Raw genomic sequence first — 57,671 nt, forward strand, 5'->3', positions numbered from 1 at the left:
GCCAACCCCATCCGCATCATACATCGTCTCTGCCATGTCGTCGATCAATTTAATAATTTTAGGCGTAATCTCCGTTACTTCTTTTGCACGTTTATGCAGCACCGGATCTGGCTCTTGCACAATAACTCGAACGGCCATCACAGCACCCTCCTTCATTCACTTTTCTCTATCTAGTCGTTACATTAACATTTGGGGATCGACATCCACACTGATAAGCAGTTGTTGTCCTCTGACATGTTCATCGAACTCCGCGGAGATCGCGCGTACAAGCTGCACGGCATCAACGTTCCCCCGATATTTTAACATACATTGAAATCGGTATCTATTCTTGATCCGAGGCATCGGCGATGCAACGGGCCCGAGCAATTCGAATGCATCTTCCGAAGGACTATCCAGCGCCTGACTCCATCCGTGTGCAATCGCTTGTTCCCTCACGCGTGTCGCGAAATTCTCACTCATTCGAACCAGCAAAGGAAGCTGTTCATGCGAGAACGTAATCAGAATCAGATTACAATAAGGCGGATAGGCCCGCTTCCAACGATGCTCCAATTCATCCCGAGCAAACGCCTCAAAATGATGCTCCGATGCATGTTGAATGGAATAGTGCTCAGGCGTATACGTCTGAATAAATACTTCCCCAGGCAGGTGATGACGGCCTGCGCGGCCTGCTACCTGTGTTAACAGCTGAAAGGTACGTTCCGCTGCACGGAAATCCGGAATGTTCAGCGCCGAATCTGCTGTGATGACACCTACCAGTGTCACATAAGGAAAGTCAAGTCCTTTGGCAACCATCTGTGTGCCTAAGAGAACATCGGCCTGACGATCTCGGAACTGACCGAGCAGCTTTTCATGGGAGCCTTTCTCCGTCGTCGTATCCACATCCATTCGAATGACTCGGATACCTGGGAACAGCTTGGAAAGCTCCTCCTCGACGCGCTGCGTACCGGTGCCGAAATAGCGAATATGCTCACTCTCGCAAGAAGGACATGTCTTGGGCGCTTTCTCGGCATGACCGCAATAGTGGCAGCGTAAGTGATCCGACTTCTGATGATAGGTCAAGGCGATATCGCACTCCGGACATTGAGCCACGTATCCGCAAGTCCGGCACATGACAAAAGTCGAATACCCGCGCCGATTAAGCAGCAGGACCATCTGCTCCTGCTTCTTGAGGCGGTCTTCAATCGCTTGATATAGCGGACGACTGAACATCGACCGATTGCCGTTCTTAAGCTCTTCACGCAGATCTACGATATGAACCGTCGGAAGATCTCGCCCGCCAACCCGCGTCGGCATAGACAGCAGCCGCATCGGAGCTTGATCATCGAAGCCCGGCAAAGGCTGTCCTTCAACGGCAGCACGATAGCTCTCCAGCGAAGGCGTAGCCGAACCCAAGATGACGACAGCCCCTTGCTGCGCAGCTCGTTTCACTGCTACATCTCGTGCATGATACTTCGGACTCTCTTCTTGCTTATACGAAGTCTCATGTTCCTCATCGATAATCACAAGCCCAATTTGTTCGAATGGCGCGAATATCGCTGAACGCGCACCAATCGCAACCTTCACCTTGCGCTCGCGAATTTTGCGCCATTCATCATACCGCTCACCATGAGAGAGTCTGCTGTGCAGCACGGCGACTAACGCGCCAAATCGGCTCTTAAATCGTTCCACCATCTGCGGCGTAAGGGAGATTTCCGGGACGAGTACGATGGCTTCACGGCCCTGGGCTATACAATGCTGAATCGACTGCAAGTAGACCTCCGTCTTCCCGCTTCCAGTAACACCGTGCAGCAAGAACAAATCATGTTCGCGTGTGTCTAGCGATGCCTCTATCCTATCATATACGTGCTGCTGTTCTTCGGTGAAACGCATCGGCTCCGATTTCTTGAACCGACGATCCGCATAAGGATCACGGAACACTTCCATCTCCCGGATATCCACGTAACCTTTATCTTCAAGCCCTTTAATCGTTGAACTCGTCGTATGCAGCTCTGTGAGCAAATCCGTCATGAGCATCGGCTGCCAGGTCTGCATGAGGAACTCTAAAGCTTCCTTCTGCCGACGGGCCTTGGTTGGGAACGAAGCAAGTATCGCTTCCGCTTCTTCTTCCTCGATCTTTAAGAGCACCGTCTTCACTTTCTTCTTCGCGACACGGTCTTTGATGGATTGCGTCTCGATTAAGTACCCTTGCTTTAGCAGGCGTTTGATCAAGTTCTCATGCGCAGGGAACATCGAGGTCACCTGTTCAAGCTTCATCGGCCCTAAACGCTCAACGGTCTCAAGCACAGTGCGTTCCTCTGGAAGCCACAGCAATTCATCATCCTGATATGTCTCCGAGACATGCAGCACGCGCTCAACCTTGCCTTTCAGCGCGGTTGGTATCATCGATTGCAGTGCGGCAATATCGTGGCATACATACTTTGCACTCATCCAAGCGCCCAGCTCGATCAAATCGGGGGATAAAGGAGGAACGAGATCCAAGAGCTCCTGAATATATTTCATGCGACTTTTATTCACTTCTAATGACTCATCCGATGTGAACCCCACCACAAAACCTTGCACAGTTCTTGGTCCGAATGGCACCCCGACCCGGCTGCCGACTTCAATCCAAGGCTCCATCGTATCCGGAATCATATAATCAAATGGCCGATTGGTCTGCTTACTCGGCACATCGACAATCACTCTTGCATAACGTGTCAACCGCGTCCACCCGCCAACCGTTCAGAGACGATGCGGAGTAGACGATGCGCAACTTGATCTTTGGACATTTGCGGTAGTGCTTCAACAAGGCCCTGACGGTCATAGATATGAACAATATTCGTATCCACACCAAATCCGGCGCCTTCCGCAGTCACATCGTTTGCGACCATAAGGTCGCAGTTTTTCCGCGATAATTTATCAAGCGCATAGCGCTCCACATCATTCGTCTCTGCCGCGAATCCAACGACGAACTGCTGCGTCTTCCGTCTTCCAATTTCCTGCAAAATATCTTGCGTACGCTCAAGCTCCAGCGTCAACCGTTCATTGGTCTTCTTCATCTTGCTGGATTCCATTTTCGCAGGACGATAATCCGCGACTGCTGCCGCTTTGATAATGATATCCGCTTCTTCCATCCGTTCCATTACACGATCGTACATGTCTTGTGCTGACATCGCCTGAATGACCTCGACACCTTCCGGCGGAGGCCCATCCGTACTTGCTGCGATCAACTGCACATGCGCACCCAAATCCCGTGCTGCACGTGCAATCGCGTATCCCATTTTGCCGGAGGAATCATTCGTAATGTAACGAACAGGGTCAATCCGTTCAACCGTCCCCCCTGCTGTTACGATCACTGTGCGACCTGCTAACAGCAATGGCTCATCCTGCTGCGTCGCCGCACGATGCTGATCCGCGAAGAAGCGCTCGATGAAGTGGAATATATCCTCGGGTTCAGCGAGTCTTCCTTGTCCGACGTACCCGCAAGCAAGTTGACCTGTCCCCGGCTCAATAAACAACACCCCGCGTTCTTCGAGCACTTTCATGTTATGAACCGTTGCAGGATGCTGATACATGTGTACATTCATTGCAGGGGCAACAACCACAGGAGCTGTCGTTGCAAGCAATACATTCGTTAACATGTCATCTGCCAGGCCATACGTCATTTTAGCCAATGTATTGGCTGTTGCGGGTGCGACTACGACTAAATCTGCCTCGTCAGCGAGATGAATATGAGATACGACGGACGGATCGCGCTCATCGAACGTATCCGTGTATACCGAGTTGCGTGATAACGCCTGCAATGTCAATTCCGTCACGAAATGTTTGGCAGACTCTGTCAGGATGACATGGACGTTCGCACCATGCTGCACGAGTCTGCTGCATAGCGTAATTGCCTTATACGCTGCGATGCCTCCGCTAATCCCTAGAATAATCTTCTTTCCGTTCAACATGGGTATCCCCCTTATCAATAAATAGAATTTTACGTTTCTATTTAGAGAAACTTCATAAATTCTATTGTGGTAAAAAAATAACAACCTTTCGGTTGTCGAGGAAGAACGAGCCTTATCTTTATAATTCGTGATTAATCTCTAGGTTCAGCGTTACGCTCAATTTGAACAAAATCGCCGTAGATCTCTTCAAGCGCTGTTCCTACGAATTTGTGGGATTTGGGATTGCGAAGATCAGACTTGGATCCGTCTCTTAATTGTCTAGCCCGACGTGAAGCTGCAACGACTAGCGAGTATTTGCTGTCCACTTTGTTCATCATTTCATCGATCGAAGGGTATAGCATTTGAACACCTCATTCTTTTCTAATAAAAATCCAATAAAGCCTTGGCGCTATTATTCTTTCGGGATCTTACAATGCTCAGCGGTAATAATCGAATCAATCCGTCTGCATGCATGTTCGATCTCGTCGTTGACAACGGCATAATCATAATACTCAATCATATTGATCTCTTCTTCTGCTACAGACATCCGATGATCAATCACGGTATCATTCTCAGTGCCGCGACCTTTGATACGATCCTTCAACTCATCCAAGGAAGGCGGCAATAAGAAGATGAAGACTCCTTGCGGGAAAGACTTTTTCACTTGCAAAGCACCTTGAACTTCAATCTCAAGGATAATATCTTTGCCTTCATTGATTGTCTGCTCGACGAAATCGCGCGGTGTTCCATAATAGTTCCCCACATATTCAGCATACTCGAGCAGTTGGTTATGCTCAATCATATCCAGAAATTGCTCGCGGGACTTATAGAAGTAGTTCACACCTTCTTCTTCACCCATACGCGGCTGACGCGTCGTTGCAGACACGGAATAGATTAGATTAGGCATCTTTTTGCGTAGGGCGGTACATACCGTACCTTTACCTACACCAGAAGGGCCGGATAACACAATTAATAAACCTTTACTCATAGTATTCTCCATCTCATTCGTCGTTGTCATCATCCTTGGTCGAGAGGCGATGCGCTACAGTTTCAGGTTGTACTGCAGATAGAATAACGTGATCGCTATCTGTAATAATAACCGCACGCGTACGGCGACCATAGGTTGCGTCAATCAGCATATGCCGATCGCGCGCTTCTTGAATAATCCGCTTAATTGGCGCGGACTCTGGGCTTACGATCGAGATAATTCGATTCGCGGATACGATATTCCCGAAACCGATGTTAATCAGTTTGATAGCCATTTCTGGTTTCCCCCTATAATAAATGCATTATTCCATATTCGCGACCTGTTCACGAATTTTCTCCAGTTCGGCTTTCATGTCAACCACACGATTTACAAGCGCAAGGTGATTCGCTTTCGATCCAATCGTATTCACTTCACGATTCATTTCTTGAATTAGAAAATCCAGCTTACGTCCTATCGGCTCATGCATCTGTAACAAAGTACGGCATTGCCCAAAATGGCTCTTGAGCCGAGTCAATTCTTCATCAATATTGCAACGTTCCGCGAACAGGGCTAATTCCATACCGAATTTATGCTCATCGAATTTGAAGGTGGCATCCTGCAAATCCGCTAGCCGCTGTCTCAATTTCGTTCGGTATTCGGAGACGACGGTCGGGGCGAGGAGGACAAGTTCTTGATGAATCGCCTCTAAAGTGGTCAATCTAGATCCTGTATCTTCTGCCAGATGGTGCCCCTCTCTAGCACGCATCTCACATAATCCGTTCAGTGCTTCTTGTAAGCCAGCTACCAAATGCTCCTCGACTTCTTCGTTCGCAAGCGTCGAATCCTCACGCGCAACGAGAACATCAGGCATCTGCATCAGTTGATTCAATGTTAACGTATCCGTGAATCCGAATCGCTCTCGCAGCGCACTAGCTGCTTGCACATAAGAATGTGCTGCAGACCAATTGATATGCGGTGTATTGAGAGCATCTTCTTCCTTCTCTTTGTTGATAAAAATATCAATTCGTCCACGTCCAAGACGGTGCTGGACGATACGTTTCAGTACATCTTCGTAGCATGTCCATTCCCGCGGAAGACGGATAACCGTCTCACAGTAGCGGTGATTAACGGATTTAATCTCGATCTGCACTCTATAGCCGCCAAAATGTCTCGCGGAATGACCAAATCCTGTCATACTGAAAACCATGGGGACCACATCCATTACACTATAATAATTGATTCTAATAATCGTTACAAGTATGCGTTCAAAAAGTCTGCTTTTGAGTTTCCTCTACATAGTGGATTGGAGCACTGAGGCTTTTTCCCAGACATACGACGTCAACGTAACACTCATCTCATAGAACATGAACGGTGTCATGAAGTAGATTCCATTAAACCGCGGCATCGCCGTATCGAGCAATTCCTTCGCAATCTCGATACCTACTTTTCTTCCCTCTTCCCCTTCCAGGCCAGCCATCCGTTTGAGAACCTCATCAGATAACTGAATTCCTGGCACTTCATTATGAAGATATTCGGCATTGCGTCCGCTTGCAAGCGGCATAATACCAATGAATATCGGAATATCCAGATGCTTCGTGGATTCATAGATTCGTTCAATTAATGCTGGATCATAGACAGGTTGTGTCATAATATAATCCGCGCCAGCTTCAATCTTCTTCTCGAGGCGCTGTACAGCTTTATCCAAGTATTTTACATTCGGATTAAACGCTGCGCCTATGATAAAATTCGCTTTCTGTTTCAGCGGTTTCCCAGAGAAAGCAACGCCTTCATTTAATTGTTTGATCATGCGAATAATCTCAAAAGAAGTTAAATCATAGACCGAGCTAGATCCCGGTAAATCGCCAAATCGTGCAGGATCCCCTGTGACGGCGAGTACATGATCAATATCTAATGCATCGAAGCCCATCAGATGCGACTGTGTTCCAATCAAATTACGGTCACGGCATGCAATATGAATGAGCGGGCGCAATCCCGTCTCTACCTTAACTTTATTGCCGAGGGCCATATTACTCATACGTGTAACTGCAAGAGAATTGTCAGCTAACGTCAACGCATCGACCCTCACATCCTTCAAGGCCGCTGCACCCTTCATGAATTTCGTGATGTCCAGATCACGCGGAGGATCTAGTTCAACGATGACCGTATGACGCTGCTTGACAAGATCCACAATGCTAGGATTCCCCGTTGTACCCGCAGGAGGTTCTACAACAGCATGTTTGGCCGCAGACACACCCGTGCTGGACGGACTCTTCACTTGTACATTTCCTTCCGCGTTCGGTACGAATCCAACAAGCGCCTTTGCAATCGCTTCGACATGCGCCGGTGTTGTTCCGCAGCATCCACCGATAAGCTGTACACCCATATTCGCGAATTTGATGGCGCATTCACCGAAATACTCCGGAGAAGTCATATACATATATTTGCCATCAACATAGTCAGGAATACCCGCGTTCGGGAACACGGAGATCGGTAAATGATAGAATCCTTGAATTTTTTCAACGGAATGAAGAATTCCTCTAGGGCCTGTATGGCAGTTAAATCCAATGACATCCGCACCTACAGCTTCAATAATCTTGAAAGCTTCTTCTAACGAGAACCCGTCCATCGTCGTACCGCCGGCTTCCACAGCAAATTGACAAATGACCGGCAGATCACTTAATTCTCGCAGCTTCTCGAGCGCAATCTTCATTTCTTCCACATCATAGAATGTTTCTAATAGAATCCCATCGACACCTTCTGCGAGCAGCGCACGAAACTGCTCTTCGAAGCAATCTTGTAAATAATCTACTAAAATATTTTTACGGCGACCGGCACGAATCGGGCCGACAGCGCCTACGACATAAGCCGATTCCCCCGCAGCTTGACGCGCGATACGAACGCCGGCGCGGTTAATTTCTTCCACTTTGCCTTCGAGGCCGTATTTGGATAATTTATCAGCATTCGCAGAGAAGGTATTCGTCTCTACGAGCTGCGCTCCCGCTTGAACATACTCCCGATGAACATTCTCGATAACGTCCGGGTGGAGCAGATTCAACTCCTCATAGGAAGTGCCCACAGGAAAACCCATGTTGTACAAATAGGTCCCCATCGCTCCGTCACCTACGAGAATTTGCTGCTGTAATGCTTGACGTAAATCAATCTTCATGAACCCCACCCCATTAAGTTTAAGTAAACCTACTGTATCATAATTCATATGAAAAAATAAGCACAAAATGACCCCACACCGGGCGGCCTTGACTTCGAAGCTGATTCAAGTACTTTGCGAGGACCCCCAAAATCAACCATTCAATAAACAAAAAAATGCTCCTCTCGGAGCATTTTGGACATCATCATTCAACGTTCATCGGTTTGAATTATAACATTCCGTCGAACACCATCGCCGCAGGTCCCGTCATATACACATGATTGTCTGTCTCATTCCAATCAATATGCAAGTCGCCGCCTTTGAGCGAAATAACAGCTGTCCGGTCCGTTAATCCATTCAGCACCGAAGAGACGAGCGTCGCACAAGCCCCTGTTCCACAAGCAAGCGTAGGTCCCGCACCGCGTTCCCATACACGCATATCCACATATTCCTTCGATTTCACGGTCGCGAACTCTACATTAATCTTCCGCGGGAAGAACGAATGAACCTCAAGCTTCGGCCCCCATGTCTCTAGATCGAAGTTCACGGCATCATCCACGTAGATGACACAATGCGGATTGCCCATGGATACCGCTGTAAAATGAAATGTCTGACCATTGACCTCAATCGGCTCATTCACCACTTGCTTCGCATCAATCGTCGTCGGTACGAGCTTGCCGTCAAGAATCGGCGCACCCATGTCTACACGAACACGTGAGACGGCATTTGTTACGGGATCCACTTCAAGCTGCAGCGGCTGAACGCCAGCGCCTAACGTTTCTATTGTAATATCATGCTGATCTGTCAGACCGCGGTCATATACGTATTTTGCAACACAACGAATAGCATTGCCGCATTGCTCTGCTTCAGTACCGTCAGAGTTCATAATTCGCATCCGGAAATCCGCCCTTTCAGAAGGCAGTATGTATACAAGTCCATCTGCCCCGATCCCGAAAAATCGATTACACGTCTCTATCGCAAGTTCTGATGCGTTGCTAGGGAGCTCCTGCTCCCCAGCGACGACAATAAAATCATTCCCAAGCCCATGCATTTTCGTGAATTTCATTTTATAGCACTCCTCTACTTCAACCATTTCCATAAGCATATCTTAGAGGCTGCGCCGAAGTGGATTCACTTTATGCACGAATGTTTGTACTTTTTATGAGCGGACTGCGTTTCTGTGTTGGCGTTGTCTTCCGCGGCTTACCGCCCGTTAATACACTCCCAATCCCCATGACGAACGTCGGCACGCCAGCGGCAACAAGGGTAATGGCCCAGTCTCTCAGATCCAGCGGCATTGTCTTGAACACGGGCTGCAGAGGTTCGATATAGAGCACAGCGAGCAGGAGAACAATCGATGATAACACAGCCAACACCAGATAACGGTTCTGCAAAATATTGCGGTGGAAGATTGAGCGTGAACTGCGGCAGTCAAATACATGGATAAGCTGTGCCATGACGAGCGTTGCGAAGGCAACGGATTGCGCTTTGACGAGCTGCTCCGCGCTGTTCGGATCCACTCGCAGCGTCAACCAGAACGCAAGAAGTGTGAATACGCCAATCAAGATCCCGCGACTAATAATTTTCCACCCTAATCTTCTGGCAAAAATATTCTCTTTCGCACCACGCGGTTTCTGCTCCATCAAATCCTTCTCTGCCTGATCCACACCCAGCGCCATCGCGGGCAGTCCATCCGTCACGAGATTGACCCAAAGAATCTGAATCGGCACGAGTGGCAGCGGGAACCCGAGCATCATGGCGATGAACATCGTTAAGATCTCCCCGACATTCGATGCGAGCAAGTAGCGGATGAACTTACGAATATTCTCATAGATACCTCGGCCTTCTTCAATGGCAGCCACAATTGTCGAGAAGTTGTCATCACTAAGAATGAGAGCTGATGCTTCTTTCGATACGTCGGTTCCTGTGATCCCCATGGCAATTCCGATATCGGCCGCCTTGATCGCAGGCGCATCGTTCACACCGTCGCCCGTCATCGCGACAACATGGCCTTTCCGCTGCAAGGACTTCACGATACGAAGCTTATGTTCAGGCGATACCCGAGCGTATACGTAGGTATCATCCACCTTCTGATCCAAATCATCATCAGACATATTCGCTAATTGCTGCCCTGTTAGAAGCAAGCCGCCGCGCTGAGCAATACCCAGTTGATTCGCGATGGCCTCCGCTGTCGTCTGATGGTCACCCGTAATCATGACCGTCTTAATGCCTGCTCGGCGGCATTTGGAAATCGCATCACGAACTTCTTTCCTCGGCGGGTCAATCATCCCTGTTAATCCGACGAAAATCAAGTTGCACTCCGCATCATTTTCATTTGCAACTTCTTCATAAGACCTGACTTCACGGTAAGCCATCCCGAGTACACGGAGCGCTGACTTCGCCATGCCTTCATTCGCTGCGAGCACCTTCTGCCGAAGGGTTCCAGTGAACGGCACGACTTTACCATCCCATAAAATATAAGCGCATTGTTCGAGCAGCATATCCGGTGCGCCTTTCGCATAAATCAGCTGCCCGCCTTGATGCTTGAGCTGCACGGACATCCGTTTTCGTTCCGAATCGAATGGGAATTCACAGACCCGCTCATACATCCCGTTTAAGGATTGCTGGGTCACACCCGCCTTCGAAGCAAGAACGACTAGAGCACCTTCCGTTGGATCGCCTTTGACTTCCCACGTCGATGTGGATTCTTCCTTCACTTTTTTCTTCGGTTTCTCCGAATGATAAGCCTCTGCGAGGGACGCATTATTACAGAGCGCCGCGATCTGCATTAATCGGCGTAAGGCCTGATCATTTTTGAGATCGACTGCCTTATTATCCTCTAGGATATGACCAATCGGTTCATACCCTTCTCCAGACACTTGCAGCAAGCGGCCTCCAAGCCACATATGCGTGACGGTCATTTTATTCTGGGTGAGCGTACCCGTCTTATCCGAACAAATGACGGAGGCACAACCTAAGGTCTCTACAGATGGAAGCTTACGGACAATCGCTTTGCGCTTAATCATACGTTGTACGCCAAGTGCCAGGGCGATCGTCACGATCGCTGGCAGCCCTTCTGGAATCGCAGCAACCGCCAAGCTAACCCCTGCAAGGAACATGCCGTAGGCCGGCTGACCATGCATAATGCCCGCAATCACGACCATCACCGTTAGACCCAAAGCAACGACAATCAATATTTTACCAAGCTGCTCCAGCCGATGTTGAAGCGGCGTCTCCATGCTCTCGGTTTGCTGAATCAGATCGGCAATTTTACCCATTTCGGTGTTCATTCCAGTACGTACTACGATCCCTCGGCCTGTACCCCGTGTGACCATCGTCCCCATGAATCCGAAGTTTCGCTGATCTCCAAGCGGAATACTCGCTTCATCAATCGGAGAAGCATGTTTATTGACTGGCACGGATTCCCCAGTTAATGCAGACTCTTCCACATCGCAGCTATTCGTCTCCGTCCAGCGAATATCCGCTGGAATCCGGTCTCCACTCTCAAGCAGAACCACATCGCCTGGCACCAGTTGATCTGCAGGAATCTGTATGACTTCGTTATCACGAAGCACATGCGCTGCCGGTGCGGATAGCTTCTTGAGCGCACGCAAGGAACGCTCCGCTCGAAATTCTTGGACAAAACCAAGAATCCCGTTAATGACAATGATCGCCACAATCGTGATCGCGTCCAAATATTCGCCGAGCAAGCCAGAAATCAGTGTGGCTCCCATTAGCACGAGCACCATGAAATCTTTGAACTGGTTCAAGAAGAGCGCAATCGGTGAGACTTTCTCCCCTTCCGACAACTCATTCGGCCCATGAATCTCCAGGCGTTTGTTCGCCTCAACCGAGGACAGACCACTGCTTCCATCCACACTTAATGCTTGTTGCAGCTCCTCTGTATTCATCTGGTGCCACATTTTCTGTTCCATGTCCCTTAATTCCCCTTCCGCGCCATAATCCAAGGACTCTCACTGCATCAGTAACTGCTTTTCCAGTCCTTTGAACAACCCTCTACTGTGGTAAATGTATTCAGACAAGCCAGAAATTATCCCACTTCCTATTAAGTTTTTCCGCAAAGTATGGCATCATAGAGATGTACGATTGACTTCCTTGAGAATGAAACAAAGGAATAGAATGGAGAATGTATTATGGCATTAGACGGTATCGTTACACGTGCCATTGCCTCGGAATTATCCCGATGCATCGGTGGGCGTATTAATAAAATTTATCAACCAACGGAACGTGACTTAGTCCTGCAAATTCGTGCGCAGGGCGAAAATTTCAAACTGCTCTTATCCGCCAATCCTACATACCCTCGCGTGCAATTCAGCGATCAGCAATTTCTTAATCCGCAAGAAGCGCCGATGTTCTGTATGCTTATGCGCAAGTATTGTGAGAGCGGGATTATCGAATCTGTGGAACAAGTTGCATTCGAGCGCATTCTGCATATCACGATTCGGCAACGGAATGAGCTTGGTGATGAGTCGACGAAGAAGATCATTATTGAATTAATGGGTCGTCACAGCAACATTATCTTGGTCGATCCTACGACAGGTACAATGCTTGACGGCATCCATCATGTCACGCCTGCGATTAGCAGCTATCGGATTGTTATGCCAGGATTCGGGTACACGGAGCCGCCGCAACAGCATAAGCTGCATCCGTTAGAGGTTAAGGAAGCGGAATTCAAATCGGTTATGACTCTTGACCCTGTGGTCGACGAGCTGGAAGCATCTGTAGAGGGAAAAGGGACATCATCCTACGCTTCGCGTCTCGTCGAACAATTCAGTGGGATTAGTCCACTCATTGGACGCGAAATGGAATATCGCGCTTCACAGGCGGGCGAGGGTACAGAACTCGATGCACTATGGCAAGCTTTCTCGGCGATTATGAACGATGTTCGCGAGATGCATTTCAGTCCTTGCATAGCCGTAGATGCGAAAGGCAAGATGTTCTTCTCCGCCATTCCGCTGACATCGATCAGCGATCAGCATCAGTCATTCCCATCGATTAGCGCTTGTATGGAAGCTTTCTATGGGGACAAAGCTGAACGTGATACCGTCAAGCAACGCGTCAGCGATCTCATTCGTTTCCTACAAAATGAGAAAAACAAGAACATCAAGAAGATTGATAAACTGCATGAGTCGATAGAAGAAGCCAAGGACGCCGACCAATATCGTGTTCAAGGGGAATTGTTATTTGCTTCCCTCCATGCCGTGGAGAAAGGAATGAAAGAAATTGAAGTCGTCAATTATTACGACGAAAATCAAGAAGCCATTCGCATTCCACTGGATCCGCTGCTCGGCCCTTCCGAGAATGCACAGCGCTACCTTAAACGGTATAACAAATTTAAGAACAGCCTTGCAGTCATTGAAGAGCAGCTCAAGTTAGCGGCGAACGAAATTAAATATATGGAGCTTTTGCTGCAGCAGCTTGAGCATGCTTCCTTACGTGATATCGATGAGATTCGAGAGGAATTAACCGAACAAGGGTACTTGAGGGATCGTTCGAAGAAAAAAGGCAAGAAGAAAAAGAACGATAAACCAACTGTACAGTGCTACACTTCTTCGGAAGGCATAGCGATCTATGTCGGCAAGAATAATATCCAGAACGAATATGTGACCAATCGGCTTGCAGGGCCGGGCGATACATGGCTGCATACCAAAGACATTCCAGGCTCCCATGTCGTCATTCGGAGCAGCGAATTCGGCGATTCGACCTTGGAAGAAGCAGCGATGCTCGCAGCGCACTACAGTCAAGCGAAGTCTTCCAGCATGGTGCCTGTCGATTATACATTAATAAGGCATGTACGGAAGCCAAGCGGTGCAAAGCCTGGGTTCGTTATTTATGATCACCAGAAGACGCTATTCATTACACCTGATGAGGATAAGTTAAAGCAGCTGTCTTATGTATTGAAAAATAGCTAAATAAGCATAAAAAGAAGCTCCCACTCACTTTTTTCGAGGATGTGGGAGCTTCTTTTTCGATATAAAAATCACGACATACTTCTGCGCTTACCTGCGGACGATTCGCGGCCTGATACATGCCGGGGCAGGCGCTCGTACCCCAAATACCGTGTACCTTGATACTTGAGGGTGCCATGATCCCCTTCTGCCAAATGCCCGAACTCACGGCCATCCACTTTGAATTCCATTCGATCGCCGCTCTCTACTTCGAAGGTGATGTAATATGTTGTACTGGTCGCGTTATGGAAATGACCGTCATTCGTATCATGACGATGACTTACATGGGTACGTTTGCTGACAATTTGAGAGGCTACGTCTAAGACCGGCTGCTTATTGTTACTGCTCCATTGTGATACCCCTTTTGCAAGCGAAAAGATGATGATGACTGCAACAGCGCCAAAAATGAGTGAGATGAATGTCTCGAACATTCCAAATCCGCCCATCATCGCGTTAAAACCATCAAATCCCATATAAATCCCACCTTTCCATTCTCAAGCATCGAACCAACTTCAATATAGTAGGCTTAGCTTCTTGCTTGCTCGAGTGCTGCCAATACTTCAACAGAGATTCTGCGTCCGCCTAACTCACCATGAAACACGACGCCTTGTCTGGCGCCATGGAAATCTGAACCTGCGGTTACAATCAAATGATACTTCTCCGCCATTTGGAGGTACCGCTTCTCTTCTTTCTCCCCATGATCCGAATGATAGACCTCAATCCCCGCCATTCGCGCTTCTCGAATAATCTGCTCAACGAGTTCATCATCTCCATAGAGCCCCGGATGTGCAATGACCGGCGTTCCCCCGGCTTCACGGATCCAGTCTGCAGCTGTCGATGGCGTGATTCTCGGTGGGCTTACATAGGCAGCACCACTGGACCCTAGGTAACGATCAAATGCTTCAGCCATATCCTTCACATATCCCTTGAGAACCAGTGTATCCGCGATGTGGGGACGACCAACCGTCTCATCCGGTGCGAGCGGCCTCCCAAGATTCGCGATGACTTCCTTCATCGTAATATTGATCCCAAGCTGCTGCAGCTTCGCGATCATCATGTCATTACGGCGATCTCTCGTCGCGCGAAGCTCTGCAAGTCGTCCCAAGAAAATCGGATCGTGATCATTGATGTAATAGCCAAGAATATGAATATCTTTTCCTTCAAGTACAGTGCTGATCTCTACACCAGGAACCACTGTCATTCCAATGCGTTCCCCTTCGCGTATCGCCTCCTCAATCCCCGCAACCGTATCATGATCTGTAATCGCTACGGCGGTAAGTCCTGCTGCTCTAGCCAGACGAACGTTCTCAGCTGGCGGCTGCATCCCGTCGGAAGCGGTTGTATGTGTATGTAAGTCTACGTATCCTTGCTGCATATTCACGGTGTCAACTCCCTTTCGAAGTAGTTCAATAAGTTATCTTTTGATGATCAAGACGAAGTTCGAGAAGTTACTAGGTCTAACGAACTATTTGTCCAATTGCTGCTCCTGAAGAAACGATAAGAACGTCACAGCCGATATCGGGAGCAATGCTGATTTCAAATAAATGGAATAGAATTGGCGCTCAAAGGAACAATCCTCAATGTCGACAATCTTCACGAGCCCTAGTGTCACCTCATGCTTCACGGAAGATGGCGAGATGATAGCAATGCCGAGACCCGCTTCGACCGCGGACTTAATGGCGCCTGTGCTGCCGAGCTCCATGACGGCGCGAACAGACTGTATATCTATATTCTTACGCGCAAATTGCTCTTCCATGACTTGCCTTGTGCCAGATCCTTGCTCCCGCACAATAAAAGGATACTTAAGCACATCCTCGAGCGAGACCACAGAAGCTTCAGCAAGCGGATGATTTGCAGGAACAATCAGCTTTAATTCATCCTTCATCACCGCTTCGATATGCATGTCAGGGTGCTGTACAGGCGCTTCAATCAATCCAAAATTTAATTGATGGTTCGCAATCTCTTCTAGAATTTGCGCTGTATTCATGACTTTCATACTAATCGCAATATTCGGATATTGCTGACCAAATGGCCCTAGCATGCGAGGCAGTACATATTCGCCGATCGTTAAGCTTGCACCGAGCTGAAGTCGCCCTTGAAGCATATGCGTGAACTTGGACATCGCCATATCGGTGTCCCGAATCAACTCGATACTTCTACGAGCAAATGGCAACAGTGCTCGACCCGCTTCGGACAGCTCGATCCGCTTCGTAGAACGATTGAACAGCTTCGTACCGAAATACTCTTCCAGCGATTGCACTTGCATGGTCACGGCTGGCTGCGTCATATGTAAGGCTTGCGCGGCAGCAGAGAAGCTGCCCTTCTCGGAAACGGTATAAAAGATATGTAGCTGATGAAAATTCAATGCAATCACCCTCCCGAGTTCACATCATTCGTAGACGAATTACCATCATTATACCAGATCAGGTGCGATAACTTTCCTATTCCTGTACAAAAAAAGCACACCGCATCAAGCGGCATGCTTAAATAACTCTTATTACTTTCTTTTGCGACTATTCTTAATCAATGTCATTCGGCGTGAATGCCGCAACCAAGAATAATACGTTTTCAAATCTCGAAGCTCCATGGTCTCCGACATTCGGCCAAGGAAAGTAACAATAATCATCTTATGAAGTGGATTACCCGCGATATCAATCTCATTCTCAAGAATCGGAAATTCTGCTACGACAACAAGATCATCATCAATTAGATAGACATCTTCTTCATTCCGATAGTACGGCTGGATCCGATTTTGTTTAAGGCATTCCCATAAAAACATTGCAATATCATCATAACCTGTCTTCTCATGCTCAACCCGCTCTGCCCAGCGAAATTTGGCATGATTCGTTATGACCACATCGGCCACTTTCTTATCACCCAAGGTGACATAGAAAGGCTCGTATGTGCTGTATCGTTCCATCACCTTATCTCTCATTGGGCATCACTCTCCAGGTTAGATAGGTCTTTATATCTAAGCATTTATACCCACTATATTACATGAATGCACTATTTTTCTCAAGCCCTATTTACAAGTGTATGCCTATGAGACTAGAGGTTATAGAATTTCGCCTTATCCGGACCATTACTACTATATTCGGTCTTTATTTCATTCCGGTAGGACCTTTCAATCCTCTTCACAAAAGCAAGCCTGCGAATATTCTTGACCGTTTCTTCCGCACGTTCCGAATTAACGTACATTACAACATAGTGCATTCGACGTGAAATATAATGAACCGTTCCATACTTCTCTAAATTCCTTGCTGCTTTTACATCGCTAACCCAGATAATATAACCAGTGCGTTCCGCAAACATGTTCGCTAACCCCTCTTCTCCCGATCATCCGCCACAACCGCAGCTGCCACCACTGCCGCATCCGCCGCCTTTTGGATTTGGATCATTACTTGGCACTTTAATGGTCTCAGAGACAGAATGGGCAATAAGCTTCGAGATATTATAGAGCATATCATCTAAGCGTTGTTCCAATTCCTTAAAGCGTCTTACTTCCTCAATCGCATCCATCTTTGCTTCGACAGCTTTTACAGCGTCTTTCGCTTCATGATAATTCGGATGAAAACGACCAAATCTTTGGGTTTCTTCAAAAAGCTCCTTCTTCTTATCGAACTCCCGTAGTAGAAGCTTCACTTCCTCGTTCTGCTCAACCTTCTGCTTCCAATATATATATTCAGCCACGTCGGCAGAACCATTAATCATATCGCCTAATTCATAGGCGTTACATAGCAGAGAGGCCATGTCAATCGTATTGATCTCAGATACGCTCATGAATTTCAACTTCTTTCTATTAAATTTATCGCTCTTATCTATCATACCATGAAATAGTCTGCAATGAACCTTAAATTTAGTTTATTGTTGGTAGAATGAGTTGAATTTGATCCCATGCATCACTAGAGACCTCCTGGACGCCGCTATCTGCTTGTCCGACGATAAAACCCTTGAGATTCCACGCCCCCCCGGAAGACCTAACTTGAAGCGGCAGCACGATAATCGATCCTGTCTTATTGCCAAGCTTGATGTGCGTCTGCCATGCTATAGCACGTTCGATGATCTCTGTCATCGTTGACGTATGATATGCACGTAATTGTTGCAGCCACATCGGAGAAATTCGGGCAATTTCCGGGAAGAGATCTTCCCGTGTAGGCAGAGATATGTCTAATTCATAATATTGAACTGTCTGCTGTGTGTAGATAAATCCTTGGCTTGATGTCTGGAACCCTTCAGCGTCCTTATTACCCGCAGATACTTCTGCAGTAGCATTCACACTTGCATCATATCGAGCGAATCCAATCTTGGTCTCACCACTAACCGTTGATTCCATCTGCCTTCTTGGCGTAACCCCAGCTTTATCAAGCACTGACCGAAGTGTATCGACTTGATCTCTTGGAACAATAAAATCGTAGGCACCAATCGGTGTAATCTGTGGCAAGATCTGTGCCATGCCTCGGATTCGTTCAACCACTTCGGCATCAACACATCGCAGCAGCACAACTTCTGATAAATAGACTCTGCCATACTGCTGACGCCAGTGATCTAATGTAGCTTTGACGGATTCCGGGATGTCCGACAAGGACTTTTGTCCTAGAAATTCAATCATATCCTGTAAAGTACGGCCTTGATCAACAGCACGCATATAACTATCTTTCGTTAGCCGATATACAGCAACTTGGTCCGAACGTATCAAATCCGCGCAGCATTCTAGCTCCCATCGGGTAAGGAAAGGGACATCCGGTGGAACAATAATCTCCAGATCAGGCTGGACATAGAACCCTTTCATCTGTGTGCTCTGTTCTTCTCGTTGCTCTGCACCACCAGTAGGAGCTAACTCCAGACCTGAATTTATGGTATAGCGAAAGAACCGTTCTCCATCCAATGTCGTACCGAGCTCTACCCAACCGAATGTGCAGAGGACGGACAGCCACACTTGGATCAGATCTTCAATATCCTGTTCAGAGGTACGTTCAGGGCTTTTCACGTCTATTCGATGCATAACAAGCCACGAGGATATTGATCTTACCGCGTACCAGACCCCCTGTTCTTGCGGCGCACTCGCAATGGCATACATGCATTGTTGAATCCATCGCTCTGGAAATGGTTGAGCGGTAAGCCAGATCTGCCAAAGCCGCTGCTGCATCGTTATCCGATTCTGCGACAGCCAGGGATATAACATATTATGATTAAGCTCGTAAGCCTCCGGTGTTTTGTGTAGAAGTCCGAATCGAAATCCAAAATCAAGCACCAATGCGATCGAAGAGGGTAACGTGTCTGGATTAGGGTACTGCAAGTGAAGCGGAACCAGATCACGAACTGTAATCTGGAGTGAAGACAGCATTTTCTGTATATGCTTCTTATGCATTGTACCTTTTGCCGTTAGAGGAGCACCGATCTTCGCAATCGTAGCAAGCAAGTAAAATAACTCGTATTCAAGCCCTCTGCCTGCTTCATGGGTAACGGTGAGATCAGATGTTTCGATTGAAGCAGCCTGCAGCTGCAGCGGCATTCGAAGATGCTGCACCGGAGCGTATAAATCCGTAGGAATAAAAAACAATTGATCTCCCCATGCCTTACGAACCGCATATACCAGCCCACGCTGTCGTAGTTCATAGATGCCAACGCGTAGAGCGGCGCCGCTCATACTCGCCCCTCCGTGCTTCAGAAGCTGAGGCAGTTCGAATGACTGCATGCCAAAATGCCTCATAATAAAATCCAGCGTCTCAAGGCCGACATGCGTGAGCTGATCTAATAATAATGACAAAGCGGCATGATTATGGGCAGCCTCCAACGCTTGTCGGTACGTATGCTGATCTGCTTCCGATAATTTGGACGCAATCTCCTGCGTATTCAAGTTGCTGCCGCCTCCTTCGTCACGTTGGATATATTCCGAATGTCATATCGATACCCTTGCTCAACAAGGAACAATTGCCGCTTAAGCGCGAAATCTTGCTCCTTGGTATCACGCGATACAACGGTATAGAAATAAGCGGTATTGTCTCCTGCTTTGGGCCGCAGAATACGTCCTAAGCGCTGCGCTTCTTCCTGTCTTGATCCGTAGCTTCCAGACACTTGAATCGCGACGGCCGCATCAGGCAAATCGACAGCGAAGTTCGCAATCTTAGAGACGACGAGCAGCGGAATCTCTCCACGCTTAAACCCATCGTAGAGCTCCTGACGCTTTGCTTGCGGCGTCGTGCCTGTCATAATCGGTGCCTGAAGCTCTGCTGCAATAACCGCGAGTTGATCCAAGTATTGACCAATGATCAATGTTGGTTTCCCTTCATGCTGCTCGAGCAGACTGCGGATGACATCCATCTTGGCAGGATTCTCTCCCGCAATTCGGAATTTACTCTTCGCGTCCGCTCGCCAGTATAATTCCAGATTCGGCGCATAGAGCGGTACGAGGATCTCACAGCAGTTCACCGTCGCGATCCACCCTTGCTGCTCTAGCTCCTTCCATGGCAGTTCATATCGCTTCGGACCAATGAGTGAGAATACGTCCTTCTCACATCCATCCTCACGTACCAAGGTAGCTGTCAAGCCAAGTCTGCGTGTTGCTTGAATTTCAGCTGTTGCTCGAAATACTGGCGCTGGGAGCAAATGCACTTCATCGTAGACAATAAGCCCCCAATCCCGTTCTTGGAACAATTGCATATGTACAAATGGATCTGCTTTCTGCTTCCGATGTGTCAAGATTTGATAAGTCGCAATCGTTACAGGCTTGACTACTTTACAGGAGCCCGAATACTCGCCAATATCATCTTCCGTGAGCGACGTCTTGCTCATGATCTCCGTTTTCCACTGCCGCACAGACGTTACATTCGTCGTTAGTATAAGCGTCTCGCATTGGAATTGCTCCATGACCGCCATCCCTACGACCGTCTTACCAGCCCCGCAAGGAAGCACAACAACGCCACTGCCTCCATATCCTCCACCATCTTCTCCCTTAAAAGCCTGTACCGCTTGTTCTTGGTAGGGTCGCAGCGCAAAAGGACGGCTCGGGCCTCGACCCCTATTGAATCCAAATGGCAGCGACTTGCCTTCATGGAACCCTATTGCATCTAAGACGGGATAGCCCAGACGCGTCAACTCCTGCTTCATTAGGCCACGGGCATGCCCCTTGAGCAGAACTGTCTTGGCGTCTAACCGCGTATCGATATAAGACTGAATACTTCGCTCCTCTATGAATTCATCGATGATCGTCTCATTCATCGCACAGAGCTGTAATTCTTCGCCCTGCAATTCAAGCTTTAAGCTGCCGTATCTCCCCATCCAGAGCTTAATTTGCTGCTGTACTTTCGCTGGAACATCCCATTTGGCGAACCGCCTTAATTCTTGAATCACGGCTTCGGGTGTCATGCCTGCTGAAGCGGCATTCCATAAAGAAAGTGTGGTAATTCGATATGTATGAATATTTGCAGGACTCTTGAGCAGCTCTGCAACATGGAATAACAGTTCTTTCGCTTCCTGCGATGATGGATGCTCCGTCTCTAAGAGCACGGTTAAATCCGATTGGACAATACACGGTCGATTTGTCTGATCTAGCATTAATCGAGCCCTCCTTCCGAACAACATGTCGTCATTGCTCCATGACAACCTCAACGAATGAAAAACGGCTTGCAGCGCAAGCCGTATCCCATTCATTATCTCATATTCGTCAATATTTTTTCCAATTAAGCATTCATTCATTCATCATCGCATCTGCTGCGAGGTGTATTAACAATTTGGCTGCCGTATACATCGCCTGCTCATCAAAATCAAATCGCGGATGGTGATGCGGATAATGCATGCCCTTCTCCGCGTTCCCCGCACCGACTAGAATGAAGCATCCTGGGACGCGCTGCAAATAATAAGCAAAATCTTCAGCAGGCATCATTTTCGGCGCTTCAATTGTCTGTTCTTCGCCGAACAAATGCGTCGCAATGCGTTGGTACCGCGCTGTCTCTGCCGCATCATTCACTAACGTCGGATAGCCCATTAAGTAGTTCAGATGGACATCTGCACCGTACATCGCACAGGTCTGCTCAACAATCGTCTCAATCCGACGTTTGATCAAACTGCGTGTTTCTTGATTGAAGGTTCTAGCCGTCCCCATGATCGAGCATCGTTCTGCGATAATATTCTGCATTGTTCCCGCTTGCATCGATCCCACCGTAACAACAGCCGAATCCAGCGGGTCCACCGAACGGCTTACGATTGTCTGAAGGTTCATGATCAGGGCTGCCCCTACGAGCACACTGTCAACGGTCACATGTGGGACACCGCCATGCCCGCCTCGCCCTTCAATATCAATGAAGAATTCATCCGCTGCCGCCCAGAGCGGGCCTGCAACACTCGCCGTCTTACCGACAGAAATCGGAGTCCAGAGATGTACGCCATAAATGATATTGACACCCTCAAGAACACCCGCTTCGATCATTTGGATCGCACCGCCGGGGCAAGTCTCTTCAGCAGGTTGGAAAATAAATCGAAGCTCACCACGGATCATGTCCCGATGCTGGCTGTAGTAATTCGCAATCCCGAGTAGTGTGGACGTATGTCCATCATGACCGCAAGCATGCATTACGCCCGGTACCGTCGAAGCATAGTCACAAATCTTCTCGTCTTGAATCGGTAGAGCATCCATATCTGCCCGCAGCGCTATGGTCTTTCCCGGAAAATCCCCTCGAAGCGTGCCGACAACCCCATGTCCGCCTACCCCAGTCTTTACCTCAATTCCCCATGTTCGCAATCGATCTGCAACGAATTGTGCTGTTTTGGCTTCTTTATAGGAAAGTTCAGGGTTCTTATGCAAATATCTACGCCACTCCACCATAGATGAAAAGATATTCAATAATACATCTTCACGAAATTTCATCTCCATGCAAGTTTCCCCTCCCCTTGATTTGTTAACTACTATCCCATGATTTTCATGTTTATTTCTATCATTTTCCTCAATTCCGAACAGATTGTCCACCTAAATTTCACAAAAAGTTCATAACCATTTTCACCCAACTCTCGGGAGGGAAGGCTTGCGTATCATTAGGAAACATACTATCATGAATATTGAATATGGAGGCTTAGTCAATTTAAGGAGGATATATAACGATGATATTTGAAAATACAGGCTTAATCGGTCTCAAAAGCGACTTGGCCTATTTAGATGAAACAGCAGAAAAATTAGGATTTGTTCGTTGGCAATGGGAATATACACGCGCTACATACGATTACAAGATGGAAGATAAAAAAAATAATAAAGAATATTACTTACGTATCAATACACGCGCAATCGAAGGCAAACTCGAGAACCCGGATGCGATTCTTGCCATTGAAGCGGTGTATATGGGCATAACAACCTTCCCGCATGGTCTAGACTATGAAACACCAATCCCAGCGTCGTTCGTCAGTGCGGCCGAACAAAAAATCGAGCAGCTTAAACGTAACCTCGAAGCTTAATCGGTCCAATAGATGAGAGATAAAGAATCCCAAACAAAACGACGGGGTACGCCGGATTTTCAGTTATTAATTCTCACGGTTCTGCTTGTTGGTTTCGGACTCGTTATGGTCTTTAGTGCCAGCTCCAGCATTGCAGTCATCAATAAGAACTTTAATTACGATTCCTTATACTTTGTCAAGAAGCAAATGATGTGGGCAGGTCTTGGGTTTATCGCAATGATGATTGCCATGAATATACGATATGAGAAGTATAAGAAGCTGTTTATTCCGTTCTTCATACTGACCATTATATTACTCGCACTTGTACCCTACGTCGGGAAGAGCCTTAACGGGGCTCGTAGTTGGTTTGGGATCGGTTCACTCGGAATACAGCCGACAGAACTTGCCAAGATAACGACCATCTTATATCTCGCGGCGCTCATCTCGAAGAAGGGTGAGACGTTCCGCGATTTCAAAAAAGGCTTTTTTCCCGTCATGCTGATCGTCGGCTTCGTTGCTGGACTCATCATGCTGCAGCCGGATTTAGGCTCCTGTATGATCCTGATCGCTTGTTCGGGCATCATCATTATTGCAGGTGGGGCGAATTTGAAGCATATATTCGCCTGTATAGCGGTCCTTGTCGTTGGAGCCAGTATCGTCTTGGGGATCAACTTCCTCATTAACGGAGGCTCGGGTGGCGGGTATCGCGTAGGGCGGCTTACCTCCTTCCTTGACCCTTGGCAAGATCCACAAGGGACAGGCTTTCACTTGATTAATTCACTCAAGGCATTAGGGCATGGTGGACTAACGGGAGCTGGCTTTGGACAGAGTATTCAGAAGCTGCATTATCTTCCGTATCCGTACAATGATTTTATTTTTGCTGTCATTGGCGAAGAACTGGGGTTTATCGGTAGTGCGATATTTTTACTCTTCTACCTTTACTTTATCTGGCGGGGCTTGATTGTCTCCTTACGTTGTCCAGATCGCTACGGAACACTCGTAGGTGTCGGCATTATGGGGCTATTCGCTGTTCAGACTTTCATTAACATCGGTGGGGTAACTCAGACCATACCGATCACTGGCGTTACGCTGCCATTAATCAGCTATGGGGGGTCCTCCCTCTTCATGATGCTCGGCAGTATCGGAATTTTGCTCAGCATCTCCCGAGAAGCCAATCGGCCTTCGGATACGACAACCAAAGTCACGAAGAACCGCCGCATAACGCTTTAAGAGGTTGTTCAAAAAGTCACTCTAACAACAATAAAGACTCCGAGAGGTCGTATCTCTTCGGAGTCTTTTCAGGTTATGTCGTCATCACTACTATCCGTAGTCGTCTTCATATGTGTCTCGTGGACTGAGTCATTTCAGCTTCTGAGTCTCTTCCTTCAATTGCTGCTCTTCCTCTTGGAACGTAACCCCTTCCACCTTCACATTCACTTCTACGACATGAAGGCCGGTCATATTCTCTACCGCTTCGCGCACGTTCTGTTGAAGATCACGGCATACTTGGTGGATCATGGAGCCATACACCACGATAACTCGCAGATCAATCGCTGCTTCTAGCTGACCTACTTCTACGATGACACCTTTCTGAGCATTCTTCCCCGTTAACCGCTTCGCCCAGCCTTCCGAGATCCCACCCGACATCGCGCTAATACCTGGGGTCTCCAAAGCTGCAAGCCCCGCAATTGTAGATACAACATCATCAGAAATTCGAATAACGCCAGATTGTGCTAGTTCTTCTGTCATGGACTTGTCCTCTCCTTTCAATAGCCATAATAACAATAGTTTAATGCCTTTGATGATCGAAAGCAAATAAGTGCACCTCGAGACATTTACTTCAAGAAAAAATTGGTTTATAGTTAGAGAAAAAATTATCGAGGTGTGGAAAGTTTGAAACAGAAGTTATTTTATGGTGCGTTGATCATCACATTTATATTGAGCGGGCTTGCTCATTATACCGGGATGAATGCAACCATTCAATTTATTATCTCGGCGATTTCGATTATCTTCGTCGCGGGATTCCTCGGTAAAGCTACTGAGAGTGTTGCTCATTATGCGGGACAGCGGCTTGGTGGATTTCTGAATGCGACCTTCGGGAATGCAGCAGAACTTATCATCGCCATTTTCCTAATCAAAGAAGGTTTGTTCGATATGGTGAAAGCCAGCTTGACTGGGGCCATCATCGGGAACCTACTGCTCGTCCTGGGACTTAGTCTTTTTACTGGCGGACTCAAATACAAAGAGCAGAAATTCAATGTATCGCTAGCTGGACATAATGGAACCCTCATGCTCATGGCAGTTGCGGCCTTGTTCATACCAGCGATGTTCGCCGGCACCAAGGTGATCACTCCTTCAGAGACGAATACGCTCAGCTTAATCGTCGCAGGCGTGCTGATTGTAGCATACATATTCTGGTTATACTTCTCTATGGTCACGCATAAGAATGTCTTGTCTGATCAAGAGGAGATGGAACCCGATCACCATGAAGAACCCGCTTGGTCCAAATCCAATTCGATTCTATTCCTTGTTATAGCGACCGTCATGGTAGCGTTAGTGAGTGAATGGCTCGTTGGAACCTTACATGAATTTTCGGCCAAATTCGGCTTCACAGAGCTCTTCCTTGGTGCATTCGTCATTGCGATCGTTGGTAATGCAGCAGAACATAGTGCAGCTGTCATGATGGCGCTTAAGAACAAGATTGGCACATCGGTCGAGATTGCTGTCGGCAGCAGCCTTCAGATCGCGCTATTTGTTGCTCCTGTCCTCGTATTCGTCAGCTTCCTCTTCGGAAACCCGATGGATTTCGTCTTCACCACGATTGAGCTCGTCGCGATTGGCGTATCTGTCATTATTGCCAAATCCATCACGCAGGACGGAAAGACCAACTGGTACGAAGGTTTCCTGCTCTTACTGGTCTATATCATCCTTGGCGTTGCCTTCTTCCTCGTCTAGGTCATACGCTATAAATAAAAAAAAGGTAGCTCTCCATGATGGAAGCTACCCTTTTACATTTAACGCCTCATATAAGACCGCTAAGTTCCGCTCAAGCTTGCTGAGAATCTCTTTACCTACTGCTTCCTCAATCAGGCCAGCACGAACGGCAAAATCAACCTCACGCGAGAATCCATACATTTGCGTATCAAGCACTTCCTCATATAGAGGACACTTGCGGGTTGCCAGATTCTCCATCTGAACTTCAATAAGTTTCTCGATTTTATCTGCATCTCCCTGAAGCAGAGACAAAGCTTTTAGATTCAATTGTTCCATGAAATCTGATGAAGACATGTAACTCCCCCCTCTATGCCCGAAAATCAATATACTGCTAATCCTAATATTAAGCGATTATGAGCTATTACACAAGAAAATATAGAAAAAAAGCGCCCCTCATTACGGAAGGCACGCTTTCTTCATGAACATGTCACAATTAGACAACGGCTACTTGCAAACCGTGTTTCTCGAATACTTCTTTCATTGCTGCTCTTGCTTCTTCTTCATCCGGACCGTGGACGTGAAGTTCGTAGGCATGACTATTCACAAGTGTTGTGAAAAGGCCGAGAATACTTTTGACGTCGATATACTTGTGCTCTGCTTGTAGTACGATCGATGAACGGAATTGACTTGCTGTTTGAGAAATCTCTACGATAGCTGTGTTGTTGTTAGACATGGGAACGACCTCCGTCTAGTACGAATTTTTATACAATTTCATGATACATTGATCCTCTGTGTAAACGCAACCACTAAATTTACAAGCTGTTATTTCAAGTTCTCTGGATTGAGCGGTTCCAACTCAGGAATCACGAAAATTCCGTCTTTACGGATCAGAACATCGTCAAAATAGATCTCACCGCCGCCATACTCTGGACGCTGAATTAACACCAGATCCCAGTGAACCGCGGAACGGTTGCTGTTATCCGCTACGTCATACGCTTGACCCGGCGTGAAGTGCAAGCTGCCCGCGATCTTCTCATCGAATAGAATATCTTTCATTGGCGTCAAGATATATGGATTGAATCCAATTGCGAATTCCCCAATGTAGCGCGAGCCTTCATCCGTATCGAGAATCGAATTCAACTTCGCTGTGTCATTCGACTTCGCTTCAACGATCTTCCCGTTCTCGAAGCGGAAGAATACATTCTCGAAAGAAATTCCGTTGTACACCGTCGGTGTATTGTATTGAAGCGTTCCGTTAACGGAATCACGAACTGGCGCTGTGTACACTTCACCATCTGGAATATTCTTCTGACCCGAGCATTTCTCAGCACCGATGTCTTTGATTGAGAAAGTCAAATCAGTTCCTGGCGATACGATACGAACTTTGTCCGTCTTCAGCATCAGTGCTTGAAGTGCATCTTGCGCACGATCCATCTTCGCATAGTCGAGGTTACATACATTGAAATAGAAATCCTCGAAAGCCTCCGTGCTCGTATTCGCAAGTTGTGCCATGGCTGCATTCGGATAACGTAATACGACCCATTTCGTTCTTTTCACACGCTCCTCGGAATGAATCGGATGGCTGTAAATGGAGTTGTAGAGTTTCAAATTGTTCTCCGGTACATCCGAAAGATCATTCACGTTCTCTCCCGCACGAATGCCGATATAGCAATCCATCTTCTGCATCCGAGCAAGGTCGTACTCCATCCATGTTTTCAGATGTTCTTCATTGGTGTTCATCAGCATAGCGCGAAGCACTGTACGATCCGTTAGCTCAACGAATGGATGTCCACCACGTTTTGCTACTTCTTCGATGATGCATTTTAATAAGTCGCGCTCCGTACCGATCATTTCAATCAGTACATTCTCACCTGGTTGTACATCAACAGAATAGCCCACCAAGTTCTGAGCTAACTTCTCCATTCTCACATCTCTCATCTTCGTAAACCTCCCCTTAATATCACCTTACAGCAGGTATTATGTATAGATTTATTGCATGCAGTTATTGTACCATGGTCAAATCTAAACGTAAATTCATTGGTAGCCATCAAATTGGGATTCGGTCACTACAACCTCTTCGCGTTTCACGCCATCCTCATGATAGTTCGTTTTTGACTTGGAGTAAAGCTTTGCTGGGAGAAGTGATGAACGATTAATCCATAATGTATAAGACGAATTAACTTGCATATTTTTTGTCATTTTATGTAATTTATTGTTACCATTAGATATAATTTGACCGAGCTCTGATTGAAGATTTGAACGATCACGCAATGATAAAGAATGAACGTTCTGAACTTGAATTTTCCGTTCTTCTAATTTACGCATTTCATCATTTAAATTCTGGATCAATAGCTTCTTTCCTGCTTCAGGTTCCAAAGTCATCCGCATAACGATGTGCGTTCGATTCGATGCATAGGGATCAATCTCCATCGATTTCGAGAGATTCTTAATCTCTTCAAGCTGCTTCAGCGGATTCCAGCGATCTGCAAAAGAAGTCTCTTGCTTGTTCGCCATCGACATCTGGAATCCTTGCAGCTGATGTGCCGTTACCTTTCCTTGATACATAATGGGTTCTCGAATAAGGGCTTGATTGCCCCCATAGATCATGGATTTACCACGAAACGTAAAATTATCAGTACCCGATAGACCAGATAGTGCCATTTGATACAATTCATTCGGATCCTTCTTGGACTCAATGGAAAAACATCCCGTCGTACTCACCAGTAAACACGCAGAAAAGAAATAAGCTAGCCCACGTAACCATCGATCCCACACCCAACTTCTAGACACTTCTTTACGCTCCCTTCCATAAGCCCGTAGTCGCCTTATATCTTTTCCTGAACCCTTGAAGTTATGCGCTCTGGGACTTTGCACGCAACAAAAAAGTACCCATTCTAAATGAAAGGGTACTTGGCATTAATCAATTGTAATTCGATTACGTCCATTATTCTTCGACTTATACAGTGCCATGTCTGCCTTATAAAAGAGCAGCTCCACACTGATCTTATCGTCATCCCAGTTCCACTCTGATATGCCGCAGGATACCGTTACGCCGGGGTTCGTCTCGATCTCAACACGGCTCCGGATACGCTCTGCCACACGCGACGCTTGAGATTTCGAGAGCTGCGGAAGATAGATCGCGAGCTCTTCTCCTCCCCACCTCGCTGCAATATCCGAATCTCGAATCGATGAGCGAATAATCTCACAGACCTGGCGTAATATTTTATCGCCAATCTGGTGACCGTACGTATCATTAATCTGCTTAAAGTAATCGATATCGACGACAATTAGAGAGCCGCAGAAATCAATCTTCTGCTTCTGGTGAACACGGTCATCTAAATAGTGCCTAGCATAGAGTCCTGTTAAATTATCATGATTCGCCATCCGTTGAACCTTCGCATGCAGCGAGGCATTCGCGATAGCAAGACCAATATGAGTGGAAAGCACTTGAAACAACTTGAAGTTATCATAAGAGAAGTAGTTCGCATCACGATGAGATAGAAGGATTGCACCATTTACTTCATTATTAATGACAAGCGGAACAGCCATCAATGAACGTGAATCCGTCTCCTCCATGAATTCAGAACGAACCTTGCTGAACATTTTATAATCAAGAAGGATGAGCGGTTCTTTCGTTGCATACACGAGTCCGCTGAACCCGTAATCTGTGGAGTATATTTGCTTAGAGATCTCATCGACATTGCTAGACATGACTTTGAAAAAGCTTTTCTCCCCATCTAACTGAAGAATGGAGCAATATTCTGCCTTGAAAATATGCAACAACTCGTTCAATGCAAAATCAAATACTTCGCTTAAGCGTAGACTCTGATTCAGCTGCTTCGTTAATTCATTAATAAGTCGCAGCTCGCGAATGAGCATATTTGACTGTTCATACAACTTAGCATTTTCAAAGGCCGTACCGGCTGTGTCAGCTAGCATCGTAATCAATTGAAAATCAAGATCCTCAAGCAGATGCATCTCCAGACTAATGAACAACACACCGTATACCCCTTGCTTACCACTCAGCGGTACGGCAATGTTAACCTGTTCATTCTCTGATTCTTGCGAAGAAGTCTCTTGAATCATACGACCTTCCATAAATGCACGCACACACAAATCATCGGTAAAGTTATGAAGGATAAGCGGCTTTACATGTTCGTTCGCACTGCGATGATCTGAGGAGATATATAATTCCATACTTGCTGATGGATATAGAAACGAAATACTCTCGATGACTTCACTGAGCACAGAATCGACGTCAAACTTTCCATGGATCCGTTGGACAACATTAAAAAACACAGTCTTCTTGCGAGCTTCTCGATCTGAATAATTCTGCAGCTGCATCAAATCACTGATAAATATATGCTCAAATCGACGGTAAAAATGATTACGTAACGTCAAAACAGCCATGGAGAGCAAATCCAGCATACTGGACTCGTACACATGACCGGGCAGCTGGTATGCTACAACGGCAAACACTTCCTGCCCCTTACGACTTAGAATAGGCACAGCGATCGTTGCCTGCGTATAGACAGCAACCGTAGGTTCCTTCGTTGTAATGACAGCTTGTACAACCTGCTCGTTCCATGCTGCAACAGGTTCTTCCGGGCTATCACTTCGATTAGAAGCAATCATCTTCCCCTGATAGTCGAATACGGCTAACACACCAAGATGAAGCTTTTGAAAATCTGAGATTACACCCAGCCATTCCTGAAAGCTTGCTATAATAAGGGGTTCGATGTATGGATAATCACTGCTAGCAATATCTTGTTGTTGCAGCCATAGCTCATTATCATCGTAAGTACTTGAGGGTGAAGTAGGCCATTGGACTGTATGATGTTGTTTGAGCTCTACTTGAGCATTTCGTAGATTATGAATCATACGCTTCCCACCACCCGCTTTATGTCATCAAATCCTTGCAACGAAAAACCTATTCTCATCATAACGTTTTTTCATATATTTTGCACTAGTATTCTAGCAGTTCTTCATATATTTTTAGGTATTTCGAACTATAAATTTTTCTGACGTACCGGATAACTTGACATTCGTCTAAGATTTCATATAATATTTATTGATGAATGCATCGGGCGTAACGATTGTGTCACCCTCACGAAATTTGTTGCTGACAGGACAGCGGCTGAACTATTCATGTCAGAAGTTGAATGCGAGATGAACTCGTACAACGTTAAACAAAATTCGGCGCAAAAGGACCCCACTAAATTTAACATTAAAGGAGTCTTTTATACATGTCACGTTACACAGGTCCTAAATTTAAATTAAGCCGTCGTCTTGGAATTTCCTTGAGCGGTACTGGTAAAGAATTGAAACGTCCTTTCCCTCCAGGACAACACGGTCCAAGTGGACAACGCAAAAAAATCAGTAACTACGGTATGCAACTTCAAGAGAAACAAAAACTTCGTCACATGTACGGTTTGAACGAAAAACAATTCCGTAACTTGTTCGACAAAGCTTCCAAAATGCAAGGTATTTCCGGTGAAAACTTCATGACTTTGCTTGAGAGCCGTTTGGACAACCTCGTATATCGTCTTGGTTTTGCAAACTCCCGTGCAGGCGCTCGTCAGTTGGTTTCCCATGGTCACATCACAGTTAACGGTAAAAAAGTAGATATCGCTTCTTACCTTGTTAGCACTGGCGATGTAATCAGCCTTCGTGAAAGAAGCCGTAGTCTTTCTTCGATCAAAGAAGCTCTTGAAAACCGTAACCACCTTGCTGGTTACCTTGAGTACAACGACAACGCTATGGAAGGTAAATTCATCCGTTTGCCAGAGCGTGCTGAGTTGCCTCAAGAAATCGATGAGAAACAAATCGTCGAGTTCTACAGCCGTTAAGATCGATTATTGCATTTCGAAAACCCTTGGTCCTCGGATCGAGGGTTTTTTTCTTCTTTTTTGCGTCGTTGCCCCTCTCCACTCACAGATCTCTTTTCCAAAAGGTACCCCACTTATGCTATAATAGTGCTGTTAAAAGGAGGCCAATGCATGGACGAAGAAAATTTGCAGACACAATCCGATAAACCTGCTACCAAGAAAAGATCCGGTGGACGAATCGCTTGGAGCATTACGAAATGGTTGTTATTTGTCGGATTTACGATAGGGTTATTCGGAGGCAGTGCCGTTGTCGGCTATGTTGCTTCCATTGTCAAAGAAGACCCTGTTCGATCTGCCGCACTCATTGATGAGAAGATACACGAGAATTCTGAGACAGGATTCGTATATTTTAACGACGGGACGTTAGTGGGACAACTGCGAACCGACGAAGACCGACGATTAATCGCGCTGAAGGATATTCCACAGCCACTAATCGATGCGGTACTAGCCATTGAAGACAATAATTTCTATCATCATATTGGAATCGACATCAACGGCGTGTTCCGGGCCGTGAAGCAGAAAGTATTGAATGAAGATGTTCAGACCGGCGGAAGTACACTTACGCAACAACTCGCCAGACGTGTATTTCTGAATCTAGACCGTACGAACAATCGGAAAATCAAAGAGATTTTCCTCGCAATCCGGCTAGAACGATTCTTGACCAAGGATGAAATCCTAACGGCTTATCTGAACAAAGTCCCGTTCGGCAATGGCTCTACAGGATACAATCTGTTCGGTGTCAAAGCCGCTGCCAAGGGCATATTCAATCTCGAAATCGATAAGATCAATATCGCGCAAGCCGCATATATTGCAGGGCTGCCACAATTGCCAAGTGCTTACTCTGCATTTAATGGTAAAGGCGCATTTAACGAAAAAGGGTTCAAACGAGCCGTAGAACGCCAAAAGCTCGTACTGCGTCGTATGCTTGAAGAATCAAAAATTACAAAACAACAATATGACGAGGCGCTCAGCTTCGATATTAAGGCCTCACTCGCGAAGCCGAATCAAAAAGCTTATAATACATACCCTTACCTCATGATGGAAGCGGAACGTTCTGCTTCGGAGGCCTTGGTGCTTAAACAAAACCCATCATTGACGGTTGCGGATTTGCGTAAGAAAGAAAATGCGGAGCTCATGCAAGATGCACGTGAGCAAATGCTGCGCAGCGGTTACAAAATTTATCTAACGATCGACAAGAAGATCTATGATGCAATGCGTAAGATCGCTAGCGATCCGAAGAATTTCTCTCCGGACAGTAAAACAAAAGGCATGGAGCAAACAGCAGCTGTCATGCTCGATCACAAAACAGGCGCAATCCTCGGGATGATCGAAGGTCGTGACTACTATGTTGAGCAAATGAACTATGCGACACAAATGCTTCGTCAGCCTGGTTCTGCGATGAAGACAATTGGAGCCTATCTGCCAGCGATCGAAGATGGCTCAGTCCAACCTGCTACCATCCTTGACGATGCACCGATCGTGCTAAAAGACGGAACAAAAGGCTTCCATATCCCGAAAAATGCGAATAATCGCTACAAAGGCTTAGTTACGGCAAGGCAAGCATTAAACCAATCACTCAACTTACCAGCCTTGAAGATATTCCTGGATAAAGTCGGGATCGAGAAAGCATGGGCTTTCGTGAAGAAGCTTGGGATCACTTCCATTCAACCGGAAGATTACTATGCGCAAACAGGCGTTATCGGAGGTCTGAAGTACGGGGTTTCTGTTGAGGAGCTCACGAATGCTTACGGAACGATCCCGAACAAAGGCGTTCTGAACGATGCCTATATCATTCAGAAGATTGTGGATACCAAAGGAACTATCATCTATCAGCATCAGAATAACCCTCAAACCGTATACTCCGAGCAGACGGCATACATTATGCAGGATATGCTCCGTACGGTCATTGCTGGACCTTCAGGAACAGCAGGTCGATTGACTGGAGAATTTAAGAAGTATGGTAAAATTCCAATTGCCGGTAAGACGGGTACGACACAAAATTATGGCGATGTGTGGTTCATGGGCTTCTCACCTGATATTACACTCGGCGTCTGGGCGGGATATGAGCAGCAGATCAATACGTTGACAGGTGACGGGAAAATGCGCGCTCGTAAAATCTGGGCGACGATTATGAATCAAGTTACTGATATCAGGCCGGAATTATTCCAGACCAAAGCATTCGAGAAGCCAGATGGCATTGTATCTATGACCGTGTCAGGCTACAGTGGTAAGCTTCCTACGGATCTAACGCGACAAGCGAATCGGCTTGTGACCGATATCTTTAACAAGAAATTCATCCCGACCAAGCGAGATGACGCCATTACGAGTATGAAGATCATTTCATATAACGGCGTCAATTATATCGCGCAAGACGCAACTCCTGCAGATATGGTGCAAGAAAAGGTTGTCGTCAAGCGAGAGAAGTCCATTCAAGATTTGATCGAGGAAATCCAAAAAGCATTGCCTAGAATGCCGAGCAGCAGCCGGAAATCCATTCAATCCTATCTGCCGCAGGATGCGGATCTTGATGCGCCATCCAAAACAGATCCGAGATCAGACGACGGGCATGCACCAGGAGCACCGCAAAATGTGCAGCTTCAGAATTCCAGCGGGAAAGCGATTATCACCTTTACTCCGAATAGGGAAGCAGACGTTGTTGGCTATCGCCTATACCGTTCGATGAACGGCGGCGGATATCAAGTGACTTCTACACCGGTGTTAACAGGGCAACCTGCTCGATTCTCGAACTTCGTATCCGGCAGTAATGGATACAGTTATTATGTGACGGCTGTTGATGTTGCAGGCAAAGAATCTGCACCAAGCTCTATCGTATCTGCCAATGGAGGCAGTTCGAACCTTCCAGGCATTCCGGTCACACCAGATCCAGGGACGACAGATCCTGGATCATCCGTTGGAACGGACCCAAGCACAACCGATCCAACAGGGAATACGAGTGGCGAGACCACGAATCCACAGGATAATGAGCAGTCAGGACCACCGTCCAAGCCTAGCAAACTAAAAGCAAAGTCATCGAATATGGGCCTTGAATTAACTTGGCAGAACAATTCCAAATCCTCTGTCAAAGAATATCGAATTTACTACAGCGATAAGAAAGATGGGAACTTCACCCTTCTCGCTTCTTCGACAGAGTCGCATTTCGAATACATCGGTACTGGCCTTACTGGCTATTACCGTGTAACTGCAGTCAATGATGCGGGGGAATCCTCACCTTCATCTGCTGCGTACTACAAAGAATAAATAAAAACGCCTAGTGCACAAATCGTGCGCTGGGCGTTTTTTCCGTGTTTTACGGTGTCATATGCTGAAGGAATAAGGTTGCGTTAAAGAATCGTTTGGCCATCGATTGAAAATAAGAAGTCTGGACAGACAACATCGTGATAAATACCAAGTTACTTATCGCTTCCCTTTCCTTCTCCGAAATTTCATTCAGTCCCGCAGCATATTCATCTGCCTTTTGCTTGATTAAATTTTCCAAAATATGATCTTGATTCCTCTTCCCGCTCTCATGTCCGGATAAATCCAAAACCTGGTCATTATTTTTATCCAATTGCTCAAAAATCGATGTATATGCCGTATAGATCTGCAAAGGGCTTACAGGACGACGCGTGTTCCCTGCTTCCCCTTGGCCGAATACAATCGTAAGCAGTTTACGTATAGAATCAAAATCAAGCGTAGCCTTTAGATCATCAATCATAAAAATAAGTGCCGCTTGATCAATGGAATACTTTTTTCCATGGTCTGGTACACTGATAAGGTCTTTAAAATCTCGCTTCACCCAATTCTGTACGGACGTAATCGAATAGTGAGAGTATTCAATCTGATTGCCTAACGCGATAATTTCATTTAGTGAAAATCCTGTGCTGCGTGCAGTCATCTTGATTAATTTCTCAAAAATAGGCGGCAACGAGGTTTCAACGAAGGCGCCGAGCATCTTGCCACTCGTCTTCTCAGCAGCATGTGTCTTGGCCCAAGCTTGCTGCAAGATCACTAACGGTGATTTGGAACCTGTATAGGCTATACCGCTGAGCAACTCAGACATTTGGTATCGTGTTATCGTAAAAATCTCCATGGAGATCCCCTTTTCGCAATAAGTTCATTTGAACTTATCTTAAGACTTTCGCTTCTGATTGTCAAAGCGAGCATAAATAAGCGATTCGATGCTATTCCCTGGATGTAAACCCCCAAAATGAACGGATAACGATGAAATGCATTCGAAATCGACTTTGATATTATTGAATATTACTCCTATAATTAGTTCATAGTATAAGTTCATAAGAACTCATATTAAATAAAATAAAGCCATAAGGAGACTTTAGAGAATCTAATGCCTATTCTCAATCTATTTCTTGTCGCATTACTAATCATCGCAACAGCTTTCTTCGTTGCTACTGAGTTTGCAATGATTAAGTTGCGGCCCAGCCGAGTCGATCAACTGGTGTTAGAAGGCCGTAAAAATGCAATGGCTGTCAAAATTGTGACTTCCAATCTTGATGGTTACTTATCCGCCTGTCAGCTCGGTATTACCATTACCGCCCTTGGCCTCGGGTGGTTAGGAGAGCCAACGGTCGAGCAACTACTGCATCCCCTATTCGAACAACTAGGAATTGCAGATCGTGCAGCGTCCATTATATCTTTTATTATCGCGTTTCTGTTAGTAACCTACCTGCACGTTGTGCTTGGTGAGTTGGCACCTAAAACATTTGCCATTCGTAAAGCGGAGACGATCAGTCTACTTACCGCTCGACCGATTATTTACTTCTATAAAATCATGTACCCGCTCATCTGGTTGTTCAATGGATCTGCGAACGCTATCGTCCGTCTATTCGGACTGGCACCCGCGAAGGAGCATGATGAAGCCCATTCCGAACAAGAGCTTCAGATTATTTTGAATGAGAGCTACGAGAGCGGCAAAATTAATACAACGGAATACGGCTACGTTAGCAAAATCTTTGCCTTTGACAATCTATTAGCCCGTGAGATTATGGTTCCTCGGACCGATATGATCTGTCTCGATGCAGATCAGTCGATGGAAGAGAATCTTAAGATTATACAACGCGAACAGTATACACGTTTTCCGGTCATCTCTGGGAGCAAAGACCATATTATCGGGATGATTCACACGAAGCAGTTCATTGTAAATAAAGATCTCTGCGACGGTTCGAACATCAAGCCATTAATTCATAACGTACTGACGGTATCCGAAGCAATCCCGATCAAAACCTTGCTCAAACGTATGCAGCAAGAACGTACACATATCGCGGTACTCATTGACGAATACGGCGGTACTTCCGGTATGATTACGATCGAGGATATTTTAGAGGAAATTGTCGGTGAGATTCGTGACGAATTCGATGCGGATGAACAAGCGCCTGTCGAGAAGATTAATGATGACCATTATATCCTAGATGGGATGGTCCCACTCTCCCAAGTCAATGACATCCTGAACACGCATTTCGAGAGTGAGCATGTCGATACGATTAGCGGATGGCTCTTCGAGCAGCATCCCGATTTATCCCGCGGCGGAGAATGGTGTTATGGAGACTTCCTATTTACGATCAAGAAAGCCGATAAACACCGGATTCGCAGGGTCGAAGTGAAAAAAATAGACGCGGAAGCATCTGAATAAAGTATCATACGAAAAGCCCTCTTACCTTCGAGATGAAGTGCACCCCTTAGAATAGACATTGGAAAAACCCCTAGGTTAATCCGATGAAATTCTAAGGGGTGCACTTTTTATGGCGATTAAAGGACAAACATTTAAATACTATCCAAAATCATTGAAGGTAGAAGCAATTAGATTGCATATGGAAGAAAGCTGGAGCTTCAGAAAGATCACAGAGCACTTGGAGATCCATGACAAGGACCGTGTAAAGAAGTGGATGAGGAAGTATCGGCGTGAAGGACAAGCTTCCTTCGGGGATCTAGAGCCATCTATGATGAGCGCAACAAGACTGTGGGATACCGCAGGATCCAGGATGAATTATACCGCCAATATAACCTTATCGTGAATCATAAGAAGGTATTGCGCTTGATGCAGGAGCTAGGTATTAAGGCAATCATTCGTCGTAAATATGTCCATCGTACAAGTTACGAAGCTGCTGTTTCCGAAGGTAGGATTGCAGAGAATATATTGCAAAGAAATTTCAAAGCAGATAAACCGAATCAAAAGTGGGTTACGGATATTACGCAGTACCGTGTATTTGATGAAAAGATTTATTTATCCGCCATCAAGGATTTGTGGAATAACGAAATCGTTAGCTATCACATTAGTCGTCACAACGACAATCCATTGGTTCTGGAGACGTTTAGAAAGGTATTTGAAAAGCATAAAGACGTGACTGGATTGGTCGTTCACAGCGATCAAGGAAGCCAGTACACGTCTCATGCTTACCACGACATGCTGCCACAGGTTGGCGCCCAAATCAGCATGTCACGCCGAGGCAATTGTTACGACAATGCCTCCATGGAAAACTTCTTCTCTCATTTGAAAGTCGAAGCACTCTATCCTTATGATATACGATCCATCGCTGAGGCACAAAGACGGATTGAAGAATTCATACGTTTTTACAACGAAGATCGCGCACAACGAAAACTAAACAAGCTGACTCCGGTAGAATACCGGCGCCAGCTTGTTGCCTAGGGCTTTTTCTAATGTCCACCAAAAGGGGTCTTGACCAAGATTAAGGTGAGGGGGCTTTCTCTGTTACGGTGATTTTGGATTAACGGATTGAAGGAATGTGGTGATATCTTCCAAGTAGCCATCTACCATGAGCTGCCGCGGAAAAAATACAGCAGTTAGATTCGTTAATACGGTGGACGAGGCAATGCTTTCTTTGATCATGGAATGGCCTGTATTCGGGTAATATCGGATGGATAACCATTTTGGATCAATAACCTGCATATAGACCTCCCTTGTATTATTCACATCGACATTTTGATCCTGACCTCCGAGGATTAGCAATAATGGTCTCTGATTATACTTCAAGTCATTCGTCGCATCCGATTGATAATTTTTTTGAACAAATCCCCAGCGATCCCTGCTTAAAGGGTCTTCCGTATCAACCACCGCCAGATAATCCTCATAAGGCGCATGTCTATCGAGCAGCGCCAGTATTTTATCACTTTGCTGCTCTCTGGCAGCAATTTCATGATCTGAGTAGCCTTCAGCTTTCATGACTGCGCTTGTATTGTATCTTCCCTGTGATATCCAATTAATCGCGGGCGCAACAAGAATACTGAAGGCAATCCCTCGGTCGTCCCGTAAGACTTTGGGGATCACCCACCCTGCCTGACTCGCCCCCCATAACCCAATCTTACTCGCATCAATTTCAGGGAATTGACGGGCCCACGCAATCGCCTCGATCACTTCTTGTTTGCGATCTTCCATACTCTGATGCAACCAATTTCCGCTCGATCCATTAATCCCAGGTTTGTTCCAAGACAACGAAGCGTATCCTGACATTGCAAGCTTTTCCCATAATGGTCTGTAACCACCATCATAAGAATCATTCTGAGGACCATCCCCATGAACAAATACAACAAGCCCTAATTTCCCTTCGAAGTCTTTGGGTGTCACGAGAGTTCCTGTTAGTACACCTGCTGAGGTATTGATCGTGACTTTTTTTTCAATCATTTGATAGTTATTCTGATAGATGCATACGCCAATGGCCAAGAAGCAACATCCAACAATAGCTAGTAAAATATATACAACACGTTTAAGCATCCTTCCACACCTCATCGTCTGGCAATTGTTGAAGTTCATACATAAAATTGGTTTGAGCGATACCTGGTTGAATCTCAACATGTTGCTTCTCTACACAATGAAAGCCTTGTCGGTCATAGAAGGGATAATTGCATTTTGTATTCGTGAACAAATAAAAATTCGAAGCTCGATTCTTTTTCATATACGAAATGAACGAATGCAACAGCTGCTTGCCAACTCCTTTACCCTGTACATCCGGATGTGTCACGAGCAAGACAAGCTCCCCGTCATAATTGGTCGATCGTACATTTTTTAACATGCGCTGCTGAAGTCTGTCTGCCGCCAAGATGGATCGAATGAAAGCTCGGCCTTCAGTTGATAATAATAACTTTAGAGTTGCAGGTATTAACATTTTTCCATATTTCAAATTTGAGTAGAGCTGATATTTACTCTTATGACGACCGATAATAACTCCGACAGGCTCTCCGTTTCGTACCGCTACTGTTGAGAAACTACCAGAAGCCATCGCTAGGTACAGAAAAACTTCCTCTATATGCTGCAGAATCTTGTAATCAGAGCAGCCCCTCTCAAACTCCCATACCGTACTGCACAATCCCATTAAAGATGGTACGTCTTGCTCGCGCATGGATCGATATTCAATCACCTTTCTCCCTCTCCCTACCTTATTTGACATGACTTCTACCTGACCCTACAATAAGGTATACAGTAACTGTATAGTCAAGAGAGGGATTTATGGACCAACTTCCAAAAAATTATTTCACAACCGGTGAGTTTGCCAAACTTCATCACATCAACAAACGGACACTGATGTATTACGATGACATTGGATTGTTCAAGCCTCAGTTCAAGGACAATCATGAGTACCGCTATTATGCTTACGAGCAAAGCGAACTGTTGCTTGTCATTCTTGCCCTGCGTGAACTTGATATATCCGTCAAAGATATTAAAGCCTATATGGAAAACCGGTCTCCTGATGAATTGATCTCCCTGTTAGTAGAGCAGAAATCCAAAGTAAATGATCAGATACGAGTTCTCGAGAGAATAGATCAGTTATTAACCAGAAAAATCTCGTCCCTCGTTGAAAATAAAGATTCTTATATTGATTCCATTGAAATCATTCCACGGGCAGAAGAATATTTGGCTTTGAGTGAATCCATCTATTTAAAAGAGGAAAAAGACGTCCAGCGCATCCTTTATACATATATGGAAAATTGCAGAGCTTACGATCTCTACGATGGGATATCGATCAGCAGTATGTCTCGATTCGATGATATTATTCAAGGTAAAATATTAAATTATGAATATGTCTACACCCAACTAGATCAGGAATCCGATTATCCGCATATCTTCATCAAACCTGAAGGTCATTATTTGACGGCCTACAACAAAGGCAGTTGGGACGCGTTAGTCCGAACCTATTCAAAAATCATCACCTATGCGGAGCAAAATAATCTCTCATTAATCGGATATTCTTATGAACAAAGCATTATCGATGAGTCAACAACATCGGATGAAAATGACTATATCACCAAAATTTCCATACAGATATCGACTGAATCTATGACCAACACACAAAAAAGACGTTCAAATCAAAAATGATTTGAACGTCTTTTTCTGTTGTAGTACGAGAGATCCCTGACAGAGATTACTTGACCGCACCTGCTACCATACCACTCGTAATTTGTCGCTGGAATATGAAATAAACAACTAAAACTGGAATGATCGATAAGAGCAAGCCTGCGAACAACGGGCCCCATTCGGTCCGGTACTGCATCTCTGCCTGCATTACAGCAATGCCGATCGGCAGCGTGTACTTCGATGGATCGTTCACGAGGACCGTACCCATCACGTATTCATTCCAGATGTTCAGCACGTTCATAATTCCTACAGAGATTAAGCCTGGTCTCGCTAATGGCAACATGATTCGGAAGAATACCCCATAGTCTGATGATCCGTCAATTGAAGCGGATTCATCTAACTCTTTAGGCAGCGTCTTGAAGAAACCTACGAGTACGAATACCCCGAAAGATACGTTCATCGCCGTGTAGACCAGAATCAGTCCGAATAACGTATTGCTTAGATGAAGATCGGTTAAGAGGAAAAATAAAGGGATTAACCCTAGAATCAACGGAATCATCATCGACGCGAGATACAGATTATAAAGCGCCTGACTCCCCTTAAATCGGAAACGTGCAATGACATAAGCCGTGGTCGACGATAACAGCAAAGCTAGAACCGTACTCACAATCGTAACAAAAAGCGAGTTCATGAAGTATGTTCCAACATTGTAATTGGTCCATACATTCGCGAAGTTCTCCCATAGCAAGGGCCATTCCGGCAGGCTCCAAGGCATCTTGAGCAGGAACTGCTGATTATCTTTGAGCGAGCCAAATACAGACCATACCAAAGGATACAATACGCAGAGCGCCCATAGAATCATGATCACATAGATGATTGCGCTAAGGATTGAAGAACCGAGCGTTTTTTTGTGCATAGGCGTCCTCCTAAGAGTTTTCGCGGAGCGAAAACTCACATTGTAAGCATAGGCTGATTTTTCCCAGAGGGGAAATCACTTCGTAAGCATTAACTCCAATCATTTAACTCATCTCATGCGTGTCGCGGCGCATAATGCGCTGCAGAGCCAGTGTCGTAATCAGCGAAAGTATCAGGATTAGTGCGCCAATTGCCGATGCATAGCCCATATGGAACTGTCTGAAGCCCATCTGATACAAATAGGAACCCATAACTTGAGTCGCATTATCCGGACCGCCTTCTGTCATAATCCAGACAATAACGAAAGAACCGTTCAATGTCGTCATGACCACCCACAGAATGGACACTTTGATCTGTTCCCACGTTAGCGGCATCGTAATCCGCGTGAATTGTTGCCATTGGGAAGCACCATCCAAGTTCGCCGCCTCGTATAACTCAGCGGGAATGTTCAGAATGGATGCGACCAGCAGAACCATAACAAATCCTACCCCTGCCCAGATCGCTGGCGGCAGCAAGGACCACATCGCATACGCTTCATCCCCGAGATAAGAAATCTCAACCTTATTCTCTGTAAATAAAGACAGGAATGAGTTCAGAAATCCGATACTCGGGTTATAAATATAATTCCACAGAACACCGATGACGACGACCGATAAGATATTCGGAATAAAGAATACTTGACGGAAAAATCCCGCACCCTTCAAGCGCAATCTTGTTACCGCTACCGCAAAAAAGGTCCCTAAGCCAACGATTCCAATCACCTTCCAGAAGACGAGAAAGTAATCGTTATAGATTGCATGTCCTATGATCGGGTCATTCAGCATTTCCTTATAATTATCAAATCCAATGAAATCTTTGGTCTCCGAACCACCAGACCAGTCAAAGAAACTGACATATAAGCCTTGAATAATCGGATAGATCATAAATAAACAGAAGAACAATAGTGTAGGTACTGTGAATACGAAGATAAACAGCTTACGCTTTGTTTTCCAATTCATCCCCTTACCTGCTGCGGGCTTTCCCACGGCTTGGCCAATCGATGGAGCTTGATTCACGGTTATCACCCCATAGGTCTACTCTTAGTTAATAAACGTCATGAGGGGACTGCCCTCATGACGTTTGATGGATATTACTTCTTACCGCGGGATTTCTCTGCTGCAGCTTCCATCCGGTTCATCCACTCTTCTGGAGTGATTTTGCCGTTTGCAAGAGCTTGTGTAGAATCTTGTTTCACTTTATCTACGTCAGCATTCAATTCGATGTAAGGAGCAACGATCGTGTCTGGGGAGTTATAGAAGCTGCTCGCTTGTTTGGACAAGCTGCTAACATCTTTGGATTGGCTCAAATCAGCTTTGATATTATCCAATGCACCTGTAAGCTCAGCCCAACGTACTGCATATTTCTCTGTTAAGATAAATTGCATGAACGCTTTTGCTGCTTCAGGATTTTTCGCTTTCTTCGCAACACCGATTGTCGATGTGTATGGAATCGCTACAAGTTTACCGCCAGCTGGTTGCGTAACCGATGGTATGAATCCGAACTCAAAACCTGGTGGTACGTCTTTTTTCATTTCGTTCTCTACCCATAGACCGTTCGGGATGAACGCATCTTTGTGTTGCAAGAACAAGGATTGAGAATCTGTATGGTTAATGGCTGCTGAAGCCGGGTCGATATATTTCGCATCAACCATTTGCTTCACTTGTTCTAATGCTTTCTTCACCGCATCCGATTTGAAGACGCCTGGATCAAGCGCTTGGATCTTATCGAAGATAGAAGTATCATAGTTGTTGTTCACCAGGATGGCTGTATCCACTAGACCACCGTTGATATAGTATGGATATTTACCCGTGTGAATGAACGGATACATTTTCTTGGATTCTTGAATTTGCTTGGATACAGCTAAGAACTCATCCCAGTTCTTCGGCTCATTCCAGCCATTTTTCTTAAATTCGGCTTTATCATAGAAAATGCCCCATGTTCCGAATACGAATGGAATTGGTGCAACTTTACCATCATATTTCACCGGCTGCATGATCAATAGATCCTTAATCAGCTTGCCGTCCTCATTCTTTGCCGATTCTAACCAATCGGTTAGGTCTAGCAACTGATCGTCTTTCACCATTTGTGTTGCGTTGGATCCAGCACCGTCAATATATACGAAGTCTGGCGGATTCCCTTGAATCCAGCGCGGCTTCATTTGATCGTTAATTTTCGGTCCAGCTGATTCTTTGATCTTCAGCTTCGGATACTTCTTCGCGAACTCGGCGATCGCTTCTTTCCAGAATGCATCACCATAGCCTCCGACGAAATACTGAAGTTCGAAGTCCCCTTCTAATTCAGGTCCAGCTGCCTCCGTCTTTGTCGGCTCCGTTGTTGTCGTCGTTGTTGGTTCTGTCTTGGTCTCCGTCTTGGTCTCAGGCGTTGTAGTCGGCTCCGTTTTGGTCTCTTCCTTCTTCGCGCCGCATCCTGCTGCTAGCATGAGTAATAGTGCCGTGATGAGAAGTAGCGTAATTGATTTGCCCCATTTCTTTTGCACTCGAAAACCCCTCTCTTTTGCTAGTAATTACAAAATAATACAATCAAACCGACACAAAAAAGGGCATACGTATAGAAGCATCTCTGACTTACCTGCTTCATAACGAATGCCCTTCATGAGGTAACATGTTATGGTTGTAAATATTTTGTTATAAAAAATATATATCTTATTTCATAATTTTGTCAATACATAAATTTCTAATTAAGTCATTCGTTGCATTGACAAGTTGAGATCTGCTTAATCTTCGATCGTGGATAGGTCGCCTGTCGGCAAGTTCAACTCCCAAGCTTTCAATACCCGACGCATAATTTTACCTGAGCGCGTCTTCGGCAATTTATCCTTAAATTCGATCTCACGCGGTGCTGCATGCGCCGAAAGACCTTCTTTGACAAATTTCGCGATATCCGCCTTCAGCTCTTCCGATGGTTCGAAGCCTTCACGAAGCGAGATGAACGCCTTAATCACCTCTCCACGCATTGGATCCGGCTTGCCGATAACCCCAGCCTCAGCGACCGCAGGATGCTCGACCAGCTTGCTCTCAACTTCGAACGGTCCCACACGTTCCCCTGACGTATTAATCACGTCGTCGACGCGGCCTTGGAACCAGAAGTATCCGTCCTCATCCATATAGGCCGAATCCCCTGAGACATACCAGCCCTCAAGACGGAAATACTCCGAATATTTCGCTGGGTTATTCCAGATCTGACGCATCATCGATGGCCATGGCGTCTTGATCGCCAAATTCCCCATACGATACGGAGGAAGCACATTCCCGCTATCATCAATAATCGCAGCGCCCACACCTGGAATTGGACGTCCCATCGAACCCGGCTTGATCGTCATCCCTGGATAGTTACAGATAAGCTGTCCACCGGTCTCGGTCATCCACCACGTATCATGAATCCGTTGGTTATACACTTTCATGCCCCAACGAACAACCTCGGGATTAAGCGGCTCACCAACCGAAAGGACATGACGCAAGCTTGATAAATCAAATTGCGAAATAATGTCATCGCCTGCCCCCATTAACATCCGGAACGCCGTCGGCGCACTGTACCAAACCGTAATTTTATATTTCTGAATCGTATTGTACCAATCCTGTGGACTGAAGCGGCCACCACGAATGACATTCGTCGCGCCATTCAACCATGGTGCAAAAATCCCGTAAGATGTTCCCGTTACCCAGCCTGGGTCAGCGGTACACCAATATATATCATCGGCTTGCAGATCAAGCACGACTTTACCTGTGAAATAGTGCTGCATCATCGCATTCTGAACATGGAATACACCCTTCGGTCTACCGGTAGAACCAGAAGTATAGTGAATAATCAGGCCGTCTTCACGTCCTAGCCATTCGATCTCTGCCTCTTCCGAAGCCTCTGCCATTTCAGCATAGAAATCAATTACGCCTTCCCCTGCTTGAACATCTGATCCTACCAGAATCACATGCTTCAGATCAGGTAACTGCTCTCTTGGAACGCGTCCCAGAAGTGCTGGCGTCGTCACAACAGCTACCGCGCCGCTATCTTCGAGACGATCTTTGACTGCCGTCTCCATAAAGGCTTCGAACAGCGGCCCCACCACAGCGCCAACTTTGAGCGAACCGAGCAAGCTGAAATACAGTTCAGGTGTACGCGGCATAAAGATAAACACGCGTTCCCCACGCTGAATGCCATGCTTGCGAAGCACATTCGCGAACAGATTCGATTTCGCTTTCATTTCTGCGAATGTATATTGCTCATCCCGCGTTGCATCGCTATAATAGAGAGCAACTTTGTCACCGAGACCTTGCTCGACATGACGATCAATTGCTTCATACGCCATATTCACTTGTCCTGTCGTGTACCAGGAGAAGTTCTTCTCGATCTCTTCCCACTTAAATTGACTGTACATGTCTTCATACTTGCCCATGTTCGATGTTGATGCTACAGCCTCGATAATTTCACCTTGCACGTTTCCCATTGTTTCATCCTCCCATAATATCTCAGTAAGAATAAATATAGTTTCTCTGCAATGTTAGCGACAGCGCTTACAAATCTCATAAAATATGAGATTCGCTACAAACGCTCTGATGACCAAAAGGCCGCTAACTTGCGAGATGAACGATGTTACAACGTATGCAGTTCGTGATGTCAAGAAGATAAATTTGTATAATTTATGGCAAATCTCATTATAGCATACCTCTGTTCATTCGCCTATTCCTTTTCAAAGATTCGTTTCCATGATATAAGTGAGAGGAGATGAGGAAAGGAGTTGAATCCGTGGAACATCGGAAGATCTATCATGCACATATCCAGCAGCATCAAGAGCTGGTGCTTATTATTGAAGGCCCAGTTCGCCCTGAAGTACTGCGAACGCTGGATATGCACCCGGATCTTGACGCCTTCCGAAGGCCGAAGGATCAACACGAAGCGCTGATCGAAATTGCGGATTTACCGGAAGGACGCATCATTATCGCACGGCATGAGAATACCATTGTGGGCTATGTCACGTTCCATTATGCTGATGAGATGGAGCGCTGGTCTCAGGGGAACATGCAGGATTTAGTCGAGCTTGGCGCCGTTGAAGTCGCGAATGATTACCGCTCTTACGGACTAGGCAAAAAGATGATTCAGACCGCATTTGAAGAAGATCAGATGGAAAATTATATTGTGTTCACAACCGAGTATTATTGGCACTGGGATCTGGAAGGCAGCAAACTCAGTGTATGGGATTACCGCAAAATGATGGAGAAGTTGATGGAATCTGTCGGAATGATCTGGTATGCGACTGACGATCCAGAAATCTGTTCCCATCCTGCCAACTGTCTCATGGTCCGTATCGGCAAAGACGTACCACTTCTCTCCGAGCAGCAGTTCGATCGTGTACGGTTTCAACAACGATTTATGTACTAATTCGCTAGTGGGCAAAGGTAGGAGGTACCACAATCGCATGTTAATCAATGCTATGTTCATCCATCATGAAGATGAATTAAAGTATCGTTTCAATGATGATCATCCGTTTAACCAGCAACGACTGGAACTCACCTACGACCTGCTGACCGAAATCAAAGCGCTCTCGCCGGAGCATATTATCGTACCGCGATCCGCAACGGAGGACGAGCTGCTCACGATTCATCAACCCGCATATCTTCATTCCGTCAAAGGATTAAGCAGTCCGAATCCCGAGCCGATGTGGCTTGCGCAAGCTAACCACTTCGGGTTCACAAGCGAAGATACACCCTTTTTCCCGCTAATGCATGAAGTAACCTCAACCATCGTCGGAGGATCGATTACAGCGGTTGACCACGTCATGTCCGGTAAAAGCAGGCATACACTGCATCTGGGGGGCGGTCTGCATCATGCTCTATCGAACCGCGGTTCAGGCTTCTGTGTCTATAATGATGCTTCGGTTGCCATTGCTTATCTGCGTGAACATTATAATGCGCGCGTCCTCTATATCGATACGGATGTACATCATGGGGACGGGGTGCAATGGTCGTTCTATACCGATCCGAATGTCTGTACATACTCAATTCATGAGACTGGCAAATATTTATTCCCTGGTACAGGCTTTGTTACGGAACGCGGCGAGTCCGATGGTTATGGAACGTGCTTCAATATTCCGCTGGAACCCTATACCGAAGATGAGTCGTGGCTCGATTGCTTCCGAGAGTCTATTTCGCGTGTAACCGCCATGTTCAAGCCTGACATCATTGTCAGCCAACATGGATGCGATGCGCATGCCTATGACCCCCTCTCGCATCAACACTGCAGCATGCGAATTTATCAGGAAATGCCTGCAATCATCCATCAATTGGCGCATCAATACTGCGACGGACGCTGGACGGCATTCGGTGGCGGTGGTTACGACATTTGGCGCGTTGTCCCACGGGCATGGAGTCTCTTATGGTTAGAAATGACCGACCATCCTCTCCTATCCCAATTACAGCAGGATTCTTTGATGACACTACCGGAGAGTTGGGTGACACGATGGCAGCAAAAAGCCCCGGTCCCGATTCCAACAACCTGGTTAGATGACCTAACCAAATGGGAACCGATGCCGAGGCGTTCGGAAATTTCAATTCAAAATCGTAAGACAAATGAGATCGCGCTGCAATATATCCCATAAATCGACATATGCACACTTATCCATCCTTACAGATGACTTAGAATATCATCAATGATCTGATACGAATGCTTCGCAGCTTGAATCGTAAATTCAGCGAAATTCACATGGGCTGAACCATCAGCCCGATCTGACATCGAGCGAATGACGACGAACGGAACGCGGTGCATATCACACACTTGAGCCACGGCGGCGCCTTCCATCTCCGTACAAGCGCCGTCCATGGTCTCATACAGCTCTTGCACAAGCTCTCGGCTTGCCACGAATTGATCCCCGGATAATACCGCCCCTAGACGATACCGCCCTTGGAACAACCGCTCACATGCCTCTCTTGCCTTCTCGATCAAATCAGGCGCAGCTTCGAATGTCGAACGCTCTTGATACGGAATAACGCCTCGCTCAAATCCAAGTGCTCGAACGTCCATATCATGCTGCTTGCATACGGTCGATACAACAATATCTCCGATATTCAGATCCGGATGCAGCGCACCCGCAACCCCTGTAAACAAAATACTATCCACACCAAAGGTATCAATTAAAATCTGCGTCGTTACTGCAGCATTGACTTTACCAACGCCGGACTTACAGAGAACGACCTCTTTCCCATGAAAGACACCTTCATAAAATGTAATGCCTGCACGTTCCGAACGCTTACTCTGCTGCAAGTCGCCCAGCAGCAATTCGATCTCTTCGTTCATCGCGCCAATCAGGCCGATTTTGTGATACGACATCATTATGTTCCCCGTTCTATATCGATTCTTATAGAGGTAGTTCAAAAAGTCATCTTTTGATCACGTAGTGTTTCAAGTTGTAGATTCGACATCGAATCTTGCGTTCACCCTCGAATTCCGGTACTCATTTAGGTTTTGCCTAAACTCCGTTCCTCTTTCTTCGGATTCACGCAACCTTCTCGGTGCTGAAAAGCCGACTTTTTGAACACGTATTTATTTGTTCACATGTGATACGGACAAGCGAAGAATCGTCTCATGCGGCAAAATAACGTTCGCATTATCGACATTCTCCTTCTTCATCAACTTCGTTAACAAACGCATCGCAACCGCACCAATATCATACATCGGCTGTGCAACCGTCGTTAACAAAGGACGAACCATCGAAGCCATCCGAATATTGTCAACGCTAATAACAGAGAAATCGTCAGGGACTTTAAGTCCTGAGTCTTGAATGCTATGTATAGCACCAATGGCCATTTCGTCTGTCGCAGCAAAAATCGCTGTCGGTTTGGTACGCAATCCAAGGAAATATTTCATCGCTTCAACACCGGACTCGTAACGATAGTTCCCGATGCGAACCAGATCCTCTTGATACGTAATTCCAGCATTCTCGAGCGCGCGCTTATACCCTTGGAACCGGGCAAATCCATTCGCTGGATCTTGCAACGTACCGCTAATCATGGCAATCTCACGATGTCCGTGACGAATCAATGTGTTCACAGCATCAAATGCTGCACCTTCATGATCAATATCAACGGATGGAATGACACCCTGCTCGTCCTTCGTTGCACAAAGAACGATCGGCACAGCCGCTGTCTGGAACGCTTGAATGTGCTCCTCTGTAATGGCTCCACCCATGAATAACAAGCCATCGACTTGTTTCTCTAGAAGCGTGTTAATAACGCGAATTTCCTTTTCCTTCTTCTTATCCGCATTACACAAAATAATATTATAGTGATACATGTTCGCGATATCTTCGATGCCGCGCGCAATCTCAGCAAAAATCGAATTCGAAATATCTGGAATGACTACGCCAACGGTTGTCGTCTTCTTGCTCGCAAGACCTCTTGCTACCGCGTTCGGACGATATCCTAAACGTTCAATTGCCTCATATACTTTCTTACGTGTCTGTGGTTTAACGTTTGGGTTATTATTCACAACCCGTGATACCGTTGCCATCGATACGCCTGCTTCTCTTGCTACATCATAAATAGTTACAGTCACGTTCCTTCTCTCCAAACATTAATATTTTTCGTTCATATCCTACATATTAATGTAATGATACGACATATTCATACTTTGCGCAACGTGACCACGCTTTTAATCATGAATTCATGTTCATTCGGTAAGGGTTTGCAGTAAATTTTTTGAGTTGTTTCAATCTTTTCTGAATATCTTCCATCCATTCTTCATCGTTCATCGTCTTTGCCAGCAAATACACATCGAGCAGCTGATTGACACGTTCTTCACGCATACGCTCAAACTCCGCGATATTGACGTACCTGCTTCCTTTCGAGAACATTTCGAAGAATACGTTTACAAGCTCATTAAATTCTTGAAATAATAACGTCTGCTTCCCAGTCGAAGTCTTGCCGTACTTGGCAATAAGATCCGTAAGATCTTTCTTCACATCTACATAGACTTCACTCTTGGCGCAACTCGAACACGTAAAGACGGGTACACTCTGAATCTCTGTCTGTTTTGCAAAAATGACCATTCTTAGTAACAAATTCATAACATGTCCACATTCACATTGCTTGTGCACATTGACCACCCCATTATAGTAAGTTATAAATTGCTTCGAATTGTTCGCAAAAAATAAAGACTATTATTCGACTATATTCGCAGATTCGTTCGGATTTGACTAGATGTAATTAATGACTTTTACGGAAATTAGATGGTTATTCTGGAAAAACGCCATGATATTTATCACACGCTTTGTTATACTGTTAAATACATATGCATGACAAATGGTTAAAAGACTCGTACTACAGCGTAATTAGGAGGTAAAGCATGCGGTTATCAGAAAAAAAAGTTATCGCACTCGTCGACGAAGAATTTGAGGATTTGGAGCTATGGTATCCGATCTATCGGGTTCGTGAAGAAGGGGCGATCGTTCATTTGGTTGGGCCTGAAAAAGGTAAAAAATATATTGGTAAATACGGCGTGCCTGCAGAAGCGGAATTTGCTTTTGACGAGGTGAATAGCGCCGATTATGACGGCATTCTCGTTCCTGGTGGATGGGCGCCGGACAAGCTGCGTCGTTATGAGAAAGTCATTTCTCTCGTTCGTGAGATGGATGCAGCTGGTAAACCGATCGGTCAAATCTGTCACGCGGGCTGGGTGCTAATCTCGGCCAAAATCCTGCAAGGACGCACCGTCACCTCTACTCCAGGGATTCGTGATGATATGGAGAACGCAGGCTCCACTTGGGTGGATGAAGCTGTTGTAGTAGACGGACATATCGTCTCTGCGCGTCGTCCGCCAGATTTGCCGCCATATGGTAAAGCTTTCTGTGATTTGCTCGCAGGAGAGTAAAACTCAAGCTCACAAAAAAGAGGCCATCGATTACTCGACAGCCTCTTTTCTCCTATTACAGGTGAACCTTATACACGCCTGCCTCATAAAGCTCCAGACGCAGCCTTACGATTTATTCCGCGTAAAATCATTTAGCAACTGCTCAATCTCACGATTCGTACGACACGAGAATAAGCGATCCTTTAATTCCACGCATTCCTTCTCGCACATTTCAAGCACACGACTCTTCAAGTGCAGAATCGAATGAGCCGACATGCTCAGATCGTGCACTCCTAGAGCTACCCATAGCGCTAATGCGCGTTCGTCTCCTGCCAATTCACCGCACACACTGACCGTGATCCCTTTGGCTTTCGCTGCATCGACGGTCATCTTCAGCATCCGCAGAATGGACGGATGGAACGGATTGTACATATGGGCAATCTTTTCATTCATCCGGTCGACTGCCAGCACATATTGCACTAGATCATTTGTCCCTATCGAGAAGAAATCCACCTCTTCTGCAAGGAGATCAGCGATCATGACTGCTGCAGGAACCTCCACCATAATGCCAATCTGAATATGCGAATTATACGGAATTCCTTCCTCATCCAGCTCACGCTTAGCTTCCTCCAGCACAGCATTCGCTTCACGAACCTCATCCAACGAAGAAATCATTGGATACATGATTTTCACATTCCCGAAATGACTCGCCCGCAGAATAGCACGTAGCTGGGTCTTGAATAATCCCTTCCGGTCTAGACAAATACGAATCGCTCGATAACCAAGGAATGGATTGTCCTCCTCCGGCAGCGCGAAATAATCTAAATGTTTATCTCCGCCAATATCTAGCGTCCGGATCACGACCGTATTCGGCGATACCTTCTCAGCCACCTCGCGGTACACATCGAATTGCTCTTCTTCTTCCGGAAAATGCTGCCGGTCCATATACAGGAACTCGGTTCGGAACAGCCCTACCCCCGAAGCTCCGTTCGACAGCGCTACGTTCAGTTCTTTCAGTGAGCTGATATTCGCAGCAAGACGCATTTCAATACCATCAAGCGTCACTGCCGGTACCGAAGCAAGCTGACGCAGCCTGTTCTTCTTCTCCATCTGCTCATCGCGAATCTGTGTATACCGCCGAAGGATTTCTTCATCCGGATTAACGTAGACCGTACCTTCACCGCCATCCACCACGAGCATATCACCTGTCTGAATCGGATCATCAAGCTTGCCTTCTAATCCGAGGACAAATGGAATCCCGAGTGCACGCGCCATAATCGCGGAATGGGATGTGCGTCCGCCTTGTAATGTCGCAATACCGAGCACGTAATTCTGATTCAAATTCGCGAGCTGTGAAGGCGACAATTCCTTCGCCACGAGCAGATACGGGTTTGTATCCGAGGGCAGCGTGATCTCAGGTGCGCCTAATAAATGCTTTAATAGACGATTACCAACATCCTTAATGTCTAGCGCACGTTCCTTCATATATTCGTCATCGAGTAAATCAAACATTTTGACAAAATGATCGATCGCTTCCTTTACCGCCACTTCCGCCGCCTTGTATTGACGTTCGATAATCGCTTGAATTTCACTCATAAACACGGGATCCTCAAGAATTGCGATATGCGCGTCAAATATAGACGACTGATCCGGTCCCACCACTTCTCGGAACTCATTTTTCAAAAACTCGATCTCATTCTTGGAGGTACGAACCCCTTCATACAGTCTCTCAAATTCTTTCGCTAAATCGATGGAATCTATCCGCTGATCAGGCAAATCCCATTCCCATGTCGGGAGTACAAAGGCTTTTCCAATTGCGATTCCTGATGAAGCGCCGATACCCTGTATCATTCTGCATTCCCTCCAACATTCCTATCATTTAATACAACCGACATCACAGATGCTTGACCCTTCTTCACGGCTTTATACGGTGCAAAACTCCAAGACTGTACAATCTCCGAGTTCGTAATCACCATGGGCGTTACAATCGATGTCGCATGCTGCTTCACATAATCCAAATCGAACTTCATCAACGGTTGACCGGCTTCCACCTGGTCCCCTTCTTTCACGAGCACCGTCATGCCATATCCATTCAAACTTGAAGTATCAATCCCAAGATGGATCAATACGTTCAACCCTTCTGATGTGACAATACCAATCGCGTGCTGCGTCGGGTAGATCGTCATAATCTCACCGGCAAGCGGCGCGACCATTTCACCCTTATCCGGAATAAAGGCAACCCCATTCCCTACAAGCTTCTTCGCAAAAATCTGATCCGGCACTTCATCCAGCGGGATCATCTTGCCTTGCATCGGCGCATGGAAGAGCACTTGATTCAGGTCTCTATTGACGACCTTCATTATCTCAGCTCGAATCACGTCCGAATAGGTGCCAAATACGACTTGTACGGCCCCACCGCCTAAGCGGATCATACCTGCAGAGCCTAGAAGTCTCAGCGCCCTTCGATCGATCAATCGATCATTCACAACCGATAACCTAAGCCGCGTCACGCAAGCTTCCATCCGTATAATATTGTCCTTGCCACCAAGCGCTTGGAGAATGAGCGGCGCACGATACGGCAGACTCCCTGCCCAGTCATCCACTTCAGAGCCCTCTTCACGGCCCGGTGTCGGAATCCGATACTTATAGATAGCGAAGCGGAACAGATTATAGTAGATTAAACCAAGCGCGATCCCGATCGGGATCAGAAGCCACTGATTTGTCCCTAAATGGCTATTAATAACAAAATCAATCGCTCCAGCTGAGAATGAAACCCCAAGATGTATATTCAAATAACTGCATATCCACATCGTTAATCCAGAGATGATCGCATGAACAACGAATAAATACGGTGCGACGAATAGAAATGCGAATTCAATCGGCTCCGTAATCCCTGTTAAGAAGCAGACAAAGGCAGACATCAAGAACATTTTCTGAACCTTCGGTTTGAGATCCTCACGTGCCTCTTGAATGATCGCAAATGCGATGGCTGGGATGGCGAACATCGTCAGCGGGTAGAGTCCCGTCATAAATTGACCCGCTGTCGGATCCCCGGCAAAGAAACGCGGCAAATCCCCATACACCATTTGACCGCCTGCTGTCTCGAAAGTGCCCACATGAAAGAAGAAAATATTATTCAAGATATGATGCAGGCCAACAACGACAAGTACACGCTGCAGTACACCAAATAAAAACACGCCAAAGCCGCCTAAGGACAACAGGAAATTGCCTAGCGCAATAACTCCTTGCTGCAAAGGTTCTGAGATGAGGACCATCACCGAGGCGAATACCAGCATCACAAAACTCATCACAAGCAGAACAAACCGCGGCCCCCCGAAAAATTGAATATACTCCGGGAGCTGAACGGTTTTGTATCGGTTCGTTATGTAGCCTGCAAGTATACCTATCAAAATACCAACGAGAATACTCGGCTGGGATTCTGTAGCACCAAAATACGATGTCACTTGCTGTTCGATGAAAATCCCGAGCAGTGCCGCTAGCGCCGCGGTACCATCGTTATTCCCGAGTCCAAGAGCGACACCCACTGCAAAAATATAAGGCAAATACATGAAAATTGTATTCCCAGCAACGTTCAGGACATGACCGATCGACCCAAGGCCGATCGGTTCCCAAGGCATGCTGCCGAGAAACAACATCAAGGCTGCAACAGGTAGCACAACGGTAGGAAGCATAATCGCTCGCCCGAACTGCTGCAACGCTCCGAGCCCATTCATGCGCTAACCTCCCTTCAAGCTACGGTCCCGATTCCGTTATTATTTGCCGCCGGGTAACAACACCGAGTCAGCGACTTTAATACAGACGTCCATAATGACCTTCAGGCCGCCCCCTGCAGCAATATTCGCTGCGCTAATATTGATAATCCCTTGTTGGAGCCAGAGCGTCTTTGCACCGATTGCTACAGCTTCTTCAGCAACTGGTTCACAGAATTCGCTCCTACGGAATACGTTTACGATATCCACCTGTTCCGGGATATCCTTCAAAGATGAATAACAGAGTTCACCTAAGATCTTCGTACCTGCCACGACAGGGTTCACCGGAATGATCCGGTAACCTCTGCGCTGCATGGCTTCAGCTACCATGTAGGAAGTTCGATCAGGCTTCTCTGATAATCCGACAACGGCTATGACATTCGAACTGCGGAGTATATCACGAATTTCTTCTTGAGACGGGTTCTGATACGCCATTATTCCAAGCACCTCCGGTAATTATTTTATTATAATATTTGTTCAAAAAATCGGCTTTTCAGCACCGAGAAGGTTGCGAGTATCCGAAGAAGGAGGAACGGAGTTTAGGCAAAACCTAAATGAGTACCGGACTTCGAGGATGAACGCAAGATTCGATGTCGAGTTTGCCTCATGAAATATTTCGTGATCAAAAGATAACTTTTTGAACTTCCTTTTATACCCACTCGATTTGTGCGCCGATGGACTGCATATGATCGAAGAAAATAGGATACGATTTCGCTACGTGATGCGCATCCTTGATCCGAAGCGGTGCCTTGGCACGCAATCCAACGACCGACAATGCCATAATGACGCGATGGTCATAATGCGCATTAATCTCAACGCCGCCTTCAACACCTTCAGGTCTGCCATGAACGATGATCTCTGCTTGGCGCTCTTCAACATTCGCCCCCGCTTTGCGAAGCTCATTCAAGTAATCGGTGATTCGATCACATTCCTTATAGCGCAGGTTCTCTACGTTATAGAACCTTGATGTACCTTCGGCGAATACGGCTGCTGCGACCATCGCAAGCACCGCATCTGTTGCGGCATCCCCGTCGAACTCAAGTGCTTTTAACTGCTGATTCCCCTGCACATGAACAATTCCGTTCTCATGCGTAAGCGGCACTTCCATCATGCGGAGGACATCCACAATCGCACGTTCGCCCTGTTTACTATTCTCTGCCAAACGATGAATTTTTACATTGGAATTCGTCACAGCTGCAGCAGCAAGTACGGCGGCAGATCCTGGATAATCCCCTTGTACGATATATTCCTTCGCTAAATATTGCTGACGGCCAGGCACTTTGTAATGCATCAAATCATCGCTCGCATGAATGACAATGCCAGCTTGTTCCAACACTTCTAAAGTCTGACCTACAACAACCTTTGATTTCAGATCATGCAAGACTTCGATTTCACTATCTTCTTCCAACATCGGTGTGAGGAATAACAATGCGCTTAGGAATTGCGAGCTAACATTTCCGGATACGGTAATTTTACCGCCTTTCGGATTTCCACCGCGAATCGTAATCGGAAGTTTGCCCTCTTGGTGATCGACTTCAACAC

Annotated in this window: 52 protein-coding genes (2 of these 52 cut by a window edge); 13 read left to right on the plus strand and 39 right to left on the minus strand. The window is 46.2% G+C overall.

Going from position 1 to position 57,671, the window contains the following annotated elements:
• The 10 genes from def to C558_RS0112160 form a co-directional block, all read right to left on the minus strand.
• A protein-coding gene (def, locus tag C558_RS0112115; protein WP_018756543.1) for a peptide deformylase crosses the window boundary here: on the minus strand, window positions 1-138 show its start. It extends 345 nt beyond the left edge of the window; the window shows 138 of its 483 coding nt (coding positions 1-138); its start codon is at window positions 136-138; its stop codon lies beyond the left edge, outside the window.
• A 39-nt stretch (window positions 139-177) separates the two neighbouring features.
• A complete protein-coding gene (priA, locus tag C558_RS0112120; protein WP_018756544.1) occupies window positions 178-2,697 on the minus strand; it encodes a primosomal protein N' in 2,520 nt (839 codons plus the stop codon).
• Complete coding sequence (gene coaBC / locus C558_RS0112125) at window positions 2,694-3,929, minus strand: bifunctional phosphopantothenoylcysteine decarboxylase/phosphopantothenate--cysteine ligase CoaBC (protein ID WP_018756545.1); 1,236 nt, start codon at window positions 3,927-3,929, stop codon at window positions 2,694-2,696. Before coaBC ends, priA begins: the two co-directional genes overlap by 4 nt.
• A 131-nt stretch (window positions 3,930-4,060) precedes the next feature.
• On the minus strand, window positions 4,061-4,270 hold the full coding sequence (gene rpoZ, locus C558_RS0112130) for a DNA-directed RNA polymerase subunit omega (protein ID WP_018756546.1): 210 nt from the start codon (window positions 4,268-4,270) through the stop codon (window positions 4,061-4,063).
• 50 nt (window positions 4,271-4,320) lie between these two features.
• Window positions 4,321-4,896, minus strand: coding sequence for a guanylate kinase (gene gmk, locus C558_RS0112135; RefSeq protein WP_026263874.1), 576 nt, complete (start codon window positions 4,894-4,896; stop codon window positions 4,321-4,323).
• Window positions 4,897-4,909: 13 nt separating this feature from the next.
• Window positions 4,910-5,170, minus strand: coding sequence for an extracellular matrix/biofilm regulator RemA (remA, locus tag C558_RS0112140; RefSeq protein ID WP_005548256.1), 261 nt, complete (start codon window positions 5,168-5,170; stop codon window positions 4,910-4,912).
• 27 nt (window positions 5,171-5,197) lie between these two features.
• Entirely contained in the window at window positions 5,198-6,082 is an 885-nt protein-coding gene (locus C558_RS0112145; protein WP_018756548.1) for a YicC/YloC family endoribonuclease, read from the minus strand.
• Between the two features lie 84 nt (window positions 6,083-6,166).
• Entirely contained in the window at window positions 6,167-8,041 is a 1,875-nt protein-coding gene (locus C558_RS0112150) for a bifunctional homocysteine S-methyltransferase/methylenetetrahydrofolate reductase (RefSeq protein WP_018756549.1), read from the minus strand.
• Between the two features lie 208 nt (window positions 8,042-8,249).
• The gene (dapF, locus tag C558_RS0112155) at window positions 8,250-9,086 is read right to left on the minus strand and encodes a diaminopimelate epimerase (protein WP_018756550.1); all 837 of its coding nucleotides are present in this window, start codon (window positions 9,084-9,086) and stop codon (window positions 8,250-8,252) included.
• Window positions 9,087-9,156: 70 nt separating this feature from the next.
• Complete coding sequence (locus C558_RS0112160) at window positions 9,157-11,955, minus strand: calcium-translocating P-type ATPase, SERCA-type (protein WP_018756551.1); 2,799 nt, start codon at window positions 11,953-11,955, stop codon at window positions 9,157-9,159.
• Window positions 11,956-12,174: 219 nt separating this feature from the next.
• On the opposite strand from C558_RS0112160, the gene C558_RS0112165 reads away from it, so the two are divergent.
• Window positions 12,175-13,953, plus strand: a complete 1,779-nt coding sequence (locus tag C558_RS0112165; protein WP_018756552.1) for an Rqc2 family fibronectin-binding protein — start codon at window positions 12,175-12,177, stop codon at window positions 13,951-13,953.
• Between the two features lie 68 nt (window positions 13,954-14,021).
• Here the strand turns inward: C558_RS0112165 and C558_RS0112170 are convergent, their stop codons facing one another.
• From C558_RS0112170 to C558_RS0112210, 9 genes are all read right to left on the minus strand, one after another.
• A complete protein-coding gene (locus tag C558_RS0112170) occupies window positions 14,022-14,462 on the minus strand; it encodes a DUF2500 domain-containing protein (RefSeq protein ID WP_018756553.1) in 441 nt (146 codons plus the stop codon).
• A 53-nt stretch (window positions 14,463-14,515) separates the two neighbouring features.
• Window positions 14,516-15,364, minus strand: a complete 849-nt coding sequence (locus C558_RS0112175; protein ID WP_040674962.1) for a PHP domain-containing protein — start codon at window positions 15,362-15,364, stop codon at window positions 14,516-14,518.
• Window positions 15,365-15,454: 90 nt separating this feature from the next.
• Entirely contained in the window at window positions 15,455-16,360 is a 906-nt protein-coding gene (locus tag C558_RS0112180; protein WP_026263876.1) for a selenium metabolism-associated LysR family transcriptional regulator, read from the minus strand.
• Between the two features lie 126 nt (window positions 16,361-16,486).
• Entirely contained in the window at window positions 16,487-16,924 is a 438-nt protein-coding gene (locus C558_RS0112185; protein WP_018756556.1) for a hypothetical protein, read from the minus strand.
• Between the two features lie 113 nt (window positions 16,925-17,037).
• Window positions 17,038-17,301: a YlbG family protein gene (locus C558_RS0112190; protein ID WP_018756557.1), complete on the minus strand. Its 264-nt coding sequence runs from the start codon at window positions 17,299-17,301 to the stop codon at window positions 17,038-17,040.
• A gap of 24 nt (window positions 17,302-17,325) precedes the next feature.
• A complete protein-coding gene (locus C558_RS0112195) occupies window positions 17,326-17,769 on the minus strand; it encodes a YlbF/YmcA family competence regulator (protein ID WP_018756558.1) in 444 nt (147 codons plus the stop codon).
• A gap of 76 nt (window positions 17,770-17,845) precedes the next feature.
• Window positions 17,846-19,846 (minus strand): helicase-associated domain-containing protein, encoded by a 2,001-nt coding sequence (locus C558_RS0112200; protein ID WP_018756559.1) that lies wholly within the window; start codon window positions 19,844-19,846, stop codon window positions 17,846-17,848.
• On the minus strand, window positions 19,843-21,543 hold the full coding sequence (locus tag C558_RS0112205) for a DNA repair helicase XPB (RefSeq protein ID WP_018756560.1): 1,701 nt from the start codon (window positions 21,541-21,543) through the stop codon (window positions 19,843-19,845). The genes C558_RS0112200 and C558_RS0112205 overlap by 4 nt, the downstream gene beginning before the upstream one ends.
• A gap of 133 nt (window positions 21,544-21,676) precedes the next feature.
• A complete protein-coding gene (locus C558_RS0112210; RefSeq protein WP_018756561.1) occupies window positions 21,677-22,858 on the minus strand; it encodes an amidohydrolase in 1,182 nt (393 codons plus the stop codon).
• Between the two features lie 224 nt (window positions 22,859-23,082).
• Here C558_RS0112210 and C558_RS0112215 point away from each other — a divergent pair, with 224 nt between their 5' ends.
• Together C558_RS0112215 and ftsW are read left to right on the plus strand one after the other, a co-directional pair.
• A complete protein-coding gene (locus C558_RS0112215; protein ID WP_018756562.1) occupies window positions 23,083-23,430 on the plus strand; it encodes a YugN family protein in 348 nt (115 codons plus the stop codon).
• A gap of 12 nt (window positions 23,431-23,442) precedes the next feature.
• Window positions 23,443-24,639, plus strand: a complete 1,197-nt coding sequence (ftsW, locus tag C558_RS0112220; protein WP_018756563.1) for a putative lipid II flippase FtsW — start codon at window positions 23,443-23,445, stop codon at window positions 24,637-24,639.
• Window positions 24,640-24,768: 129 nt separating this feature from the next.
• Here ftsW and C558_RS0112225 read toward each other — a convergent pair whose 3' ends face one another.
• Entirely contained in the window at window positions 24,769-25,158 is a 390-nt protein-coding gene (locus tag C558_RS0112225) for an Asp23/Gls24 family envelope stress response protein (RefSeq protein ID WP_026263877.1), read from the minus strand.
• A 144-nt stretch (window positions 25,159-25,302) separates the two neighbouring features.
• On the opposite strand from C558_RS0112225, the gene cax reads away from it, so the two are divergent.
• Complete coding sequence (cax, locus tag C558_RS0112230; protein ID WP_018756565.1) at window positions 25,303-26,364, plus strand: calcium/proton exchanger; 1,062 nt, start codon at window positions 25,303-25,305, stop codon at window positions 26,362-26,364.
• A 45-nt stretch (window positions 26,365-26,409) separates the two neighbouring features.
• Here cax and C558_RS0112235 read toward each other — a convergent pair whose 3' ends face one another.
• The 5 genes from C558_RS0112235 to C558_RS0112255 form a co-directional block, all read right to left on the minus strand.
• The gene (locus tag C558_RS0112235; RefSeq protein ID WP_018756566.1) at window positions 26,410-26,697 is read right to left on the minus strand and encodes an Fpa/YlaN family protein; all 288 of its coding nucleotides are present in this window, start codon (window positions 26,695-26,697) and stop codon (window positions 26,410-26,412) included.
• A gap of 139 nt (window positions 26,698-26,836) precedes the next feature.
• A complete protein-coding gene (locus tag C558_RS0112240) occupies window positions 26,837-27,076 on the minus strand; it encodes an HPr family phosphocarrier protein (protein WP_018756567.1) in 240 nt (79 codons plus the stop codon).
• 89 nt (window positions 27,077-27,165) lie between these two features.
• Window positions 27,166-28,281, minus strand: a complete 1,116-nt coding sequence (locus C558_RS0112245) for an aminopeptidase (RefSeq protein WP_018756568.1) — start codon at window positions 28,279-28,281, stop codon at window positions 27,166-27,168.
• Between the two features lie 96 nt (window positions 28,282-28,377).
• Window positions 28,378-29,133, minus strand: coding sequence for a hypothetical protein (locus C558_RS0112250; RefSeq protein WP_026263878.1), 756 nt, complete (start codon window positions 29,131-29,133; stop codon window positions 28,378-28,380).
• Between the two features lie 126 nt (window positions 29,134-29,259).
• Window positions 29,260-31,224: a sensor domain-containing diguanylate cyclase gene (locus C558_RS0112255; RefSeq protein WP_018756570.1), complete on the minus strand. Its 1,965-nt coding sequence runs from the start codon at window positions 31,222-31,224 to the stop codon at window positions 29,260-29,262.
• A gap of 365 nt (window positions 31,225-31,589) precedes the next feature.
• On the opposite strand from C558_RS0112255, the gene rpsD reads away from it, so the two are divergent.
• Entirely contained in the window at window positions 31,590-32,192 is a 603-nt protein-coding gene (rpsD, locus tag C558_RS0112260) for a 30S ribosomal protein S4 (RefSeq protein ID WP_018756571.1), read from the plus strand.
• 150 nt (window positions 32,193-32,342) lie between these two features.
• Window positions 32,343-35,489: a transglycosylase domain-containing protein gene (locus C558_RS0112265; RefSeq protein WP_018756572.1), complete on the plus strand. Its 3,147-nt coding sequence runs from the start codon at window positions 32,343-32,345 to the stop codon at window positions 35,487-35,489.
• 49 nt (window positions 35,490-35,538) lie between these two features.
• Here C558_RS0112265 and C558_RS0112270 read toward each other — a convergent pair whose 3' ends face one another.
• Window positions 35,539-36,321, minus strand: a complete 783-nt coding sequence (locus C558_RS0112270) for a DUF1836 domain-containing protein (RefSeq protein ID WP_018756573.1) — start codon at window positions 36,319-36,321, stop codon at window positions 35,539-35,541.
• A gap of 255 nt (window positions 36,322-36,576) precedes the next feature.
• On the opposite strand from C558_RS0112270, the gene C558_RS0112275 reads away from it, so the two are divergent.
• The 3 genes from C558_RS0112275 (at window position 36,577) to C558_RS0112285 (ending at window position 38,892) form a co-directional block, all read left to right on the plus strand.
• A complete protein-coding gene (locus tag C558_RS0112275) occupies window positions 36,577-37,878 on the plus strand; it encodes a hemolysin family protein (protein WP_018756574.1) in 1,302 nt (433 codons plus the stop codon).
• Between the two features lie 109 nt (window positions 37,879-37,987).
• Window positions 37,988-38,260, plus strand: a complete 273-nt coding sequence (locus C558_RS30930; RefSeq protein ID WP_018756575.1) for a helix-turn-helix domain-containing protein — start codon at window positions 37,988-37,990, stop codon at window positions 38,258-38,260.
• Window positions 38,206-38,892 carry an IS3 family transposase gene (locus C558_RS0112285; protein ID WP_040674915.1) on the plus strand — a complete coding sequence of 229 codons (687 nt, stop codon included), beginning with the start codon at window positions 38,206-38,208 and terminating at the stop codon, window positions 38,890-38,892. The genes C558_RS30930 and C558_RS0112285 overlap by 55 nt, the downstream gene beginning before the upstream one ends.
• Before the next feature lie 63 nt (window positions 38,893-38,955).
• On the opposite strand, the gene C558_RS0112290 is transcribed toward C558_RS0112285, so the two are convergent.
• Together C558_RS0112290 and C558_RS0112295 are read right to left on the minus strand one after the other, a co-directional pair.
• Window positions 38,956-39,975 (minus strand): alpha/beta hydrolase family protein, encoded by a 1,020-nt coding sequence (locus C558_RS0112290; protein WP_018756577.1) that lies wholly within the window; start codon window positions 39,973-39,975, stop codon window positions 38,956-38,958.
• Window positions 39,968-40,618: a GNAT family N-acetyltransferase gene (locus tag C558_RS0112295; protein ID WP_018756578.1), complete on the minus strand. Its 651-nt coding sequence runs from the start codon at window positions 40,616-40,618 to the stop codon at window positions 39,968-39,970. The genes C558_RS0112290 and C558_RS0112295 overlap by 8 nt, the downstream gene beginning before the upstream one ends.
• 89 nt (window positions 40,619-40,707) lie before the next feature.
• On the opposite strand from C558_RS0112295, the gene C558_RS0112300 reads away from it, so the two are divergent.
• Window positions 40,708-41,574 carry a MerR family transcriptional regulator gene (locus C558_RS0112300; RefSeq protein WP_018756579.1) on the plus strand — a complete coding sequence of 289 codons (867 nt, stop codon included), beginning with the start codon at window positions 40,708-40,710 and terminating at the stop codon, window positions 41,572-41,574.
• 46 nt (window positions 41,575-41,620) lie between these two features.
• On the opposite strand, the gene C558_RS0112305 is transcribed toward C558_RS0112300, so the two are convergent.
• From C558_RS0112305 to acsA, 4 genes are all read right to left on the minus strand, one after another.
• On the minus strand, window positions 41,621-42,469 hold the full coding sequence (locus tag C558_RS0112305) for a carbohydrate ABC transporter permease (protein WP_018756580.1): 849 nt from the start codon (window positions 42,467-42,469) through the stop codon (window positions 41,621-41,623).
• 103 nt (window positions 42,470-42,572) lie between these two features.
• Window positions 42,573-43,466, minus strand: a complete 894-nt coding sequence (locus tag C558_RS0112310; RefSeq protein ID WP_026263881.1) for a carbohydrate ABC transporter permease — start codon at window positions 43,464-43,466, stop codon at window positions 42,573-42,575.
• Between the two features lie 131 nt (window positions 43,467-43,597).
• A complete protein-coding gene (locus tag C558_RS0112315) occupies window positions 43,598-45,004 on the minus strand; it encodes an extracellular solute-binding protein (RefSeq protein ID WP_018756582.1) in 1,407 nt (468 codons plus the stop codon).
• A gap of 237 nt (window positions 45,005-45,241) precedes the next feature.
• Window positions 45,242-46,966, minus strand: a complete 1,725-nt coding sequence (gene acsA / locus C558_RS0112320; protein ID WP_018756583.1) for an acetate--CoA ligase — start codon at window positions 46,964-46,966, stop codon at window positions 45,242-45,244.
• A 299-nt stretch (window positions 46,967-47,265) separates the two neighbouring features.
• Here acsA and C558_RS0112325 point away from each other — a divergent pair, with 299 nt between their 5' ends.
• Both C558_RS0112325 and C558_RS0112330 read left to right on the plus strand, forming a co-directional pair.
• Window positions 47,266-47,898, plus strand: a complete 633-nt coding sequence (locus C558_RS0112325) for a GNAT family N-acetyltransferase (RefSeq protein WP_018756584.1) — start codon at window positions 47,266-47,268, stop codon at window positions 47,896-47,898.
• A gap of 37 nt (window positions 47,899-47,935) precedes the next feature.
• The gene (locus tag C558_RS0112330; RefSeq protein ID WP_018756585.1) at window positions 47,936-49,114 is read left to right on the plus strand and encodes an acetoin utilization protein AcuC; all 1,179 of its coding nucleotides are present in this window, start codon (window positions 47,936-47,938) and stop codon (window positions 49,112-49,114) included.
• 26 nt (window positions 49,115-49,140) lie between these two features.
• Here C558_RS0112330 and C558_RS0112335 read toward each other — a convergent pair whose 3' ends face one another.
• The 3 genes from C558_RS0112335 to C558_RS0112345 all read right to left on the minus strand — a co-directional run bounded on the left by C558_RS0112335 (window position 49,141) and on the right by C558_RS0112345 (window position 51,577).
• The gene (locus C558_RS0112335; RefSeq protein ID WP_018756586.1) at window positions 49,141-49,842 is read right to left on the minus strand and encodes a 5'-methylthioadenosine/adenosylhomocysteine nucleosidase; all 702 of its coding nucleotides are present in this window, start codon (window positions 49,840-49,842) and stop codon (window positions 49,141-49,143) included.
• Window positions 49,843-50,055: 213 nt separating this feature from the next.
• On the minus strand, window positions 50,056-51,066 hold the full coding sequence (ccpA, locus tag C558_RS0112340; protein WP_018756587.1) for a catabolite control protein A: 1,011 nt from the start codon (window positions 51,064-51,066) through the stop codon (window positions 50,056-50,058).
• Between the two features lie 100 nt (window positions 51,067-51,166).
• A complete protein-coding gene (locus C558_RS0112345; protein WP_018756588.1) occupies window positions 51,167-51,577 on the minus strand; it encodes a hypothetical protein in 411 nt (136 codons plus the stop codon).
• Window positions 51,578-51,855: 278 nt separating this feature from the next.
• On the opposite strand from C558_RS0112345, the gene C558_RS0112350 reads away from it, so the two are divergent.
• A complete protein-coding gene (locus tag C558_RS0112350) occupies window positions 51,856-52,380 on the plus strand; it encodes a type 1 glutamine amidotransferase domain-containing protein (RefSeq protein WP_018756589.1) in 525 nt (174 codons plus the stop codon).
• Between the two features lie 105 nt (window positions 52,381-52,485).
• On the opposite strand, the gene ptsP is transcribed toward C558_RS0112350, so the two are convergent.
• The 4 genes from ptsP to aroA all read right to left on the minus strand — a co-directional run.
• Window positions 52,486-54,210 carry a phosphoenolpyruvate--protein phosphotransferase gene (ptsP, locus tag C558_RS0112355; RefSeq protein WP_018756590.1) on the minus strand — a complete coding sequence of 575 codons (1,725 nt, stop codon included), beginning with the start codon at window positions 54,208-54,210 and terminating at the stop codon, window positions 52,486-52,488.
• A complete protein-coding gene (locus C558_RS0112360; protein WP_018756591.1) occupies window positions 54,207-56,093 on the minus strand; it encodes a glucose PTS transporter subunit IIA in 1,887 nt (628 codons plus the stop codon). The genes ptsP and C558_RS0112360 overlap by 4 nt, the downstream gene beginning before the upstream one ends.
• A 39-nt stretch (window positions 56,094-56,132) precedes the next feature.
• Window positions 56,133-56,564, minus strand: a complete 432-nt coding sequence (locus tag C558_RS0112365; protein WP_018756592.1) for a CoA-binding protein — start codon at window positions 56,562-56,564, stop codon at window positions 56,133-56,135.
• Window positions 56,565-56,778: 214 nt separating this feature from the next.
• Window positions 56,779-57,671, minus strand: partial view of a 3-phosphoshikimate 1-carboxyvinyltransferase gene (gene aroA, locus C558_RS0112370; RefSeq protein ID WP_018756593.1) — the 3' portion only. The gene runs 397 nt beyond the window's last position; only the last 893 of its 1,290 coding nucleotides appear in the window; its start codon lies off the right edge, out of view; the stop codon is at window positions 56,779-56,781.

The organism is Paenibacillus terrigena DSM 21567, assembly GCF_000374845.1.
GTDB classification, from domain to species: domain Bacteria; phylum Bacillota; class Bacilli; order Paenibacillales; family Paenibacillaceae; genus Paenibacillus_K; species Paenibacillus_K terrigena.

Coding starts and splice junctions, on each gene's coding strand:
- dapF (WP_018756550.1), bottom strand. CDS start 9,086: ATGAAATTCACGAAAATGCATGGGCTTGGGAATGATTTTATTGTCGTC.
- C558_RS0112335 (WP_018756586.1), bottom strand. CDS start 49,842: ATGTCGTATCACAAAATCGGCCTGATTGGCGCGATGAACGAAGAGATC.
- C558_RS0112245 (WP_018756568.1), bottom strand. CDS start 28,281: ATGAGAGATGTGAGAATGGAGAAGTTAGCTCAGAACTTGGTGGGCTAT.
- C558_RS0112240 (WP_018756567.1), bottom strand. CDS start 27,076: ATGTCTAACAACAACACAGCTATCGTAGAGATTTCTCAAACAGCAAGT.
- C558_RS0112345 (WP_018756588.1), bottom strand. CDS start 51,577: ATGAATTTGTTACTAAGAATGGTCATTTTTGCAAAACAGACAGAGATT.
- C558_RS0112210 (WP_018756561.1), bottom strand. CDS start 22,858: ATGGAGATGAAATTTCGTGAAGATGTATTATTGAATATCTTTTCATCT.
- C558_RS0112365 (WP_018756592.1), bottom strand. CDS start 56,564: ATGGCGTATCAGAACCCGTCTCAAGAAGAAATTCGTGATATACTCCGC.
- C558_RS0112175 (WP_040674962.1), bottom strand. CDS start 15,364: ATGCAGCAAGGATACGTAGACTTACATACACATACAACCGCTTCCGAC.
- remA (WP_005548256.1), bottom strand. CDS start 5,170: ATGGCTATCAAACTGATTAACATCGGTTTCGGGAATATCGTATCCGCG.
- C558_RS0112350 (WP_018756589.1), top strand. CDS start 51,856: ATGCGGTTATCAGAAAAAAAAGTTATCGCACTCGTCGACGAAGAATTT.
- C558_RS0112235 (WP_018756566.1), bottom strand. CDS start 26,697: ATGTCTTCATCAGATTTCATGGAACAATTGAATCTAAAAGCTTTGTCT.
- C558_RS0112310 (WP_026263881.1), bottom strand. CDS start 43,466: ATGAATTGGAAAACAAAGCGTAAGCTGTTTATCTTCGTATTCACAGTA.
- C558_RS0112215 (WP_018756562.1), top strand. CDS start 23,083: ATGATATTTGAAAATACAGGCTTAATCGGTCTCAAAAGCGACTTGGCC.
- rpsD (WP_018756571.1), top strand. CDS start 31,590: ATGTCACGTTACACAGGTCCTAAATTTAAATTAAGCCGTCGTCTTGGA.
- C558_RS0112170 (WP_018756553.1), bottom strand. CDS start 14,462: ATGGGATTTGATGGTTTTAACGCGATGATGGGCGGATTTGGAATGTTC.
- C558_RS0112195 (WP_018756558.1), bottom strand. CDS start 17,769: ATGAGCGTATCTGAGATCAATACGATTGACATGGCCTCTCTGCTATGT.
- C558_RS0112290 (WP_018756577.1), bottom strand. CDS start 39,975: ATGCTTAAACGTGTTGTATATATTTTACTAGCTATTGTTGGATGTTGC.
- C558_RS0112205 (WP_018756560.1), bottom strand. CDS start 21,543: ATGCTAGATCAGACAAATCGACCGTGTATTGTCCAATCGGATTTAACC.
- C558_RS0112305 (WP_018756580.1), bottom strand. CDS start 42,469: ATGCACAAAAAAACGCTCGGTTCTTCAATCCTTAGCGCAATCATCTAT.
- ptsP (WP_018756590.1), bottom strand. CDS start 54,210: ATGATACAGGGTATCGGCGCTTCATCAGGAATCGCAATTGGAAAAGCC.
- C558_RS30930 (WP_018756575.1), top strand. CDS start 37,988: ATGGCGATTAAAGGACAAACATTTAAATACTATCCAAAATCATTGAAG.
- acsA (WP_018756583.1), bottom strand. CDS start 46,966: ATGGGAAACGTGCAAGGTGAAATTATCGAGGCTGTAGCATCAACATCG.
- C558_RS0112300 (WP_018756579.1), top strand. CDS start 40,708: ATGGACCAACTTCCAAAAAATTATTTCACAACCGGTGAGTTTGCCAAA.
- C558_RS0112360 (WP_018756591.1), bottom strand. CDS start 56,093: ATGAATGGGCTCGGAGCGTTGCAGCAGTTCGGGCGAGCGATTATGCTT.
- C558_RS0112190 (WP_018756557.1), bottom strand. CDS start 17,301: ATGTTTGCGGAACGCACTGGTTATATTATCTGGGTTAGCGATGTAAAA.
- coaBC (WP_018756545.1), bottom strand. CDS start 3,929: ATGTTGAACGGAAAGAAGATTATTCTAGGGATTAGCGGAGGCATCGCA.
- ftsW (WP_018756563.1), top strand. CDS start 23,443: ATGAGAGATAAAGAATCCCAAACAAAACGACGGGGTACGCCGGATTTT.
- C558_RS0112275 (WP_018756574.1), top strand. CDS start 36,577: ATGCCTATTCTCAATCTATTTCTTGTCGCATTACTAATCATCGCAACA.
- C558_RS0112145 (WP_018756548.1), bottom strand. CDS start 6,082: ATGGTTTTCAGTATGACAGGATTTGGTCATTCCGCGAGACATTTTGGC.
- C558_RS0112150 (WP_018756549.1), bottom strand. CDS start 8,041: ATGAAGATTGATTTACGTCAAGCATTACAGCAGCAAATTCTCGTAGGT.
- C558_RS0112255 (WP_018756570.1), bottom strand. CDS start 31,224: ATGATTCATAATCTACGAAATGCTCAAGTAGAGCTCAAACAACATCAT.
- C558_RS0112270 (WP_018756573.1), bottom strand. CDS start 36,321: ATGGAGATTTTTACGATAACACGATACCAAATGTCTGAGTTGCTCAGC.
- C558_RS0112165 (WP_018756552.1), top strand. CDS start 12,175: ATGGCATTAGACGGTATCGTTACACGTGCCATTGCCTCGGAATTATCC.
- C558_RS0112225 (WP_026263877.1), bottom strand. CDS start 25,158: ATGACAGAAGAACTAGCACAATCTGGCGTTATTCGAATTTCTGATGAT.
- C558_RS0112160 (WP_018756551.1), bottom strand. CDS start 11,955: ATGGAACAGAAAATGTGGCACCAGATGAATACAGAGGAGCTGCAACAA.
- C558_RS0112265 (WP_018756572.1), top strand. CDS start 32,343: ATGGACGAAGAAAATTTGCAGACACAATCCGATAAACCTGCTACCAAG.
- rpoZ (WP_018756546.1), bottom strand. CDS start 4,270: ATGCTATACCCTTCGATCGATGAAATGATGAACAAAGTGGACAGCAAA.
- C558_RS0112330 (WP_018756585.1), top strand. CDS start 47,936: ATGTTAATCAATGCTATGTTCATCCATCATGAAGATGAATTAAAGTAT.
- gmk (WP_026263874.1), bottom strand. CDS start 4,896: ATGAGTAAAGGTTTATTAATTGTGTTATCCGGCCCTTCTGGTGTAGGT.
- C558_RS0112185 (WP_018756556.1), bottom strand. CDS start 16,924: ATGAGAGATAAGGTGATGGAACGATACAGCACATACGAGCCTTTCTAT.